Source organism: Rhizobium sp. RM, from assembly GCF_013390595.1.
Classification (GTDB): Bacteria; Pseudomonadota; Alphaproteobacteria; order Rhizobiales; family Rhizobiaceae; genus Agrobacterium.
Genome location: NZ_JACAWV010000008.1, coordinates 282293 through 339963 on the forward strand (window position 1 = coordinate 282293; position 57671 = coordinate 339963).

The following is a 57671-nucleotide window of genomic DNA, read 5'->3' on the forward strand; positions in this document are numbered from 1 at the left end:
GCGGCGTGACTGCGTTCCTGACGGTGCAGGAAGGCTGTGACAAGTTCTGTACGTTCTGCGTCGTGCCCTATACGCGTGGATCGGAAGTGTCGCGCCCCGTTCGCCAGATCGTTGATGAGGCGATGAAGCTGGTCGATGCCGGTGTACGCGAGATCACGTTGCTTGGTCAGAACGTCAATGCCTGGCAGGGCGAGGGGCCGAAGGGCGAAAAATGGGGGCTTGCCGAACTGCTGTATCGGCTTGCGGAAATTCCGGGCCTTGCAAGACTGCGTTATACCACCAGCCATCCGCGCGACATGGACGATCGCTTGATCGGCGCGCATAGCGATCTGCGTATCCTAATGCCGTATCTGCACTTGCCGGTACAGGCAGGCTCTGATCGTATTCTGAAAGCGATGAACCGTCGCCATACCGGCGCGGAATATATCCGGCTTATCGAAAGAATTCGCGCGGCCCGCCCTGATATTGCCATGTCGGGAGACTTTATTGTTGGTTTCCCTGGCGAAAGTGATCGCGATTTCGAAGACACGATGGCCATCGTCGAGGAAGTGAAATACGCACAGGCGTTCTCCTTCAAATACTCGACCCGCCCGGGCACGCCCGGCGCTGATCTGACGGATCAGGTTGAGGAAGAGGTGAAAGCGGAACGGCTTGAAAGATTGCAGGCGCTGTTGCTGAAACAGCAGCAGGAATTTGCGCAATCTCTGGTCGGAAAGACCATGGATGTGTTGCTGGAAAAGCCCGGTCGCATGCCTGGACAGTTGATAGGTCGTTCGCCGTGGCTGCAATCTGTGAATCTTGATGCAAAGACTTTGAAAATCGGTGACATTGTTAATGTACGAATCACCGCAACGGGTCCAAACAGCTTGTTTGCCGAGGTGGCAGAGAGTTAGAGTGAGGATCAGTAGCTGACTGGGACAGGAGCCTGACCGCTTGAACGCACACGAATTGGTATCACCTTCATCGCGCCAGCCACGCTCAGCCGCGACCGACGCCAATCACTTCGTCCTAACGTTCGAGAATAACAGAATCGCTGGAGAGCTATTCGGTCAGTTCGATCAGAACCTGAAGCTGTTGGAGCAGCGTCTCAATATCGACGCCCGCCCGCGTGGCAACTCCGTTGCAATCACGGGTGACGTGGTATCCACCAATCAGGCCCGACGCGCGCTGGATTTTCTCTACGAGCGCCTTTTGAAAGGCGGGACGGTTGAACTTTCCGATGTTGAGGGCGCGATCCGCATGGCCATGGCTGCCGACGACCAACTGACCTTGCCGACGATGGAGCGCAAGGCGAAGATCTCGATGGCGCAGATTTCCACGCGCAAGAAGACCATTGCTGCCCGTACTCCCACGCAGGATGTCTACATGCGTGCGCTGGAACGGTCCGAGCTGGTCTTCGGTGTCGGCCCTGCCGGCACGGGCAAGACCTATCTGGCGGTGGCGCATGCCGCGCAATTGCTGGAACGCGGTGCCGTCGATCGCATCATTCTTTCGCGCCCTGCCGTTGAAGCGGGTGAACGTCTTGGCTTCCTGCCGGGCGACATGAAGGAAAAGGTCGATCCCTACCTGCGGCCACTTTATGACGCGCTCTATGACATGATGCCGGGTGATAAGGTTGAGCGTGCCATTCAGGCAGGTGTGATCGAAATCGCGCCGCTGGCATTCATGCGTGGCAGAACACTTGGCAACGCTGCGGTCATTCTGGACGAAGCCCAGAACACCACGACCATGCAGATGAAGATGTTCCTGACACGTCTTGGCGAAAACGGTCGTATGATCGTGACCGGTGACCCAAGCCAGGTCGACCTTCCGCGTGGCGTGAAGTCCGGTCTTGTCGAAGCGCTCCAGATCCTCGGGGATGTGGAAGGCGTGTCGGTTGTTCGCTTCAAGGATGTCGATGTGGTACGTCATCCGATGGTGGCGCGCATCGTGCGTGCCTATGAGGCACATACGGCCGTGCCGGACGAAAGTCTCGTGAAGGGCGATTGACGCAATAGAATGACAGCACTGGATATTCAGATCAGCATCGAGGCCCAGGGCTGGGCCTCGGAAGAAGAGCTTTTTGCATTTGCGCAAAAGGTTTTGGACACGGCGGTCGATTTTCTACGCCGGGAGGAAAAGCAACCCTTCCCGAAAATGCCGATAGAATTGTCACTGGTTTTCACCGATGACGAGCAGATTCGTGAAATAAACGCCGAGTGGCGTGACAAGGACAAGGCGACAAATGTGTTGTCTTTTCCAGCGTTTCCGCTCGAACCCGGCGGCATGCCGGGGCCGATGCTGGGCGATATTGTGATCGCTCGCGAAACGGTTGAGCGGGAAGCCCTTGAACTTGAGAAGAGTTTCGAGGATCATCTGACTCATCTTCTGGTCCATGGATTTCTCCATCTCTTCGGATATGATCACATGGACGAGGAAGAAGCGGAAGAAATGGAGTCGCTTGAGACTCGCATTCTGGCGGTGCTTGGCCTATCTGATCCGTACGCGGGACAGGAACCGCTTTAATTATAGTCTGGAGCCATGAACGAACATTCTGCACGACCTGCCAATGAGGGCAGAGAGAACGGCGAGCAGTCCTCCTCGGAGGAGGGCAGTAGTCAGTTACGTTACGATTTCAGCGCGAAACCGAGATCGACAATCTGGTCGCGCATCGCACGGTTGCTGAAGCCGTCGCAAGGAGAGCGTCTGCGCGAGGATATCACCGACGCGCTGATGTCAGACACCGAAATCGGTGCTGCCTTTTCGCCCGAAGAGCGGGCAATGCTCAACAACATCCTGCGTTTCCGCGAGGTTCGCGTTGAAGACATCATGATCCCGCGCGTGGATATTGATGGCATCGACCAGAACATGACGATCGGCGAAGCGCTGATCCTGTTCGAAGAGACCGGCCGTTCCCGTATGCCTGTCTACGACGAGAACCTCGACAATCCCAAGGGCATGATCCACATCCGCGATCTTCTGTCCTATGTTGCAAAGCAGGCCCGCAACAAGCGGCGTATCGGAACGAGAATCGCTCTTGATACCGAAACGAACGCGGCCCGTACGCCACGGCCGAACTTCGATCTGGCGCGTGTTGATCTCGAAATCTCCGTCGCCAATGCCGGCTTGGTCCGCAAGATCCTTTTCGCGCCGCCTTCGATGCTGGCGTCGGATCTGCTGAAGACGATGCAGGCGCAGCGAACGCAGCTCGCTCTCGTCATTGATGAATATGGCGGCACTGACGGGCTCGTCAGCCATGAAGACATCGTCGAAATGGTCGTCGGTGATATCGATGACGAACACGACAAGGACGAGGCCATGTTCTCGCGCCTCTCCGCAGATGTTCTGGTGGCCGATGCGCGCGCCGAACTCACGGAACTGAGCGAGGCCATTGGCCCGGAGTTCGATGTTCGCGAGCACGTGGAAGAAATCGACACGCTTGGCGGTCTGATCTTTTTCGCGCTTGGCCGCATCCCGGCGAAAGGCGAAACTGTCAGAGCGATTCCTGGGTTTGAGTTCCAGATTCTCGACGCGGATAGCCGTCGCATAAAAGGCGTTCGGATCGTACGCGATCATGGGTCCGAAGGGCAGGATGACCGGGCTCCAGATGATGCTGAGCCCGATGAGGTGATGGCTTTGCCGGCACCCGAGACGCGCCAGATCACACATTGATATAACGCAGAATGACAGATCCCGGCAGGTCACCTGCCGGGTTTTTCTTGTACCCGTCATCTGCACGGCCTGCTTGCATGCATGGTGTGGACGACGAATCTTTTTTCCATTACGTCGAAGAATAACGGGAAACACGACGCACCATGCGGTGATGAGGTGTGATCCTTCCGGCTGAACGTGAACGGAGATCGTATGGAGCGTCTCGCAGGCAAGGTGATGCTGGGCGGCAGATTGAGCCGCGCCATCATAGCGATCGCAGCAGGGGCATTGGGAGCGCTGGCTCTGCCGCCATTCGGTTTCTTTGCTTCGCTTTTCGTTTCTTTCACCCTGCTCGTCTGGTTGGTGGATGGCTGCACGGGCAAGCCGGGGAGCGGTGTCTTCGGTCGCCTTTGGTCGAGCTTCGGCATCGGCTGGTGTTTTGGTTTCGGATATTTTGTCGCCGGTCTCTGGTGGCTCGGCAATGCCTTGTTGCTCGAGGCGGACGAGTTCGCCTGGGCGTTGCCGCTTGCCATCCTGGGCCTGCCGGCTGTCCTGGCGCTGTTTTACGGCTTCGCGGTTGCGCTTGCGAACCTCCTCTGGTCCGACGGTCTCGGCCGGATTGCAGCGCTTGCTGCAGCTTTCGGGGTTTCGGAATGGCTGCGCAGTTTTGTCGCGACCGGCTTTCCATGGAATGCCATCGGCTACGGCATGATGCCGGTCCCGGTCATGATGCAGTCGGCAAACCTTGTGGGTGTGCTCGGTGTGACCGTTCTTGCCGTCTTCATTTTTTCGGCCCCGGCTCTTATCGGCACGAAAAAAGGGATGTGGCCGGGTCTGGTTCTGGCCGGACTGCTTCTCGCTGGTCATTTTGGCTACGGCCTCTATCGCCTCCGATTGCCGTTGGAAACACCATCGGACGCCCTGACCGTCAGGATTGTTCAGCCGTCTATCGATCAGTCGCGCAAGATGCTGAATGCCGATCGTGCCGATATCTTCAATGAGCACCTGCGTCTGACGGGATTGCCTCCGGCGGAAGGGAAAAAACGTCCGGATATCGTGGTGTGGCCGGAGACTTCGGTACCGTTTATCTTGACGCAAAATCCGGATGCGCTGGCCGAGATTGCTAAAACGCTGGAAGATGGCCAGGTGCTGTTCACTGGTGCGGTCAGGATGGAGGATGCGGGAGTCGGTCGTCCGCCGCGCTACTACAATTCTGTGTATGCGATCGACAGCCAGGGCCAGATCATTGGCGCAACCGACAAGGTTCACCTCACGCCATTTGGTGAATATGTGCCCTTCGAAGACGTGCTGCGCAGATTTGGCTTCGACAATGTCGTCAGCTTGCCCGGTGGGTTTTCGGCGGCTGCATCGCGCAGCCTCCTGACGCTGCCTTCCGGCAAAACCTTCTACCCTTTGATCTGCTACGAGATTATATTTCCAGGCGAAATGACGCCCTCTCCGGCAGGATCGACGGCCATTTTAAACGTCACGAATGATGGTTGGTTTGGGGACACGCCCGGCCCTTATCAGCACTTTCTGCAAGCCAGAGTAAGGGCGGTCGAAACCGGATTGCCAGTGATTCGCGGTGCCAATACAGGCATTTCGGCGGTGATTGACCCCTATGGGCGAATAATTGACGGACTTGACTATGGTCAAATTGGAATTGTTGACGCTACTCTGAGTGGCGCTGCTGACAGCGCATTTACCTACGACATACATCGGACGTATTTCTGGTTGATTTTTTCAATCATGATGAGTGCAGCGGTAGTATCGTGCCTGAGTTTCATGCGGCGCACGAATTGACCAAAAACCCCTAGAATTGCATAGTGAATAGGTCAGTCGTAAAACAAGTTTCTGTGCCAGCCGTAATATCGGTTCATTTTCGTGGGTGAATAATGAACCGAAATATCAACCCTTTCCGAGTGTCAGGACCGCATGATGACCGAAAATAAAAAGAAGCCTAACCCCATCGACATTCATGTCGGAAGCCGAATTCGCCTCCGCAGGACCATGCTCGGCATGAGCCAGGAGAAGCTGGGCGAGAGTCTCGGGATCACCTTCCAGCAAATTCAGAAGTATGAAAAAGGCACAAACCGTGTCGGCGCAAGCCGCTTGCAGAACATTTCGGCAATCCTGAATGTTCCGGTTTCCTTTTTCTTCGAAGATGCCCCGGGTGAGCAGGTTGGTGGCGCTTCGGGCATGGCCGAAGCTTCCAGCTCGAACTACGTGGTGGATTTCCTGTCTTCGGCAGAAGGCCTGCAACTGAACCGCGCTTTCGTGAAAATTGCCGATCCGAAGGTTCGCCGTCGTATCGTTGACCTCGTCAAGGCTTTGGCTGCCGAAGGCGACGCCGAGTAAACGGCTCCTGAAATCCTCGCGTGCGCTGATGATCCGGCAGCACGCTCTCGACGGCCCGCAAGGGCCGTTTTTTTTGGAAATTTAGAAAGGAATTCTCACATAAAGATATATTTATGTGGTTGTGTCCTTGTGTTTTTGGGCTGAAATGACTAACACACACCAAGACCGTTCTTTGAGGGGAATCCCGCATGCGTGCCAATTATCTGTTCACCAGCGAGTCCGTGGCCGAAGGTCATCCGGACAAGGTTTGTGACCGTATTTCCGATGAAATCGTCGATCTGATTTATCGCGAAGCGGCCAAGACCGGCGTCGATCCCTGGACCGTGCGCATCGCGTGTGAAACGCTCGCGACGACCAATCGCGTCGTTATCGCCGGTGAAGTGCGCGTGCCGGACACCCTGTTGAAAAAGGACAAGGAAGGCAACGTCCTCAAGGACGCATCCGGTCATCCTGTCATCAATCCTTCGAAGTTCAAATCTGCGGCCCGCAAGGCCATCCGTGATATCGGCTATGAGCAGGACGGCTTCCACTGGAAGACGGCAAAGATCGATGTGCTGTTGCACCCGCAGTCGGCGGATATCGCGCAGGGCGTTGATAACGCATCTGACAAGCAGGGTGACGAGGGCGCTGGCGACCAGGGCATCATGTTCGGTTACGCCTGCCGCGAAACGCCGGATCTGATGCCGGCGCCGATCTACTACTCGCATCGTATCCTGCAGCTTCTCGCAACAGCGCGTAAAACGGGTGAGGGCGATGCTGCAAAACTCGGCCCAGACGCCAAGAGCCAGGTCACGGTTCGTTACGTTGACGGCAAGGCTGCAGAGGCAGTGTCCATCGTGCTGTCGACGCAGCACCTTGATGCAAGCTGGGACTCCAAGAAGGTTCGTGCTGTCGTCGAACCCTATATCCGTGAAGCCCTTGGCGACCTGAAGATCGCTGACGATTGCCAGTGGTACATCAACCCGACCGGCAAATTCGTCATTGGCGGCCCTGATGGCGACGCAGGTCTGACCGGTCGCAAGATCATCGTCGATACCTACGGTGGCGCAGCTCCGCACGGCGGCGGTGCATTCTCTGGCAAGGATACGACGAAGGTTGACCGTTCGGCAGCTTACGCAGCGCGTTATCTCGCCAAGAACGTCGTTGCTGCCGGTCTTGCTGACCGTTGCACGATCCAGATTTCCTACGCGATCGGTATCGCCCAGCCGCTGTCGATCTATGTTGATCTGCATGGCACCGGCAAGGTCAACGAAGATCAGATCGAAGCGGCAATTCGCAAGGTCATGGACTTGTCGCCATCGGGCATTCGTCGTCATCTCGATCTGAACAAGCCGATCTACGCCAAGACATCTTCCTATGGTCACTTCGGCCGCAAGGCTGGCCGCGACGGTTCCTTCTCCTGGGAGAAGCTTGACCTCGTGAAGCCGCTCAAGGAAGCTTTGGCAGCATAAGCCTTGTCATTGGGCGGCGTTTGAGAGATACCGTCAGCAGTTTTGTAACCCGCACAGCGCCACTAACAGGCGTCGTGCGGGTTAAATCTATTTGTTCTTGAGAGTATGACATGACGGAAGAGCGGCGCTCGCGTGCAACGGAAGCGTTTTTTGGCAGACGCAAAGGCAAGCCATTGCGGACCCAGCAGGTCGACACGATCGAAAACCTGCTGCCATTGCTGAAGATCGATCTGGGAAGCCAGTCGCCGCAAAATCTGGCCGCGCTTTTCCCTGCAGACGTGAAGTCGATCCGCCTCGAGATCGGTTTCGGTGGCGGTGAACATCTGGTTCACCGGGCTGTCGAAAACCCGGAAACCGGTTTTATTGGCGTCGAACCCTTCGTCAACTCCATGGCCAAGCTGTTGGGCAGTGTTCGCGAACGCGAACTGATGAATATCCGTTTGTACGATGATGACGCGACACAATTGCTCGACTGGTTGCCGGAGGCCTCCATCGATCACATCGATCTGCTCTATCCCGATCCCTGGCCGAAGAAAAAGCACTGGAAACGCCGCTTTGTGTCCGACGTCAATCTGGCCCGCTTCCACCGTGTCTTGAAGCCGGGCGGCAAATTCTGCTTCGCGTCGGATATCGACACCTACATAAACTGGACGCTTCAGCATTGCGCCCGGCACGGCGGTTTTGAGTGGACTGCGAAAAGTGCCGATGACTGGCGCACGCCTTACACCAACTGGCCGGGCACGCGTTACGAGAACAAGGCGAAAAGAGAAGGCCGAAGCTCGGCCTATCTCACATTCATCCGGACCTGATTGCCAATCATCAGACTTGGGCGTCTACGTCCCGAGCATTGGGGATGGACGGCTGCGCACCTGCACGCGTGCAAGCGAGTGAGCCTGCCACGGCGGCACGCTTGAGAGCTTTCTCGAAGTCGAGCCCCTGATCGAGGCTGGCGGCAAGATATCCGCAGAACGTGTCGCCTGCACCGACCGTGTCGACCGGCTCGATCTTCAGGCCGGCGGCCCTGAAAACCTTACCGTTACGCATGGCGATCACGCCGTCCGCACCGAGAGTAACGATCAACGTCTGGCCGGTCTCGGCATGCAAGGCCTTTAACTCGTCTTCGCGTTCGCTGGTGGAAAGACCATTTTTCCCGATCAACAACTCGAACTCCGTTTCATTGGCAATCAGGATATCGGCCAAACGCGCGATCCGCGGCGCATCCTGTGTCAAAGGAGCGGTGTTGATAACGGTGGTGATGCGTTTTGCCTTGGCGGCCTTAAGTGCAGCCTCGATCGCGGGGGCGGGGATTTCAAACTGCAACATCAGAATATCGCCTGCGGACATCTCGGAAACAGCTCTGGCAGCATCGGCTTCCGAAACTTCGCCATTGGCGGCGGGAATGACCGAAATCATGTTCTCTCCGCCTTCGCCGATCAGGATCACAGCTGTGCCGGTGGGGGGCGCAACTGTCTTGACCAGCGACAAGTCAGTACCGGCATCATGTAGCAAGGCTAATGCAGGTGCCGAGAAGGTATCGTCGCCGGTCGCGCCCGCCATCTTCACGCTGGCACCCGCCCTTCGCGCTGCCAGTGCCTGATTGGCACCCTTGCCGCCTGCGGCTGTCGAGAAGCTCTCGCCGGTTACGGTTTCACCCGGTTTTGGCAGGCGTTTTGCAGTGGCGACGAGGTCCATGTTGATGGAGCCGAAAACAGTGATCATCGGGGCATGTCCGTGTGAAAATCAAGCAAGGCGGCGACTTTGCCCGAGACGGTCACTCGTCGTCAACTACCCTGAGCTTGGTCATCCCCGCTCTGTTTTCAACGAAACGACGCGGCTCGGTTTCGGGCCGCGATATTTCCTTCTCCTTCGGAGAGAAATCCAACCCTTCAATTTTCTGGCCGCGCGCCAGAACCTTGTCCGAGGATATCAGCATCATGTCGATGTCTTTTTGGGCCAGCCCGAAATGCGCCTGCAGCTTGCGCGTACGGTCATCCAGACGCCGCACGTCATCCATCAAAAGTGCGACTTCACCTTGAATGAGATGTGCTTGCTCGCGCATGCGCTGATCCTTCAGCACGGACTGAATGACCTGCACCGACAACATCAGCAGGGACGGCGACACGATCACGACGCGTGAGCGATGGGCACGCTGCACCAGATATTCGAAATGCTGGTGGATATCCGCAAAGATCGATTCCGAGGGCACGAAAATAAACGCCGTATCCTGGGTTTCTCCCCGAATGAGATATTTCTCGGCCACATCGCGGATATGTACCTCCATATCGCGGCGAAACTGCTGGGTGGCCAGACGCTTGGCATCGGGAGATTCATCGGCCTTGATAGCGTTCCATGCTTCAAGTGGAAACTTCGCGTCGATCACCAGAGGTGGCGCGTTATTCGGCATCTTGATGGTGCAGTCCGGCCGGTAACCGTTCGATAGCGTCGGTTGTAACTGGTAGGACCCATCCGGAAGCGCGTCGGCAATCAAGGCCTCCATGCGTGCCTGTCCGAAAGCGCCGCGAGTCTGTTTGTTGGAAAGGATCGCCTGAAGTCCGATCACGTCCTTCGCGAGATCCTGGATATTGCCCTGCGCGGCATCGATTACGGCCAGTCGTTCCTGCAGGCGGCTCAGATTTTCATGGGTAGACTTGGTTTGCTCGGTCAGAGTGTCACCAAGCCGTTGCGACATGCCGTCCAGCCGCTGGTTTAGCGTCTGGCTCATTTCATTCTGTCGCGCACCCAGTGTTTCGCCCATGGCTGCGATGCGGCCGTGCAGCTCCGCCTGCGTTTTCAGGAGGTGAGAAATCTCGTCATTCTGCGACGTTCCTTTTCGACGGCCGGAAGACAGCAGCCAGAACATTGCCAGCCCCAGCACCAGCGCGACAAGCAGGGCGCCGAAGCTGATATCGACGGAACCGGCACGCAACGCTGGGGCGAGTAGAACGGAAAGATCGAGGTTCATAACCAAATCTAGCAGGTTTCTTGTGATTCGTAAGATCAAAACAAGAACATTCCTGCGGCGAAAATGAGTCTGCCGGTCGTCGCGGATGGTAATGAAATGGCGTGTTTTTTATTTCCTCTGCGCACGAGATACGTTATGGGAAGCCATGAGCATCAAACCACTTATCATTTTGCCAGATCCCGTGTTGCGCCAGCAGTCGAAGCCCATCGAACAGGTGGACAGCGACGTGTTGCGCCTTGCCGACGACATGCTGGAAACCATGTATGATGCGCCGGGCATTGGCCTCGCTGCCATTCAGGTCGGCGTGGCGCGGCGCATGCTGGTAATCGACGTTTCGCGTGAAGACGAAGAAAAAAAGCCGATCGTTTTCATCAACCCTGAGATCCTCAAGGTTTCCGACGACATCTCGACCTACGAAGAGGGTTGCCTCTCTATCCCGGATTACTACGCCGAGGTTGAGCGCCCCGCTGCCTTGACGGTTCAATATGTCGATCGCGATGGCAAGCAGCAGACGGTCGAGGCCGATGGCCTTCTGGCGACTTGCCTGCAGCACGAGATCGATCACCTGAACGGCGTCCTCTTCATCGATCATATTTCGCGCCTGAAACGCGACATGGTTATCAAGAAATTCACGAAACTGGCTCGCGCCAAGGTGTGATTCCGGCTTTTCGCCGGACATCGCAGCAACGATTGCGGGCAGGGGGCGATCATGGCTCTACGTATCATCTTCATGGGAACGCCGGAATTTTCCGTGCCGACTTTGCGGTCGCTGGTGGATGCCGGTCATGAGGTCGTTGCCGTCTACACGCAACCGCCGCGCCCCGGCGGTCGCCGTGGCCTTGATCTTCAGAAATCGCCGGTGCACCAGGTCGCTGAACTGCTTGGATTGCCCGTCCTGACGCCCTTGAACTTCAAGGCAGAAGAGGACCGTCAGCAGTTCCGCGATTTTCAGGCTGATGTCGCGGTGGTGGTTGCCTATGGGCTGCTGCTGCCAGAGGCGATCCTGAGCGGTACCCGGTTGGGCTGTTACAATGGTCACGCCTCGCTCCTGCCGCGTTGGCGCGGTGCTGCCCCCATCCAGCGCGCAATCATGGCGGGCGATGCCGAAACCGGCATGATGGTCATGCAAATGGAAAAGGGGCTCGATACTGGCCCGGTTGCCCTGACGGCAAAAGTAGCGATCGGTGAAAACACGACCGCAGGTGAATTGCACGACAGTTTGATGCTGGCGGGTGCGCGTCTTATGGCGCAGGCTATGGAAAAGCTGGAAGCCAACGAACTGCCGCTGACGCCGCAGGCGGAAGACGGTGTTCTCTACGCATCGAAGATCGACAAGGGGGAAACCCGCATCGACTTCTCGCGGCCATCGGAAGATGTTCATAACCACATACGCGGCCTCTCACCGTTTCCTGGCGCGTGGTTTGAAATGCAGATCGGCGGCAAGGCGGAGCGCGTCAAGGTTCTCGCCAGCGAACAAGCATCAGGCATGGGAGAAGCCGGCTCGGCATTGGATGACGCCCTGACCGTCGCCTGTGGCAGTGGCGCGGTCCGGTTGGTGCGCCTGCAGAAGGCTGGCGGAAAGCCGATGTCGGCGTCTGACTTCCTGCGTGGAACCCCGGTTTCTGCCGGGACGAGGCTTAACTGATGCCACGTTTCCGGATGACCGTCGAATATGACGGCACGCCCTATGTCGGCTGGCAGCGGCAGGACAATGGCCAATCGGCGCAGGGAGCCCTGGAAGGGGCAATCCTGTCGTTGACCGGCGAAAAAGTGTCTGTGCGTGGTGCAGGTCGTACGGATTCCGGCGTCCACGCCATGGGGCAGGTCATCCATGCTGATCTGTCGCGTGAATGGCAGCCCTACAAGCTTCGCAATGCCCTGAACGCGCATCTTTCCATGGCAAACGAGGCGGTGTCGGTTCTCGATGTGATGGAAGTGACCGAGGATTTCGACGCCCGTTTTTCCGCCCTTCGTCGGCACTATCTCTATCGCATCATTTCGCGGAAAGCCCGGCTTGCGCTGGAACACAAGCGCGCTTGGTGGGTACCGAAAGACCTCGATCACGAACGTATGCATGCGGCGGCGCAGATGCTCGTCGGCAGGCACGATTTTACCACTTTCCGCTCAGCACATTGTCAGGCGAACAGTCCGGTCAGAACGCTTGATCGTCTGGATGTCACGCGCAATGGCGATCTCATCGAAATACGCGCGACGGCGCAGAGTTTCCTGCACAATCAGATCAGGTCGTTTGCAGGCACGCTGAAACTGGCCGGCGAGGGGACGATGACGCCGGAAGACGTCCGTTCAGCCCTAGAGGCGCGTGACCGCAAGGCTTGCGGACCCGTGGCTCCTCCTGACGGACTTTACTTCATGCAGGTGGACTATCCCGATGTGATTCCGCCGCGCCGCCGATCTGAAGCTGAAGCAATCGACGACGGCGAATGATCTCAGCTCGGATAAACGCCGAGAAAGCGTTGCAATGCTTCGGACAACAGCATTCCTGGCACAAGCAACGTCATGACGATGGCTGAGACCAGTAGGGGTTGGTCGCGGATAAAGAACTTCACGATCCGCGAAAATGCAAAAACCAGCGACAAGAGAAGCGCCAGCCACAGAACCGCAATAACGCCCTGTAGCGCTGGGATGAAGAACGCAATCAGGATCAACGCCGCGTAGGCGTAGGAAAACGGAACAGACAGCCAGTTGACTGTCACCACCAGCGGCGGAAACTTCTCCCGGGCTCCGAAGATCAACAGCAACGCTCCGATCAGAAGCAGTGGCACGATCCAGCAGATCGCCTCCACCAGAGCCAGTCGAACGAAGAACAGCGCGCCTGTTCCCGTGCCGGGCGGGTACCCGGCGAGAAAAGCTGCCCGCAGCCATAGCCAGGAAATCAGCATGGCCGGCAGGCACCAGAGAGCGGAATAGAAAGAACGGGCCATGCCGCGATCCGTCAGGTCGAGATAGCGCGCACCTTCGTGGTTGCCGAGCAGCAGCAGCCACAATCCTCGAATATAAAGGCTTATCTCACTTGCCGTCGGCATGGGCGAACCAGCGTTCGATGAAGGTTTCGTAGATCCGCGTCAGCGTTTCCAGATCGGCAACGGCAACACGTTCGTCGACCATATGCATGGTCTGCCCAACCAGGCCAAACTCGACCACTGGGCAATAATCCTTGATGAAACGCGCGTCAGAGGTGCCACCTGTCGTCGACAGCTTCGGTTCGTTGCCGGTGACCTCCGCCACGGCGCCAGAGAGTGACGAAATCAGCGCGTTGTTGCGGGTCAGGAACACATGGCTGGGACGATCCGCCCAGACGATGTCGTATTTCACCGGCGAACGGTCAGGCCGTAACTGCCCCTCGGCTGCTGCAGCATCAAGGCGACGGAGGATTTCCGCCCGTAGGGTTTCGGCAGTCCAGGTATCGTTGAAACGGATGTTGAATGCTGCCGTCGCCTTTGCTGGAATGACATTCGTGGCGGCATTCCCGGTGTCGACGGTTGTTACCTCCAGATTGGAGGGCTGGAAGTTGTCCGTCCCGTGATCGAAGGGCGGGTACATCAGGGCCTGCGTCAGTTGCAGCAGCCCGCGAATGGGGTTGTCGGCTAGATGCGGGTAAGCGGCATGGCCCTGCACACCATGAACGGTGATACGGCCCGAAAGCGAACCACGCCGGCCGATCTTGATCATGTCGCCAAGCTGGTCGGGATTGGTTGGTTCGCCAACCACGCAGGCATCCCAGCTTTCGCCTTTGGCTGCGGCCCATTCGAGAAGCTTCGACGTGCCATTGACCGAAGGGCCTTCTTCGTCTCCGGTAATCAGGAAGGACACGGAGCCCTTTGGAGCCCCGTGTTTTTCGATATGGCGTGCAATCGCCGCCACAAAGCAGGCTATGCCACCTTTCATGTCCACAGCACCGCGCCCGAACATTTCACCGTCGGCAATCTCGGCGGCAAAGGGAGGGTGGCTCCATGCCGCTTCGTCGCCAACGGGGACAACGTCCGTGTGGCCTGCAAACATCAGATGCGGACCGTCGGTACCGAGCCGGGCATAGAGGTTTTCAACGTCCGGCGTCCCGGCTTCCGTCGCCATGACACGATCCACCTTGAAGCCGAGTGGCGAAAGCAGCGTGTCGAGCAGTGAGAGCGCACCGCCCTCTGCGGGCGTTACCGAAGGGCAACGGATGAGGGCGGCGAGATTGGCAACGGGATCGGTGGCGTTCATGTCGGTTCTACTTCGTGTCAGTCGCGCAGCAGTTCGTTGATGCCGGTCTTGGAGCGGGTCTTTTCATCGACGCGCTTGACGATGACGGCGCAATACAGGCTCGGGCCCGGCTCGCCGTTCGGGAAAGGCTTGCCCGGCATGGTGCCAGCGACGACGACGGAGTAGGGCGGCACTTCGCCATAGGTGATTTCACCGGTCGCACGGTCGACGATCTTCGTCGACTTGCCGATGAACACGCCCATGCCGAGCACAGCGCCTTCACGGACGATGCAGCCCTCGACAACTTCCGAACGGGCGCCGATGAAGCAATTGTCTTCGATGATGGTCGGACCAGCCTGAAGCGGCTCTAGAACGCCGCCGATGCCGACGCCGCCCGAAAGGTGAACGTTCTTGCCGATCTGTGCACAGGAGCCAACTGTCGCCCATGTGTCGACCATCGTGCCCTCATCGACATAGGCGCCGAGGTTGACGAAGGATGGCATCAGTACAACGTTCTTGGCAACATAGGCGGAACGGCGCACGACGGCGTTCGGTACGGCGCGGAAACCTGCGGCGCGAAACTGGTTTTCGCCCCAGTTCTCGAACTTCGAGGGTACCTTGTCCCACCAGGTCGATTCGCCCGGGCCACCGGTAACGATTTCCATGTCGTTCAGACGGAAGGAAAGCAGAACGGCCTTCTTCAGCCACTGGTTGACCTTCCAGTTTCCATCGGCCTGCTTTTCGGCAACGCGTGCCTTGCCGCCGTCGAGAAGCAGGAGTGACGTCTCAACTGCATCGCGGATTTCGCCTTTGGTCGATACGTTCACACTGTCGCGGTTGTCGAATGCGCTTTCGATGATGGTTTCGAGTGAGGTGAGATCGGCAAGGCTCATAGGAATTCCTTAAGGTCGCTTGTGGTCGTTGGTCGCGGATAAGGCCCGCGCCGCTGGAAGGCTATGGTCATTTGCTCTAAGGGAGTGTTTTAAGGGCGTCAACGTGATTTGGCGCGTGAGACGAAAGGCACGGAAATGGCAAGACTGAAAAACGGCAAGTTGCGGCGTAAAGATGGGGCATGGGACCCCCTGAAGCGCAGTGACGCGGACAAGCAGCAGGCCGAGGTGACGCCCAAGACACCACAGTCGGATTCGCCGTCGTATCGTCTGGCCTACGCGGACATGGATTTTCTCTGCCGCGAAGAATTACGCCCGGTAAGGCTTCAGCTTGAACTTCTGAAAACAGAGATGGCCCTGACTGAACGCGGCATCACCTCCACGGTGGTCATGTTCGGCGGCGCACGCATTCCAGCACCGGGAAATGATGCCTGGGCGGCACGCAACGAGACTCAGAAGCGCAACCTGGAAGAGGCGTCCGTCTATTACGACGAGGCACGAAAGTTCGCCCAGATCTGCACCAGTTACGGCGAGAAGTCCGGCCACCGCGAATATGTCGTCGTGACGGGTGGTGGGCCCGGCGTGATGGAAGCCGGCAATCGTGGCGCTGCGGATGTCGGTGGCCCCTCCATCGGCCTCAACATCGTTCTTCCACATGAGCAGGCGCCAAACGCCTATGTATCGCCGGACCTCAGCTTCAACTTCCACTATTTCGCCATCCGCAAGATGCACTTCCTCATGCGGGCAAAGGCTGTGGTCATCTTCCCAGGCGGCTTTGGTACGCTCGACGAACTCTTCGAGACGATCACTCTCATCCAGACCAAGCGCATGGCGCCGATCCCGCTGATCCTGTTCGGTGAGAAGTTCTGGCGTACGCTCATCAACTTCGAGTTCCTCGCTGATTTCGGCACCATTTCCCCTGAGGACATGGAGCTTCTGCACTTCGCAGAGACGGCGGATGACGCTTGGAAGATTGTTGCGGAGCACTACGAGCATTGACAGCGTGTTAACGCGGCATGGCAATTTTTAGCGGTTCATTAGCAAACACCGACTAGAGTTGCCCCGTCGCGTTGCAGCGCACTGTCCATTTGGACGGGCCTCCATGACGGAGAGAAGCAATCCGTTGACGCCGGCGTCTCAAGGCTGGCGATTTGATCGAGGCCAAAATGCTCAATTTCAAAGTGAGGTCGCTTGCGACCAAGCTGATCCTTGTGACTGGCTGTGCGATAACCGCTGTTCTGGTCGCATCCAATTCCTTCCTCATTTCCCAAACCAGTGATCGCGTCCACTCCCTGACGATGGATCAGGCCAATACCGAGGCGCGGGCGATTGCAAGCGTCATCGCGGCCGACGTCGGCGAATTGGGAAGTGCTGCCCGCTCCATGGCGGGCGTAATCGGTAGAGCTCACGAAGCCAAGTCGATGGATCGTCCGGGTATCGTCAATGTGCTCAAGGCGAATGTCGAGCAGAACGCTTTCGCATTCGGAAGCTGGTTCTGCGAGCAGATTGGCCTGTTTGACGGCCAGACGACCGAGATTGCCAACAGACCTGAACTCGGCACCAACGAAAATGGCGCCTTTGCTCCCTACTGGTCGAAGACACAGAAGGGGGAAATCCAGTTCTCTACATTCAAGAACGACTATACGGCGGAGTGGTATTCGCTCGTCGCCAAGACTGGAAAAGGCGCGATTACGCAGCCTTATCTGGCCGAAGGTACGGATGTCCCCACAACCATGACCTCGCTTGCCTATCCGGTCATCTCCGGTGGCAAGATGATCGGCGTTGCGGGTGTTGATATTTCGCTCTCGTCCCTCTCACAGAAGCTTGGCGCATTGCGTCCGTTTGAAACCGGTCGTGTGACCCTCGTTTCTCAAGGTGGACAGTGGCTCGTGCCACCGACACCGGAGCTGAACATGAAGGCCTATGACGGCGAAGGGGCAAGCACCGTTCAGGCTGCCATCACTTCCGGCAAGCAGGGGCTGATTGAAAATCTGGGCCTAAATACCGATACACCCTACAACCGCCTCGTCTATCCGTTTGCGGTGCCGGGGCTCAATGCTACCTGGGTCGTTCTGGTGGATGTTCCCCATCAGGCTCTCAATGCCCCGGTGCACGAGCAGACTTACATGATGATTGTCGGCGCGCTCGTTATCCTCGCTGCCGTCATCATGGCGCTCTACTTTGCTGTCCGTCACTTCGTCCGCAATCCACTTGCCGCTCTGGTCTCCGATGTTAAAACGCTGAGCGAGGGTCGTTACGACGTTCCGGTTTCAGGTCAGGAACGTACCGACGAGACGGGCGCCGTCGCGTCTGCACTGGAAGGGTTCCGGGCCAAACTTGCCGGAATCCGTGAAGTCGAGGCAGAGGCGGCGACACAGCGTGGGAATGCGGAATCCGAGCGCCAACGGTCCGAGATGGAGCGCAATGAGAACAATCGGATGCAGCAGCACATCGTTGCGGTCCTGGGTTCCGGCCTCAATGCGCTTTCCAACGGCAATCTTACCTATCGCATCAAGGAAGAGTTTCCCGGCGAATACGAGAAGCTGCGCAGTGACTTCAATTCCGCGCTCGCGAGCCTTGAGGAAACGGTTGCGACGGTCAACGCAACGGTCGTCAGTATCGGAAATGGCACAGGCGAGATCACCCGCGCCGCAAGCGATCTGTCGCATCGCACAGAACAGCAGGCTGCAAGCCTTGAAGAGACCGCCGCTGCCCTCAACGAGTTGACGGCTCAGGTCAATTCCAGCGCCGAAAACGCCGCGCAGGCCGCAGGTGCGGTCAGCCATGCCTGTGACGATGCCGGCAAATCCGGTGCCGTCGTACAGCAGGCGGTCAATTCCATGGAAGGCATCGCGCAGTCTTCGCAGGAAATTTCCCGCATCATCGGTGTCATCGATGAGATCGCATTCCAGACCAACCTTCTGGCTCTGAATGCGGGCGTGGAAGCCGCGCGTGCCGGGGAAGCAGGCAAGGGCTTCGCCGTTGTTGCGCAGGAAGTGCGTGAACTGGCTCAACGTTCCGCGACGGCCGCCAAGGAAATCAAGGCGCTCATCAATACCTCGTCGACGCAGGTCGGTGAAGGCGTGGAACTCGTTGGCCGCGCTGGCGAGACGATGAAGAAGATTGCCGATCAGGTCATGCAGATCAATCATCTGATCCGGCAGATTTCCGCCTCTGCGAGCGAACAGGCCGTTGGTCTCAAGGAGATCAACGCAGCCGTCAACCAGATGGATCAGGTCACTCAGCAGAACGCGGCCATGGTGGAAGAGACCACGGCAGCGAGCGTCACGCTGAATGGCGAGGCGGAGAGCCTGAAAGCCCTGGTTGCAGGTTTTGAAGTCTCCGGCAGCCGATCCGGCCAGCAGCTGCGAAATGTTGCGGCCGTCATGCGGACGCCTGCGGTGCCTGTCGCGGCGCAAACCCGCGCTACGCCTCGTGCCCGTCCACAGACACATGGTGCAAATGCGCTTGCTCAGGACGACTGGACGGAATTCTGAACCGTCTTTTCATTTAGAAAAGGCCGCCGAGATTCTCGGCGGCCTTTTTGTTTTTTACCAGAGCTGGTTAGAGGCGCGCGAAACGCTCGGTCAACAACTCGAAGAATCCATCGGAATCGACGTTGCGGATTACCAGAGCATTGGGCTCACGTTCGGTCACCCGCCACCAGTCAACAACCGTCATGCCCATGGTGAGCTCGGAGTTGACCTCGATCTCCACATTGCAGTCACGCCCCTGGAACAATTCAGGTTTCAGAAGGTAGGCAATGACGCTTGGGTCGTGCAACGGGCCGCCGTCAGAACCATATTTTTCGACGTCGAAACGCTCGAAGAATTCCAGCATCTCCGCCATGGCAATTGCCGGCTTGCTGCCGATATCGCGAATGCGGGCAACACGCTCTTTCGTCGTCAGAAGCTTGTGTGTCACGTCGAGCGGCATCATGACGATCGGAATGCCTGAGCGGAAGACGATGTCAGCGGCCTGCGGGTCGACGTAGATGTTGAATTCAGCGGCCGGAGTGATGTTGCCACCTTCAAAGAAGCCGCCTCCCATCATCACCAGTTCCTTGACGCGCCCGGCAATTTCCGGTGCCTTCTGTAGCGCCAGCGCGACGTTGGTCAAAGCGCCCAGTGTGCAAAGCGTCACGGTTCCGGCCGGTTCGCGCAGCAGCGTCTCGATCATGAAGTCGACGGCGTGCTGCGTTTGTGCAGCCATCGTCGGCTCATCGAGAACCGGACCATCAAGTCCCGTATTGCCGTGAACGTGTTCGGCAGTGATCGGCTTGCGCACCAGCGGCTTTTCCGCGCCTTCGTAGACGGGGATGTCGGTTCGGTTGCACAACTCGCAGATGATGCGAATATTGCGACTGGTCAACTTCAGCGGAACATTGCCCGCAACCGCACAGAGCCCGAGAATTTCCATTTCGTCTGGACTGGCGAAGGCAAGCATGATTGCTGCGGCATCGTCCTGACCAGGGTCTGTGTCTATGATGATTTTTCTGCGTTCTACCATTTTTTCCGCCTTTGGAGGTAAGGCGCTTTTGTCGAGCGGCAGACGCGCACTTGTCAAGTCTCAATGCTTGGGGTGCGCGCGCTGTCTTGCGCTTTGCTGTTCGCATTCCCATATTGCTTTAGCCGATCAATTCAATCGGCAAGGTTGCCGGTTTCGGGGCCGAAAACGTCGCTTGGTTGCAAGGACAGATCGAAATGAGCCGCATGACGCCATTCACTCACCCGCTTTTGCTGGGTTTCGATGCCATGGAAAAAACGCTTGAGCGCATGGCAAAAGCCAACGACGGCTATCCCCCCTATAATGTCGAACGCCTGCAGGGCAATGAGGTGACACCGGAACGCCTGCGCATCACCATAGCCGTTGCTGGTTTTTCGGAAGATGATCTCGATGTGAGCACGGCAGACAACCAGCTTATCATTCGTGGTCGACAACAGGATCAGGAAAAGGACAAGCGCGATTTTCTCTATCGCGGTATCGCCGCACGGCAGTTCCAGCGCGTTTTCGTACTGGCTGACGGTATGCAGGTGAAAGACGCGAGCTTGCGCAACGGCCTTCTCTTCATCGATCTCGTTCGCCCGGAAATCTCCAACGTAGTGAAGAAAATTAATATTTCCGTCTCAAAGTAGAACGTGAACGCCGGATTCGGACTTTCGTACGGTGTGAAGAAGGAGGCTGAAATATGCTTTTGAAAGAAGCGCATGCGCGCCTTACCCAGTCTCAGCTCGCCCATATCGGCGAAGGAGAAGTGGGATATATCCGCAAAATTCGGGCTGAAGACGTCAGCCGCTGTTTCCCGGAGGCGCCGGATCTTGATCCGCAGCTCGATCTCTGGGCGTTGTTTGGCGCGGATGGTACGCCGATCCTTTTGACCGACAATCGTTCCAGCACCTTCTTCAAGGCGGCTGAAGACGAGCTGACCACCGTCAGCCTGCATTAAAGCGCCAGACGCTTTACCACCGATTACGTTCAGATTTCTGGCGGTACGTTGGAAATTGAAAAGCCCGCCTTGTGAGCGGGCTTTGTCGTCTGTGGCTTAGAGGAACGGGCGGTCCGGCATGTCGTCGATCGAGATGACGCCGTCCTTGTTCCGGTCGAGACGTTCAAACATCTTCTCGCCCGCGCCGGTGAATTCGGTTTTGCTGAGCTGACCATTTTCGTCGGTGTCGGCCATGCGGATCAGCGCAAAGCCTGCGCCCTTGCCGCCGTGTTTGCCCCAACCGTGATGACCGAAACGACCACCCTGTTCGCGTTCCGCATGGCGTTCAGGACGCTTGTCGTCCGCCTTGGCGTTTTCGCGCTCGGGGCGCGGGTGCGCGGCGCGGAATGCTTCCATTTTCGCCTGACGGTATTCGCGCATTTCCTTGGGCGTGACGGTGCCGTCCTTGTCCTTGTCGAGTTCGGCGAACAGACCATCCTGGCGGGCGGCGAACTCTTCCTTGGAGATCTTTCCGTCCTTGTTGGTATCGGCAACCTTCAGCAGATGAACGAAGGCCGCTTCCTGGCGGATCGGCATGCGGTCACCGGGGCCTTTGCCCGGAGCGGGTGGAGCGGCAAAACTCGTCGTGACGGCGGTACCGAGAATGAGGGCTGCGCCGAGAGCAGAGAGGGTGATGTTGCGTTTTGATGTCGTCATAACCTTGTCTTCCTTTGGTGTGTCCCTGAAGAGAAGGTAGTGGCGGGCTGGCCCGCCTGCCACTTAAACATCCGTAAGGTGGATGAAGAAGTCGTAATGTTTTAACGCGGCTCTATTTTACTGGCGCCGGTTTGTCCGCCGTCAGACCGGTCAGAAATCCGGTTAGATCGTCGGTAATGTAGTCGATGTGTTCATCGGTCTCCGCCGGAATTTCCCAACGCTCCATGATGACGCCTTCAAGGTTCGACGGGACAAGCAGAACCGTTTTCATACCAAGCGTTTTCGGGGCGGCGAGATTGCGAGGCAGGTCCTCGAACATGGCCGCGCGTTTCGTGTCGAGCTTTGCGAGTGCTGCGAACTTTTCATAGGTAGCGCTCGCGGGTTTCGGCAGATATCCCGCCGCGACGATATCGAAAATATCCTCGAAATTATCGAGGATTCCGAGTGCTCCTGCTGCAGCCTGAGCATGCTTGACGCTGCCATTTGTCAGGATGAACTTGCGACCGGGCAATGCCTTGATGGCATCGCCGAGTTCCGGATGAGGCTGTAGTGCCGAATAGTCGATGGCATGCGCACGCTCCAGAAACTCATCCGGGCTGATGCCGTAGTGGATCATCAGGCCCTGCAGTGTCGTTCCGTGCTCGTGGTAATACCGCTTCTGCAAGGCACGTGCTTCGTCAGTGTCGAGTTGCAGCAACTCGGCGACATAAGCGGTCATGTTGCGATCGATCTGTGAAAACAGATTGATGTGATGCGGGTAGAGCGTGTTGTCGAGATCGAAGACCCATTCTGTGACATGGGAGAAATCGGCGAGATCGGGCAGGTTTTTCGGCTTCTTGTCCATCGTTGTTTTATGCAACGGCTTGGGCCGAAAGAAAATCAAAAAAGCAGGCCAGATTTCCGCTTTCCCGACCTTGGGTGCCCTTGCCTCGCATGCTAGCGCATTGTGCATGGAACTCTGGATACCCATCACCATCGCTGCAGCTTTCATGCAGAACCTTCGCTCTGCCCTGCAGAAGCACTTGCAATCGTCGCTCGGAACGCGCGGGGCCAGTTTCGTCCGCTTTGGTTACGGCTTTCCGCTGGCAATTCTCTATGTGGTCTTTTTGCGCTTCGGCTTGGGAGAGATGTTCCCAACCTTCAGCATCGGTTTTTTCGTATGGGCTGTGATCGGCGGATTGGCGCAGATCTTTGCGACCATGATGCTTGTGCATCTTTTTTCGCTGCGCAATTTTGCTGTCGGCACGGCCTATTCCAAAACGGAGCCGGTGCAGGCGGCGCTTTTCGGATTCATTCTGTTGGGTGAGAAGCTGACGACGGGATCTGTTATCGCTATCTTGGTTGGCGTCATCGGGGTGATGATTATTTCCATGGCGCGCATGCCTCTGTCCTGGCGCAACATTGCCGTCGCGATGACCAGTCGCACGGCTCTTCTTGGCATCGCCTCTGGAGGCGTTTTTGGCATTTCAGCCGTAGCCTATCGAAGTGCGTCGCTGTCTCTGGAGGGAGCCGGTCCCATCATCTCCGCGGCGGTTACGCTTGCCTGCGTGACCACGTTCCAGACAGCGTTCATGCTGATCTGGATGCTGTGGAAAGACAAAGGCGAAATAGTGCAGGTTCTTGTCACATGGCGCTCATCGTCGCTTGTCGGGATCGCAGGCGTTCTGGGATCGGCCTGCTGGTTCACGGCCATGACATTGCAACAGGTGGCCTACGTTCGTGCGCTGGGCCAGATTGAACTGGTCTTCACCTTCATGGCGTCATGGTTCCTGTTTCGCGAACGCATCAATGTCATGGAGGCAGGAGGATGCCTGTTGATCGTCACAGGCATCCTTGGTTTGCTATTCTGGTAGAAGCGCGCGCTGATCTCATCGCACTCAACAATAAACGAACGTTCCCTATCAGGGAACGATGAGCGTCCCTGCGCCGCCTTCGGTGAAGATTTCCAGCAGAACGGAGTGCGAGGCCTTGCCGTTCAGAATGACTACACCCTGGACGCCCGCCTTGATGGCGTCGATGCAGGTTTCGACCTTGGGGATCATGCCACCGGAAATCGTGCCATCCTTGATGAGCGCACGGGCCTGCGACACCGTCAGTTCCTTGATGAGTTCCTTGTTCTTGTCGAGAACGCCGGGCACGTCGGTGAGGAACAGCAGACGTGTTGCATTCAATGCCCCGGCAATGGCGCCCGCAAAGGTGTCGGCGTTGATGTTGTAGGTCGCGCCGTCACGGCCCGGAGCAACCGGTGCGATGACAGGGATCATTTCTGATTTTGCCAGAAGGTCGAGCAGGGTGCGGTCGACTTCGACGACTTCACCAACGAAACCGAGATCGAGAACGCGTTCGATGTTCGAATCTGGATCGATCACCGTCTTTTTCGCCTTTTCGGCGAATACCATGTTGCCGTCCTTACCGCAGAGGCCGATTGCCCACTCACCGGTCTGGTTGATGAGGGCAACGATCTCCTTGTTGATGGAACCGGCAAGAACCATCTCGACGATCTCGACGGTCTTGGCGTCGGTGATGCGCAAGCCACCTTCAAATTTCGATTCGATACCCATCTTGTTCAGCATTGCGCCGATCTGCGGGCCGCCGCCGTGAACGACGATCGGGTTCACGCCAGACTGCTTCAGCAAGGCAATATCTTCCGCAAAAGCTTTTCCGAGCGTGGCGTCGCCCATGGCGTGGCCGCCATATTTTACGACGATGGTCTTGTTCTCGTATCGCTGCATGAAGGGCAAAGCCTGTGCAAGCAGCCGCGCCTGTGTTTCGCTTTCGGAAGCAGTCATGAAAAAACCCCGGTCTGTGATTGCGGCCTTCAGATCGTCACCACGACCTGGAACCTCTCAACGCTCTAAAGCAAGTTTTTGACGGATGAAATAACGGCCGGGCGTTATTGTGGCGATGGAGCGTAAAATTCTGACCGAGCCTGCGGTTCGACGCGTAATATGATTGACATATAACGCCAATCGGACCAGCCTTGTCCGTGGAAGGGGAGGGGTTATTCAGCGGGGCGACATGATAACGCTGCCCGTCGCGACGCTGCGGCGGCCTGAACGACCGAGGAGTTCGAAAACATATGACGGTCCCGGATCGAGACAAGCGGAGTGGCCTGCGAGACGAAGTTCTCGCTGGCGAATACGTGTTGGGCGTCTTGCCTCCGGACGATATGGCGGAACTCGAAAGACGTGTCGGAAGCGACCGTCAATTCGCGGCGATGGTCAAACGCTGGCAGGAAAATCTGGCAGAAACCGAATATCGGGAAAAAGCCGCGATTGCCGTTCTGTTGAAGGATGAACCGGTTCGGCAAAAGCTTGTGTCCAGAGGGATGCCAAGCGGCAAGCGTGCGATGCTCGCTGCCATTTTGACCGAGGTCTGGAACTCGGTCCGGTTCTGGCGCCTGTTGGCGCTGACGGCGATGCTGTGGACCGCCGTCCTGCTTTTCTCAATCGCCTGATGCGTGGCGTTTCTTAGAGAGTGACCGTTCTCACGATCTCGGCGCGCAACGCATCGAGACCAGAAGATTTTTCCGATGAAGTCGCCAGCACTTCCGGGTAGGCGGCGGGGCGCTTGCGAATTTTTTCCAGCGTTTCGTTGATGAGACGCGGAACACCGGCTTCCTTGATCTTGTCGGTCTTGGTCAGCACGATCTGGTAGGATACCGCTGCCTTGTCGAGCAGGCTGAGGACCTCTTCGTCGTTCTTTTTGACGCCATGGCGGGAATCGATCAGCACATAGACGCGCTTCAGGGTCGCGCGGCCGCGCAGATAGTCGAAGACCAGCTTCGTCCAGGCGTCGACCTGATCCTTCGGCGCCTGGGCATAACCATAGCCGGGCATGTCGACCAGCGCCATGGGCGGCAGGTCGCCAGCTTCGCCGGAATAGCCTTCAGGGACGAAATAGTTCAGTTCCTGTGTGCGGCCCGGTGTGTTCGACGTCCGTGCAAGACCCTTGTGGCCAACCAGCGCATTGATGAGCGAGGATTTGCCGACATTGGAGCGGCCTGCAAAGGCAATCTCCGGCGGTCCCTCGGGCGGCAGGAATTTCATCGCGGGTACGCCGCGAATGAAAATCCAGGGACGCCCGAACAGGGGCTTTTCGTTGGCCACGCCGGTCTGCGTCATTTCGATTGCACCGGCTTTCGTTTGAACAACCCCTTGAGATTGTCAAACAGTTCTATCTTGGCACCGTGGCGCTTCATGATGACAGCCTGCTGCGTAACAGACAGCGTATTGTTCCATGCCCAGTAGATGACGAGACCTGCAGGGAAGGAAGCCAGCATGAAGGTAAAGACCAGTGGCATCCAGGTGAAGATCATGGCCTGGGTCGGATCTGGCGGCGTCGGGTTCATGCGCATCTGAACGAACATGGTGATGCCCATGATAAGCGGCCATACACCGATCATCAGGAAGTGCGGAACGTCGTAAGGCAGCAATCCGAAGAGGTTGAAGAGCGATGTCGGATCGGGCGCGGAGAGGTCGTGAATCCAGCCAAAGAACGGCGCATGGCGCATTTCGATGGTGACGTAGATGACCTTGTAGAGCGCAAAGAAGACAGGGATCTGCAGAAGCATCGGCCAGCAGCCGGCAACCGGGTTGATCTTCTCTTCCTTGTAGAGCTGCATCATCGCCTGCTGCATGGCCATGCGGTCATCGCCATGCTTGGCTTTCAACTCTTCCATCTTCGGCTGAACGCGCTTCATGTTGGCCATGGAAGCATACTGCTTGCTTGCCAGCGGGAAGAACAGAAGCTTCACGACAATGGTGGTGAGCAGGATGGCGACGCCGAAGTTGCCAAAATAACGGAAGAAGAAGTCCATCATTTTGAACATTGGCTTGGTGATGAAGTAGAACCAGCCCCAGTCGATCAGGAGGTCGAACTTCGGAATGGCATACTGCGACTCGTAACGGTCAACCAGCGGCACTTCCTTGGCGCCGGCGAAAACGAGGCTCTTCATTTCGATCGACTGGCCGGGCTCGATCGTCAGAGTGTCGGCCTTGAAGTCAGCCTGGTAACGCGGCTGGCCGTCGGTGAAATGCGAATAACGCGCTTCGAACGGCGTCGTCTGCGGCGGAACGATCGCTGCCGCCCAGTACTTGTCGGTGATGCCGAGCCAGCCGCCAGTTGCCTTGGCAACCGTAACAGGCGCTTCTTCGACGTCCTTGTATTTTTCTTCCGTCAGGCTGCCGTCGGCGCCGGAGACGCCGAGAAAGCCTTCGTGAATAACGAACACCGACGGCGTCGCAGGCTTGTTGTTGCGTGTAACGCGGCCATAGGTGGCAAAGGAAACAGCTTCCTGGCCCGGGTTCTCGACCTTGTCGGCGACCGTGATCATGTAATGCTCATCGATCGAGATGGTGCGCGAGAACAAAACGCCCTTGTCGTTTGTGTAGGTCAGGGTAACAGGCGTGGTTTCGGTCAGCTTGTCGCCGCTGGAAAGCGTCCAGACCGTCGCCGGTCCAGGCACCGAGCCAATCGCCGTACCGGCGATATAGCCGAGCTCGGCGAAGTAACCGTCCCTGGAGTCGGATGGGGAGAAGAGTGTGATGATCGGGCTCGAGTCATCTACGGTCTCATGGTATTCCTTGAGCCGGATGTCGTCGAAGCGTGCGCCCGTCAGGTTGATCGAGCCGGAAACAGCATTGGTGTCGATCGTGATGCGCTGGTTCTTGGCAAGAGATTCTTCGCGGGTCGCGGTTGCAGCCGGCTGAGCGGCGGAACCAGGCAGAGTACCCTGGGCAGGTGAGGTCTGCGTACCGGTCTGCTGTGCACTTTGCTGCGTTGTCTGCTGCTGCGCCTGGCGAGCCTCTTCGGCGCGGCGCTGCTGCTCAATGCGTGGGTTCATGTAAAGGAATTGCCAGGCAAGGACGATGACAACCGAAAGGGCTATCGCGATGAAGTAATTGCGGTTCTTTTCCATCATTCTTTCCTGGAGCGGGTCTCCTGGGACCGTTTCGGTTTCGCCGTTCCTTCAATCCGCTCGATCAGGAGCGACTGGAGTTTCGGGAAGGTTACATCAAGAACATCCCGGCGGGCGACAATCACATAATCATGGCCGGGCTTCATTGCGAATCCGGCAGAAAGCCTCACGGCCTCTTTCAGGCGGCGGCGCATGCGATTTCGCTCGACCGCGTTTCCCTGCCTTTTCGTTACGGTAAAGCCGACGCGTGGGTCGGTCTCCGGGGATTGGCGATTGAGCACTTCCATGAGGAAGATACCGCCGCGCCTTTTTTCTCCCGCCTGAACGGCAAGGAAATCCGACCGGTTTTTCAACCGGTCGGGTCTCTTTTTACTTTGCGTCATGTGCCCGCGACTTTCATCGGGCCACAGGGCGGCAATTAAGCCGACAGACGCGCGCGGCCACGCGCACGGCGGGCTGCGAGAACTTTACGGCCGCCAGCAGTTGCCATGCGGGCGCGGAAGCCGTGACGGCGCTTGCGAACAAGCTTGGACGGTTGGTAGGTACGCTTCGACATTTATTTAATACCGCGGTGTGCGGCCCTTCTTGAATTTGCACTATTTGCAAGAGCGTTTCGTTTTTTGCACGGCTGATCCCGCCTGGGCGAGCTTTCAAAGGCCGAGCGTGCGCGGCTTATAAGGGCATAGGGCAAGCAAAGTCAATCACCGAAGGGGTTTTGGCGGATCACCTCTTCGGGAAAATGCGATTCCTGTCGTTCATCTATGAACCGTCCCCGGCAAGAGATTCGGGCACTGGAGGAAAGATAAAATTCGAAATTCTTTCTTAACGCTGCATTGATAGATCTTGTAGCGAGAAAGGTTATGCCAGCTTCCTATTTTCTGAGCGGCTGGCATTTTCGCTGAGGGGGAATGATTTTGAGAATTCGTGGTCGTATCAATCTTCTTGTCGGGCTCATGAGCCTGGTCGCCTGCACGATTGGCGGGCTTTCCATCTATGCGGTCAGTGAATTCCGGGTCAGGACGGCAGAATTCGAAAGTGCTGCGGAACGCGCCTACAAGGGTGAATCCCTCAATCGTCTGGTGACCGCCGTCGTCATGGAAGCGCGCGGTATCTATGCGGCGCCCGATGCTGCAACCGCGGCCCCTTTCGCGGAAGGCATCGTCAAGAACCTCGATGCCATGGAAAATCTCATCGCAGCCTGGACCCCGCTCGTTCCGGCGCAGCAAAAAGCGGCATTTGACAATCTTGTCAGCCGTTTCAAGGAATTTAAGGCGTTCCGTCTGGAGACTGCGCGTCTTAGCAAGGAGGTTGGCCCTCAGGCCGCAAACCAGCAGGGCAACAACGACGCGAACCGCGCTAACCGCAAGGCCTATCAGGCGGAAATCGATGCTGTCGTGAAAAGCGACATCGCCGAACTCGGCGTCATTGAAAAAGGAATGGTGAGCTTCGGGACCATGATGTTCTGGGCCGTCGCCATCGTAACGTTCATCGGTATTCTGATCGGTGCGGCTTTCGGTCTTTACATTGGCACGCGGCAGCTTAGCCAGCCCATACGCAAGGTCTCGGACGTCATGAGTGCGGTAGCGGATGGCGACCTGGACGCTGACGTGCCTTACCTTGGTCGCAAGGACGAAATCGGCGAGATGGCCGCTGCCGTTGAAGTTTTCAAGCAGAACGGTCGCGCAATGCGTGACATGAATGCCCAGGAAGCGGCCATGCGGGCGAAAAGCGATGATCTGCAGGCCGGGATGGCGGTGGTCGTTGACGCCGCTGCTCAGGGCGATTTCCGTCGTCGGATTGAAAAGGATTACGGTGACGAAAACCTCAACCGTTTTGCACAGAACATCAATGCTCTACTCGTCGGTGTCGATAACGGCGTGTCCGAAGTCAGCCGCGTTATCGAAAGCCTTGCCCAGGGCGATCTGACGCGCTCGATGGAAGGCGATTTCCGCGGCGTTTTCGCCGGGCTGCAGTCAAACGTCAATCAGACGCTTCTGAAGCTGCGCGAAACCATGGGTGAGGTGCGCAGCAGCACCGAGGGTATCAGCGGCAACGCCAACGAACTTCGCTCTGCCGCAGACGATCTGTCGAAAAGAACCGAGCAGCAGGCCGCAGCCCTTGAGGAAACTTCTGCCGCGCTCGACGAGATCACCGCTGTTGTTCGCAATTCCACCGACCGTGCGCAGGAAGCCAGCCAGATGGTTTCCGAGGCAAAGGAAAAGACCGAGGAATCCTCCAAGGTCGTCGGCGATGCGGTTTCAGCGATGGATCGTATCGAGCAGGCTTCACGGGAGATCAGCCAGATCATCAATGTTATCGACGAGATCGCTTTCCAGACGAACCTTCTGGCGTTGAACGCCGGTGTGGAAGCCGCGCGTGCCGGTGAAGCCGGCAAGGGCTTTGCCGTCGTCGCTCAGGAGGTGCGTGAGCTTGCCCAGCGTTCTGCAACCGCTGCGAAGGATATCAAGGCGCTGATCACCAAATCCGGTGAGGAGGTTGGCCGTGGTGTCTCGCTGGTTCAAAAGACCGGCAATGCGCTGAGCGAAATCGAAACCCGTGTTCTCGCGATCAACGAGCACATCCATTCCATCGCGACAGCGGCCAGAGAGCAGTCCACGGGCTTGCAGGAAGTCAGTACCGCCATCAACCAGATGGATCAGGTCACACAGCGCAATGCCGCCATGGTTGAAGAGACGTCTGCAGCAACGCACAAGCTGAGCAGTGAGGCGGGCCATCTGGTAAGCCTCGTGGCGCGCTTCAAGCTGGGTGGCGAAGACGGTCAGGCTCATCTCCGCTTCAAACCTCAGTCACGCCCGGTTGCCGTGTCGGAGCGCTCAGCACCGGTGCCCTCGCCGGCGCGCAGGCTGGTCAGCAGTGTCGGTCGCGCAATGAATGGTCAGGCGGTTGCACAGGTGGATGGCGACTGGCAGGAATTCTGAGCAGAGCGCAACCGTTGCATCTCGTTGGAGCGCCGCCTTTTCGGGCGGCGCTTTTTTGCTGGCCCACGGCTTTGCCGACGCATTGGAAAAATGTTCGTTTGCTCCTATGATTGTATCCGCATTTGAATGAGCCGTTCCAAGAAACCGACGGCGGATACAGGACTGGCCCGGTTGTTTTCAAAAGGCGTAGACAGTTTGAAAGGTGAGGAGAGCGAGCCCGGCCCGGGTATAACGGGACTGACGGCGGGTCTTTCCGGTCGCCTGCTCTTGTTGACCGTGATCTTTGTCATGATTGCCGAAGTGCTGATCTTCGTGCCATCTGTCGCCAACATGCGCCTGTCCTGGCTGCGTGACCGGCTGAACACGGCCGCCGCCGCCGGCGCCGTGATTGATGGCTTGCAGGCGGAACTGCCGCAAAGCGTTCAGAACGACACCTTGATGGCGACAGGTGCCAAGCTCATCGCTCTGCGCAAGGATGGCACGTCGAGGCTCTTGGCTGCGGCTGAAACGCCCCCTGGTGTGGATGAGCAGTACGATCTTTCCGATGTCTCGCAGTTGACGGCCGTGCGGGACGCTTTCTCCACGCTGCTCTTCGGCGGCAACAGGGTAATCCGGGTTTTTGATGTCGTCGGAGACAGTGACACCATTATCGAACTGGTGATTGGTGAGTACAAGCTGCGGGCGGCGATGCTCGCTTATGCGCGCAACGTTTTCCTGATCTCGATCGTGCTGTCGTTGATAACGGCGGTGCTGATCTTCGTCTCCATAAACCGGATCATGATACGCCCCATCCGCCGCCTCACGCTCGGTATGCAGCGCTTCTCGGAAGACCCGGAAAACCCGGCCGGAATATTCGTGCCCGAGGACGGAAACGACGAATTGTCGGTTGCGGGTCGCCATCTCGCAGACATGCAGACACAGTTGCACAAGACCCTGCGGCAGCAGAAGAACCTTGCCGATCTGGGGCTCGCCGTCTCGAAGATCAATCACGACATGCGCAATATCCTGTCCTCTGCCCAGTTGATGTCTGACCGGCTTGTGGACGCGAAAGACCCGATTGTCCGAAGCTTCGCGCCGAAGCTGTTGCGGACCATCGACCGTGCCGTGGCCTATACGGGGGAGGTCCTTGCCTATGGTCAGGCGACGGAGGCCGCACCACGGCGCAGAATGAACAATCTCAGCGTGCTGGTGCAGGATGTTCGAGACATCCTGGCGATCGACCCTGAAAGCGGGATTGAGTTCGAGGATGATGTTCCCACGGATCTGATGGTGGATGCGGATGCGGAGCAGCTTTTCCGCGTCGTGCACAATCTCTGTCGAAATGCCGTTCAGGCCCTGCAGTCGGAGCCGTCGCTTGCGGCCTCGGCGCGGCTTTCCATCTCTGCACGCAAGACCGGGGGTGTCGTCAGCATCGTGATCGATGACAACGGCCCAGGGATGCCGCAGAAGGCGAGAGAGAACCTCTTTTCGGCGTTCCGGGGGTCGGCGCGTTCCGGGGGTACGGGACTTGGTCTCGTCATTGCCCGTGAATTGGTCCTTGCCCACGGCGGCACGATTGCGCTTGTCGAAAAACCTGGCTCTGGAACCCAGTTCCGTATCGAAATTGCGGATCGCCCTGCTTCGGTTCAGACCGCTAAAAGCGCCTGAGAATGCGGGACTTTGCCCAGTTCAAATGGGGCTTTTGGCCGTGCCAAAAATAGCGTCGTGAACCCTTCAAAAATTCCCGGAAAAGAAAAATCATTTAAAATCAAATAGATGGAATTATTGATACAGGAAAATGACAATTTCTCAGCAAAATCGCTTGCATTCGGAATGAGGACGTTTTAGAGGATCGCCACGCCACCGGAAACGACCGGAACGGCACGCACCCGTAGCTCAGCTGGATAGAGCACCAGACTACGAATCTGGGGGTCAGGAGTTCGAATCTCTTCGGGTGCGCCATTTCTCTTTCTCTTGAAAACGACTTGTTTGGCTCGCTGACACGCAGCTTGAGACCAGGAAGTTTCTTTGAGAGAAATCTCCTCCTGAATCTAATACACCGATTTACGAAATTCCCTTGGTGCGGTTCTGTGCCGATTTTTCGTTGCCCGAATCGCTCTCTCCCACGGCAAGCTGCAGAGGCAAAATGCTTCCTTGAACCTGTCGCATTCGTGCGCCAGTCGCAACAGGGGAATATGCCTTGCAATATTCTTCGTGCATGGCTTGATCTATGTCAGTTTCCACGCCGCAAGACCGCGCGACAATCATCACGGTGTCGGAGAGCCGTCATCGTGAACGCATATCAGGGAGAAGAGCATGCTCGAGGAGCGCATCCGCAACGCGTCGTTGTTGAAAAGGATTGTCACGGCTGATGAGGCCGCAAGCCTTATCAAGGATGGCATGACTGTCGGCATGAGCGGATTTACCCGTGCGGGTGAGGCGAAGGCCGTACCGCTGGCGCTTGCTGAGCGTGCCAAGACCCACCCGATGCAAATCACCCTGATGACAGGCGCCTCGCTTGGCAACGACCTCGACAAGACCATGGTCGAGGCGGGCATGCTGGCGCGTCGCATGCCCTTCCAGTCTGATCCGGCTCTGCGCAAGGCAATCAACGAGGGCAAGGTGATGTTCATCGACCAGCACCTTTCCGAGACAGTCGAGCAGCTTCGTGGGGGGCAGATCCATGGTGTCGATATCGCTATCGTCGAGGCGGTGGCGATCACCTCGGATGGCGGCATCGTGCCGACCACATCGGTCGGCAATTCGGCAAGCTTTGCCATCCTCGCTGACAAGGTAATCGTCGAAATCAATCTTTCGCAACCGGCCGTCCTTGAAGGACTGCACGACATTTTCATTCCGGCCAAGCGACCGACCCGCATGCCCATTCCGGTCGTCGCCCCTGATAGCCGCGTCGGCCTGCCATTCATTCCGGTGCCGCCGGAAAAGATTGCGGCGATCGTCCTGAGTGACAAGTCGGACAGTTTTTCGACCGTGCTGCCGCCGGACGCCGAAACAAAGGCGATTGCCGGCCACCTGAGCGATTTTCTGCTGAACGAAGTCGAGCAGGGGCGTATGGGCTATGAACTTCAGCCCTTGCAGGCAGGTATCGGCACAATCGCCAACGCCGTGTTGCACGGTTTCATCGATACGCCGTTTCACGATCTCAAGATGTATTCCGAGGTTCTGCAGGATTCGACCTTCGAACTTTTCGATGCCGGAAAGCTGGTTTTTGCGTCTGGCTCATCGATCACGCTGTCGTCCGAAATGAACGACCGCGTCATGCCGCGACTGGGTGATTACAAGAACCGGCTGATTTTGCGCCCGCAGGAGGTCAGCAACCATCCGGAAGTCATTCGGCGACTTGGCATCATCGGTATCAACACGGCGCTTGAATTCGACATCTACGGCAACGTGAACTCCACCCATGTCGGTGGAACGCACATGATGAACGGCATTGGCGGTTCGGGTGATTTCGCACGCAACGCCTACATGTCGATCTTCGTGACAAAATCGATTGCCAAGGGCGGTGCGATCTCCAGTGTCGTTCCTATGGTCAGCCATGTCGATCATACCGAGCATGACGTTGATATTCTGGTGACAGAGATGGGGCTTGCAGATCTTCGCGGGTTGGCTCCACGCGAGCGTGCGCCGGTTATTATCGCAAACTGTGTGCACCCGGATTACCGCGACGCACTCATGGATTATTACGAACGCGCAGCGGCACGTGGCGGACACACGCCACATCTCCTTGAGGAAGCATTTTCATGGCATGTGGCGTTGCGTGAGCATGGAACGATGTTGCCCAAAGGTTGAGACGATTGGGTCTCTTTGGACACACCGGACAGGAAATGCACCCGGGCACGGTCCCCGGTTGCTAGCCTAAATGGTCAGCCTTGGGTAGAAATCCTGAACGCTTGGCCGTTTTCCGGCTGCTTGTTGGTTGTGGGAGAATGACCTGATGCCCTTTCGCTTCGTGGCCATGATCGCCATCGTTGCTTTGCTTGCCGGGTGCGGCGGGCGGCCCATTGGAGTAATGACGCCAACAGGAACGACTGTGGCAGGCACGACTCCGGTCAACCTTCTAGTCGCGACGACACGCGCGCCATCGGATGATGCGGCCATTCTCTTCGGCGGCGAACGCGGTACTGGCCTGAAGGTTGATGCCGTTACCGTGTCGATCCCGCCTGATGCCAATCGCAAGGTGGGCCAGGTGCAGTGGCCGAAAAAGCTGCCGCCCGATCCGCTGAAGGATTTCACGACAGTCGCGGTCGAACCGATCCCGTCGGAAGCGGCCACGAGAAGCTGGATCGGCCGACATATCCAGAAGGATCGGCGGGTTCTTGTCTTCGTTCACGGCTTCAACAACCGGTACGAGGAATCCGTTTATCGCTTTGCACAGATCGTGCATGATTCCGGTACGGACGTCGTTCCCGTGGTCTTCACCTGGCCGTCTCGCGCCAGCATTTTCGACTACAACTACGACAAGGAAAGCACCAACTATTCGCGGGATGCTCTGGAAGAGATGCTGACGCGTCTGGCGAAAGACAAATCCATCAGCGAAGTCACCGTCATGGCGCATTCCATGGGGACTTGGCTCGCCGTGGAAGCATTGCGCCAGATGGCAATCCGCAATGGCCGCGTCGATCCGAAAATCAGCAATGTCATTCTGGCTGCGCCTGACCTTGATGTGGATGTTTTCAGCCGGCAGTTCGCAAGTCTTGGCAAGACGCCGCCCAAGTTCACGCTGTTCGTCTCGCAGGATGACCGGGCACTCAGCCTGTCGCGTCGCATCTCCGGCAATGTTGATCGTCTGGGGCAGATCGATCCGTCCGTTGAGCCCTATCGCAGCGAACTGGAAAAAGCAGGCATCACCGTTCTGGATTTGACCAAGCTTCAATCCGGCGATCGCTTGAATCATGGAAAATTCGCCGAAAGCCCGGAGGTCGTGCGGTTGATCGGTGATCGCCTGATCGCCGGACAGACTGTGACGGATTCGGATGTTGGTTTGGGCGAAGCCTTGGGCGCTGTCAGTATCGGCGCTGCACAAACGGTCGGAACGGCTGCCAGCGTTGTGGTCAGTGCTCCGATCGCCGTCTTTGACCCGCGTACACGCGAGAATTACGGTCGCCAGGTGGAACGGCTTGGCCGGTCGGTTGAAAACACCGTTGGCTCCGTGGGCGATACGGCCGGCGCTGTGGTGGATGAGGACGCACTTCGCGCCTCCGGCCTCAACTGCAATGCGGCCGCCAATCGCAACCGGGCCGAATGCCGTAACCGCTGATATCTTTGTGTACAGTTTGTATTTTTGTGGATATGGTCCGGTTCAGACGTAAACTTCCGGAGTAAGTCCCATGCGTTGGAAACGCACCCTCCAGCTTCTCGATGTTCATTGCGAAGGCGAAATCGGCCGTGTCGTGACGGGCGGCGCACCGAAAATTCCCGGTAATACGGTTGCCGAGCAGCTTGACTGGATGAACACTGATCCCAAAGGGCATGCGCTTCGTCGCTTTCTCACTCTGGAGCCTCGTGGTACGCCGATGGGCTCGGTCAATCTGTTGTTGCCGCCGAAGCATCCTGATGCGCACGCTGCGTTTGTCATCCTTCAGCCGGATCAGGCCCATGCGAGCTCAGGCTCGAACTCCATCTGCGCCACCACGGCCTTGCTGGAAAGCGGCATGGTAGAGATGCAGGAGCCGGAAACCGTCGTCATGCTGGAAACAGCGGCCGGTCTGGTCAAAGCAACTGCCACCTGCCGTGATGGGCGCTGCGAGAAGGTGAAGCTCACCATGGTGCCATCCTTCGTGCACGAACTTGATGTCAGCATCGACACGCCCGAATGGGGCAAGGTAACAATGGACATCTCCTACGGTGGCATCTTCTACGCGCTGGTTGACGTCCGCCAGATCGGCCTGACGATCGACAAGGCCAATGCCGCGAAACTGGTTGCGGCCGGCATGACGCTGAAGGACATCGTCAATCGCGAAGTGAAGGTCGTTCATCCGGAAATTCCGGCGATCTCTGGTGTTGCTTATGTGATGTTCCGCGATGTCGATCACGACGGATCGATCCGCACCTGCACGACGATGTGGCCGGGACGCGCAGACCGTTCTCCCTGCGGCACGGGTAACTCCGCCAATCTTGCGACGCTTTATGCGCGCGGCAAGGTCAAGGTCGGAGATGAATACAAATCGCGCTCCATCATCGGTTCGGAATTCGACGTCGGGCTTTCCGCCGTCACCGAGGTAGCGGGTCGCCCCGCCGTTATCCCGACCATTGCCGGTCGCGGTTTCACCTTCGGGCTACATCAGGTCGGTCTCGATCCATTCGACCCGCTGGCGGATGGGTTTGCCATGACCGATGTCTGGGGGCCGCAGGCCGGCGGCATCTGACGCCTCCGAAAAAAATGCCGTCAACAGCCGCCGATTTGTTTCAGCGGCTGTTTTCTTTTGATGAAAGATGCTAAGCGGGCCGGACTCCAGAAAGCTGTCGGTCTTGTTTTACGCATGTCGTGATCGCAAAACCGCAGCATATTTTGCGCGACATGCTTTAGAGGTTCCCACGATGAAGTCGATCACCCTTCGCCGCCCCGATGACTGGCATCTGCATTTGCGCGATGGCGCCGTTCTGGAAGGTGTGATTGCCGATACAAGTCGCCATTTTGCGCGCGCCATCATCATGCCGAACCTTGTTCCTCCGGTCGTAACGACGGCGGATGCTCGCGCCTATCGTGAGCGGATCGTCAAGGCCATTCCGGCTGGTGACCGTTTCGAGCCGTTGATGACACTTTACCTGACCGAAGACACAAATGCTGACGACGTCGAGGAAGGCAAGAAAAGCGGTCTGATCCATGCCGTCAAACTTTACCCGGCTGGTGCCACCACGAACTCGCATGGCGGTGTCAGGGACCTGAACAAGGTCGCGCCGGTGCTGGAGCGTATGGCGAAAATTGGTCTGCCGCTGTGCGTGCATGGCGAAGTCACGACGCCGGAAGTCGATATCTTTGACCGCGAGAAAGCCTTTATCGACACCGTTCTGGAACCGCTTCGTCAGCGCCTGCCGGAACTGAAAGTGACGATGGAGCATGTCACGACCAAGGATGGCGTAGATTACATCAAGTCCTCCAAGGCAAATCTCGCTGGTTCCATCACCACGCACCACTTGATCATCAACCGTAACGCCATTCTGGTTGGCGGTATCAAGCCGCATTATTATTGCCTGCCTGTTGCCAAGCGTGAGGAACATCGTCTGGCGTTGCGCGCCGCCGCCATTTCCGGCGATGCGCGCTTCTTCCTCGGCACGGACTCCGCCCCGCATGTCGATCCGCTGAAGGAGTGCGCCTGTGGTTGCGCCGGTATCTATACATCGATCAATACGATGAGCTGCCTTGCTCACGTTTTCGAGCAGGAAAACGCTCTCGAGAAGCTGGAAGCCTTCACCTCGCTGAACGGCCCTGCATGGTACGGCCTGTCGCCAAACGAAGACACCATCACCCTGGTCAAACGGGAGGAGCAGGTCAGCTTCCCCGACAAGATCGAGACCGGCGCCGGACTGGTAACGGTCTTCGATCCGATGTTCCCGCTTCACTGGGACGTCCAATAAATCCTTCAATTGCTGCCGGATTCTCCGGCAGTTTTTATATGCACTGATGACGAAAAGAGGAAAACGCCGATGTCCCAGTTCACATTTACCGATCGCGCCGTGGTGGCGGAGCTTGTCGCAAAGATGCTGTGGGAGATAAAGGCGGTTCATTTCAATTCGGAAAGCCCCTACACCTTCGCATCGGGCATGAAGAGCCCTGTCTACATCGACATGCGCAAGCTGATTTCCTATCCGCGTATCCGTTCTGCGGTGATGGACTTCGCGGCGGCGAAGATCGTGGCCGATGCGGGCTTCGAGAAATTCGATTGCGTGGCCGGTGGTGAAACGGCGGGCATTCCTTTTGCCGCCTTCCTTGCCGAGCGCCTCGGTCTGCCGATGATCTACTGCCGCAAGAAACCGAAGGGCCACGGCCGTAACGCGCAGATCGAAGGCCATATGCCCGAAGGTGCACGCGTTCTCGTTATTGAGGATCTGACGACAGCCGGCGGTTCGATGTTCACCTTCATCGACGCCATTCGTGCAGCCGGTGGCATCGTCGACCACGGCATCGCGCTGTTTTACTACGGCATCTTCAGGGAAGCCGAGGCGCGCTTTGCCAATGGCAATGTGGCGCTGCACTACCTCAGCACCTGGCGCGATGTTCTTGCTGTGGCGCGCAAGGAAAAACTGTTCGATGACAAGACCTTGTCCGAAGTCGAGGCCTTCCTAGACAATCCGCTGCCGTGGTCGGCAAAGCATGGTGGCGTCAGCGAATTGCCGCAATCGTAATTTGGGATGGCGTGTGGCTGGCCTTTTCGCCAGCCATCGTCTAAATCGATTTAAGTCCATTTGATTTATGGTTTGAGGAGGACCGTGATGATCCTGTGTTGTGGTGAAGCCCTTATCGACATGCTGCCTCGGCAGACAACGTTGGGAGAGGCGAGTTTTGCCCCTTACGCAGGTGGTGCGGTCTTCAATACGGCGATTGCGCTCGGTCGCCTCGGTGTGCCCTCGGCTTTTTTCTCGGGCATTGCCGATGACATGATGGGTGAAATTCTGAAGGATACCCTGAAGGCCAGCAACGTTGACTTCAGCCTGTGCGCCTTCTCCAACCGCCCGTCGACGATCGCCTTCGTCAAGCTGGTGGATGGGCACGCGACCTACGCTTTTTATGACGAAGGTACCGCCGGACGTATGTTGTCGGAAGATGATTTACCGGCACTTGGAGCAGATTGCGAGGCCATGCATTTCGGTGCCATCAGCCTCATTCCCGAGCCATGCGGCAGCACCTATGAGGCGCTGTTGGTGCGCGAGCATGAAAAGCGTGTCATCTCGCTTGATCCCAATATTCGCCCCGGCTTTATCAAGGACAAGCAGAAACATCTCGAGCGCATCAGCCGCATGGCGGCGATGTCCGACATCGTGAAGTTCTCCGACGAGGATCTGGCCTGGTTCGGGCTGGAGGGTGATGAAGATACGCTTGCCCGCCATTGGCTGCTTCATGGCGCAAAACTGGTTGTTGTCACCCGTGGCGCCAAAGGTGCGGTCGGTTATACATCGAACCTGAAGGTTGAAGTCGCATCCGAACGCGTTGAGGTCGTCGATACCGTTGGTGCGGGTGATACATTCGATGCCGGCATTCTCGCTTCGCTGAAAATTCAGGGTCTGCTGACAAAGGCGCAAGTCTCCGTACTGACGGAAGAGCAGATCCGCAAGGCGCTCGCCCTTGGCGCCAAGGCTGCTGCGGTAACGGTTTCGCGCGCCGGTGCAAATCCGCCATGGGCGCATGAGATCGGGCTCTAATCCATAGCACAATCTCTGAATCAGCGTGTCCGCGATCGGCTCGCTGCGTCGTAGTTGTTGTTCCGCGACAGATCGATTCAACCAAGACCTTGAATGAGAAAAGCCGGAAGTTTCCTTCCGGCTTTTGCATATGATCGTGTCAGTGTTTTTTTACTTCGCCAAACCTGCCAGCGTCGCGACGAGACCCTGAGTCGAGCTGTCATGGCCGGCAGCGCTTTCCTTGCCTTCGACAACGGGCAGCAGGCCGGTTGCCAGTTCCTTGCCAAGCTCAACGCCCCACTGGTCGAAGGAGTTGATGCGGAACAGGACGCCTTCCACGAACACACGGTGCTCATAGAGAGCGATGAGGCGGCCGAGCGCGAATGGCGTCAGCTTGTCATAGACGAAGGTGATCGAGGGGCGGTTGCCGGTAAAGACGCGGTGTGGCGCGATGAAGTCGGCCAGTTTGTCTTCCATTCCCTTGGACGTGAGCTGAGCCTTCGCTTCTGCCAGCGTGCGGCCCTTCATCAGTGCTTCGGACTGTGCAAGGCAATTGGCAATGAGAAGCTGGTGCTGGTGGCGCAATTCAGGCTCGAAGCCGTTTGCCGCGATCATGAATTCAGCCGGAATGACGCTCGTGCCCTGGTGGATGAGCTGGTAGAAAGCGTGCTGGCCATTGGTGCCGGGTTCACCCCAGACGACAGGGCCAGATTGACCTTCAACCGGCGTACCTTCGATGGTGACACCCTTGCCGTTGGATTCCATGTCGAGTTGCTGCAGGTAAGCCGGGAAGCGCGACAGGCGCTGATCATAAGGCAGGATCGCCCGTGTCGGATAATCGAGCACGTTGCGATGATAGAAGCCGATAAGGCCAAGCAGCATCGGCAGGTTTTCGCGGACTGGCGCTTCGCGGAAGTGCTTGTCCATGGCGTGCGCGCCATCGAGGAACTTGCCGAAGTTTTCCGGGCCAATGGCAATCATCAGTGGCAGACCGATGGCCGACCAGATCGAATAACGTCCGCCGACCCAATCCCAGAAACCGAAGACGCGGTCGCTTTCGATACCGAACGCCGAGACTTTCTCAAGGGCGGTGGAAACCGCCGCGAAATGATGCTTGACGGCGCTTTCACCGAGCTTGTCGGCGATAAACTTGCGGGCCGTTGCCGCATTCGTCATCGTCTCGATCGTCGTGAACGTCTTCGAAGCGATGATGAAAAGGGACGTTTCCGGGTCGATCAGCTTCAGCGTATCGGCAATGTGCGCACCGTCGATGTTGGAAACGAAATGCGCGCGTGGGCCATCGTGGAATGGAGCCAGTGCCAGCGTCGCCATCACTGGGCCGAGGTCGGAGCCGCCGATGCCGATATTGACGACGTCGGTGATTTTCTTGCCGGTCGAACCCTTAAGAAAGCCCGAGCGGATTGCATCGGCAAACTTGCCCATCGACGCCAGAACGCCGTTGACGTCAGACATCACGTCCTTGCCGTCGACCAGCACTGGCGTGTTCGAGCGGTTGCGCAATGCGGTATGAAGAACGGCACGGTCTTCGGTGAAGTTGATGGCCTTGCCGGTAAACATTTCTTCGCGCTTGGCTTCAACGCCGCCTTCGACTGCCAGCTTCTCAAGCAGTGCAATGATGTCGTCGTTCACGGCGCATTTCGAATAGTCCATCAGCAAGTCATCGAATTTTGCGCTGAAACGGCTGAATCGCTTGTCGTCGGCCGCAAAGGCGGCACGAAGATCGGTTGCGGCAGTGCTGCTCGCCGTTGCTTTCAGTTTTTCGATGATGGCCTGCATTTTATGCTCCTCGGCTCCGTGGAAGGATGAGGAAACTATTCTCTTTCAGTCGTCCAAATCAAGGCGACTTTGACAAAAGAAAAGAGCCGGTCTCCCGGCTCTTTCGGATCAGTTGAGATTGCGCAATTCGCGCCGCAAAATCTTCCCGACATTCGATTTGGGAAGTTCGGTGCGGAACTCGATGATCTTCGGTCTTTTGTAGTTGGTCAGGCTTTTGGCGCAGAAGGCTTTCAGGTCCGCTTCGGTCAAGGCGGGATCTTTCTTGACAACGAACAGCTTGACGATTTCTCCAGAGTGTTCGTCGGGAATGCCAATTGCGGCGCATTCCAGTACTCCCGGATGAGCCGCAGCCACTTCCTCAACCTCGTTCGGGTAAACGTTGAAGCCGGATACGAGAATCATGTCCTTCTTCCGGTCAACAATCTTGGTGTAACCGCGATCGTCCATGAAGCCCATGTCGCCGGAACGGAAAAAGCCGTCCGCGGTCATGACCTTGGCCGTCTCGTCCGGTCGCTGCCAATATCCGGCCATCACCTGCGGTCCGCGAATGCATATTTCGCCGATGTCGCCCGACGGAAGGCTGTTACCATCTTCATCACGAATATCGATTTCCGTAGAGGAGATCGGCAGGCCGATCGTGCCGCTGAATTCTGCCGCATCCAGCCGGTTGACGGTCGCAACAGGCGACGTTTCCGAAAGACCGTATCCTTCTGTGATCGGGCAGCCGATCATCGCCAGCCAGCGCTCGGCAACCGGTCTTTGCACCGCCATACCGCCGCCCAGAACGAGGATCAGCGACGAGAGATCGAGCTTGCGGAAATCCTCATTGTTCATCATGGCGTTGAACAGCGTATTGATACCGGGGAAGATATGCGGCCGGTAGTGCGACAGCTCCTTCACGAAGCCCGGAATATCGCGAGGATTGGCGATCAAGAGATTATGGCCGCCGAGAGCAATACCCATCAGCGAGTTCACGGTCAGCGCGAAAATGTGGCAAAGCGGCAATGCGCAGACGAAGTTCAAAACCTCGGGGCGGTTCTTGGTTGCGAAGGCTGCATCAAGCCACAGGCTGATCTGCATCTTGTTGGCCAGGAGATTGGCATGGGTAAGCACCGCACCCTTCGAGATGCCTGTCGTACCGCCCGTGTACTGCAGGAAGGCGATATCCTGCGGCCCCAGCGCAGCCGGCTTCAGCTTGAGGTTTTCTCCTTCATGCAGTGCAGTTTTGAATGTCACTGACGCGGGGATGGCATATGCCGGAACCAGCTTCTTGACCTTGCGCACCACAAGATTGACGAGATGCCCTTTCAGCCCCAGAAGGTCGCCCATGGCCGCAATCACCACATGTCGCACGGCGGTTCTGGGAACGGCCTGTTGTGCGACATGCGCGAAGTTTTCCAGCACGAACAGTGCCTTGGCACCGGAATCCTTCAACTGGTGCTCAAGCTCTCTTGGGGTGTAGAGCGGGTTGACGTTGACCACGATCATTCCCGCCCGCAGAATGCCGTATACGACAACAGGGTTTTGCAGGATATTCGGCATCATCACCGCGACGCGGTCGCCTTTTTCCAGTCCACGCGATTGCAGCCAGGCCGCAACAGAACGCGTCATCTGGTCGAGTTCCCGATAGGAGATCGACTTTCCCATGCTGGAAAAGGCTTTCCTGTCGGAAAACTGCGCGCAGCTTTTCTCGAGAAGGTCGACAAGCGAAGCATGGCTTGGCGCGGGAATCTCTGAAGGGACACCCGGCGGGTAAGACGCCAACCAACGTTTTGCTACGTTGGCATTTTCCTGGTGGCCCAGGGTCATTTCACTCATGCTTCTCCTCCCAGAGTCTCCGTTGCATCCGGCGTTCTTAATCAACGCCTCGGACGCATCAAACTGTTTTCATCCGCAAATGCCGGGCGATCAATCCCAATCATCGACATCAATGCGGTGCCACCGGGTTGGCCGCTCCTCCTGCTTTCCGGTGACGATGATAGACGTGTTGCGACGCATCGTCCATCAGTGAACAAAACGTATTTAACTCTAACGTAAACGTCAATATTGCTGCCAAGAATGTTGTGCGCCTTCACTGAGGCGTGTGCGGCGGCGAGATTTTGACTTTAATCCTGATTTGAGCGATCAACATAATCAGTGACGAGAAGGCAGGACTGGAAATGGCAGGCAGTGCAGCGCTTGAACTGAAGGCGGTTGGAAAAAGCTACGGCGGCACGAACGTGCTGTCCGATATCGACCTGACTGTCGAGCGCGGCGAGATCATCTGCCTCGTTGGCCGCTCTGGCTGTGGAAAATCGACGCTGCTGCGCATTGTTGCGGGCGTGGAAACACCGGAGCAGGGCGCCGTCTTTCTCAATGCTACCGAGGTTGCCGGTCCTTCCGTTTTTGTGGAGCCCGAAACGCGCAACATCGGCTTCGTGTTTCAGGACTACGCGCTTTTCCCGCATCTGACGGTCGAACAGAACGTGATGTTTGGCCTTAAATCTCTGCCGAAGGCGCAAAAGCGCCAGCGGGCAGAAGAGATGATCCATCATGTCCACCTTCAGGATCTGGCCAAACGCTACCCCCATACGCTTTCGGGAGGGGAGCAGCAGCGTGTTGCGCTGGCGCGTGCGCTTGCGCCGCAGCCCAGCCTTTTGCTGATGGATGAACCTTTTTCCAATCTGGATCGCGGTTTGCGAGACAGCGTGCGCGAAGAGACGCTTGGGCTGCTTCGCCAGTTGGGAACAACCGTAATCATGGTCACACACGATCCGGAAGAGGCTTTGTCTGCCGGCGACCGCGTCGTGTTGATGCAGCGTGGCCGGATCGTGCAGGTCGGTACGGGTTATGAAATGCACGACCATCCCGAGACCCGCTACGCGGCCGACTTCTTCTGTGCCTTCAACAAGATCGATGGCACGGTCAGCCAGGGCAAGGTTTCAACGCCACTCGGTCTTATAGGCGATGCCTCCCATTTTTCCGAGGGGCAGGCGGCCATAGCCTACGTCCGTCCCAATGCGATTTCGATCCTTGAGGACCATGACGTCAAGGACGGTATTGCAGGTGAGATATCGAGCCGCGTCTTCCTTGGCGAAATCGAGCAGCTCGGAATTGCCGTGCCCGGTCTGGCGCATGATCTTCGCGTCAGGACGATGCGACGCACGCCCGCCAAAACAACGGCGGTCCGTTTCGGTATCGATCCGTCGGGCGTGCTGATATTCACCACAGGTTGAATAGAGAGTTTTTGTCTCGCCTGTTGGGCTTATTTTCAACTTTTGGTGATCGTGACGGCTGCCTGAACGTCCAGATAAAACTTGATTTGATACATCAGGTATGATGTCTGCTGCCCATCTTGTGTGACGTTTAAGAGGGAGTAGACGATACCATGACAAAGCTTTCCAACATTGCCCTGCTAGCAAGCACGGCTGCTTTTGCTGCCGGTACAGCCGCTGCGGCCGAATTGAACATCTACACAACCCGCGAACCCGGCCTTGTCCAGCCGCTTCTCGATTCCTTTACGGCATCGAGCGGTATCAAGGTCAACACCGTGTTTTTGAAGGACGGTCTTGCAGAGCGCGTGTTGAGCGAAGGAGCGAGTTCGCCAGCAGATATTCTCATGGCAGTTGATGCCGGCAATCTTGTCGACCTGGCTGAAAAGGGCGTAACGCAGCCGGTGGAATCCGAGGTTCTGACCAAGGCAATTCCGGCGGAGCTTCGCGATGGAAAAGGCAACTGGTTTGCCTTGTCGATGCGCGCACGCGTTCTCTATGCGGCTAAGGACGTCGACTTGACCTCGTTCAACTACGAGGATCTGGCGGACTCCAAATGGAAGGGCAAGGTCTGCATCCGCTCTGGCCAGCACCCATACAACACCGCGCTTTTTGCAGATTACATTGCCCACCACGGTGCTGAAGAGACCGAAAAGTGGCTTGCAGGTGTAAAGGACAATCTGGCGCGCAAGGCTGGCGGCGGTGATCGCGACGTTGCCAAGGATATTCTTGGTGGCATTTGCGATATTGGTATCGCCAATTCATACTATGTCGGCCTGATGCGCTCCGGCAAGGGCGGTGAGGAACAGGTCAAGTGGGGCGATGCGATCAAGGTAGTTCTGCCGACCTTTAAGGACGGCGGTACGCAGGTCAACATCAGCGGCGCAGCCGTCGCCAAGAATGCACCGAACAAAGCCGAAGCCGTCAAGCTACTGGAGTATCTCGTTTCGGATGAAGCCCAGAAGATCTACGCCGAAGCCAACTATGAATATCCGGTCAAGCAGGGTGCTGCTCTGAACGAGATCATTGCGTCTTTCGGTACCTTGAAGATCGATAACAAGCCGCTGACGGAAATCGTCTCCCATCGCAAGCAGGCGAGCGAGTTGGTCGACAAGGTTGGCTTCGACAACTAAACGTCGAATTCACAATGAAAAGAGGGCGCTCGCTGATGCGGGCGCCTTTGCCTGTTTGTAGAAAAGCGCATGATCTCAGACACCATTCAGCGACCAGTAGCGCGCACCGGGACAAGGTTTCGCTCCTCGTTCTGGTGGCTCTGCCTGTCGTTGCTTGCCGCGATTGCCTCGATGGTTCCGGTGCTGGCGCTGGTTTCGCAGGCCATTCAGGGCTCTGAGGGGCTCTGGGCACATTTGCGATCGACCGTTCTGATGACGGCGCTGCCGGAAACGGTCGTTCTCTTGGCGGGTGTCGGCCTGTTGGCGGGGGTGGTCGGAACCTGTTCCGCCTGGCTTGTCACCGCTTATGACTTTCCAGGGCGAAAAATGTTGGAATGGGCGTTGCTGTTGCCGCTTGCCATGCCGACCTACATCGTCGCCTATGCCTATCTGGATATTCTCCACCCGATTGGCCCCGTGCAGGGTGCTGTCAGGTGGCTGCTTGGATACTCCAGCCCACGGGAATTCCGCCTGCCGGATATACGCTCCATGGCAGGCTGCATCATTCTTCTCGGTTTTGTTCTCTTCCCCTACATCTACATTCCTGTCCGGGCCATGTTTCTGACGCAGGCCGGCAATCTTCTTGAAGCGGCCCGCATGCTTGGCGTCTCGCGCCATGCCGCATTCATGAAGGTTGCAATTCCCTTGGCGCGACCGGCCATCGCCGTCGGGGTCAGTCTCGCCCTGATGGAGGCGTTGAATGATATTGGCGCTTCGGAGTTTCTCGGCGTGCGCACGCTGACAGTCTCCGTCTACACCACCTGGATCACCAAATCCGATCTGCCGGGTGCCGCGCAAATTGCGCTGTTCATGTTGTTTATCGTTGTCGGCCTGGTGGCATTGGAGCGGTGCGCTCGGCGCAAGCAGCGATATGCTTCCTCAGCGCAGAAAAACAGAGAACTGGAATCGGTCAGGCTTTACGGCCTGAAGGCCCTGGCAGCGTTTGGCCTCGGTATGCTGCCCGTCGTCATCGGCTTTATTGCACCCGCCACCTATCTCGTGGTTGAGGCCTGGAAGCGTTTTCAGTTCAATGGTCTTTCGGCGCGCTTTGCCAGTGAAGCGCTCAACACCATCGTTTTTGCTGGTATCGCAACTCTGATGACGGTTTTCTTCGGACTTGTCGTGGCCTATGCCATGCGGCTTGCTCCTGGTCGAGCTTCGCTCTGGTCGTTTCGGTTTTCAACGGTAGGATACGCAGCGCCGGGAACGGTAATTGCAATTGGTGTGCTGATTGCACTGGGCGGCTTCGACCGTTTTCTCGATGCAAGCATGAAAGAGATTTTTGGTATTTCCACCGGTCTGCTGATGATCGGCAGTGGTGCAGCCCTGATTTACGCCTATACGGCGCGCTTTCTGACCATCGCGGCGGGCGGTATTGATGCAGGATTGAGCCGCATTCCCCTGTCCTTCGACCATGCATCTCGCACCCTTGGACGCTCGGCTACTCAGACCTTTCGACAGATTCATCTGCCGCTATCCAGAGCATCTCTGGCTGCCGCAGGCCTTCTGGTCTTTGTGGATTGCGTCAAGGAATTGCCCGCAACCCTGCTGTTGCGACCGCTGAACTTCGAAACCTTTGCTACCCATCTTTACGGGGAAGCTGCACGCGGCACCTATGAGGAAGCATCGATTGCGGCCTTGGCAATCGTCTGTATCGGGATTCTCCCTGTCATGTTGCTCGCAAGGGTGGGCCGGCGCAGAGCGTAAGGTTGCGTCGCCTTGCGATCGTGTTTTGCGGCGCAAGAGGCCAAGAAGCTTCAAATCCTGCCAGAAATGAACAAGCGTTCCGCCTTATTCCTGATGTAAATACTCATCTTAATGAGGTGTTGCGGCTTGTCGAAATTGTGACTGCCGCCGGTATGTTTGGGGCATGTCTTGAAAAATTTGAACGTGGCGTTTTTGAGCCGCCTGGCAACAGGCTCGGCAATCGCAATTTGCATGCTGCCTCTGTCGGCGAATGCGCAGGACACAACTGTTCTGCAGCAGATTACCGTTGAGGGGCAGGGAACGCAAAACGCCACGGGCCCGGTTAGAGGTTATGTTGCGAAAAAAACCGCGACTGGTTCCAAAACCGATACGGACACGAAGGACATACCGCAGTCTGTCTCGGTTGTCGGACGCGAGGAAATGGACAATCGCGGCGTCGTCACCAAGGTCGACGAGGTGCTACGCTACACGCCTGGCGTCACGGCCGAGCCGTTCGGTACCGATCCCGATACGGACTGGTTCTATATCCGCGGTTTTCAGGCAACTCAGACTGGCGTCTTCCTGGATGGCCTGAACCTGTTCAGCTACGGTTTCGGCGGCTTCCAGATGGATGCATATGGCCTGGAACGTGTCGAGGTTCTGAAGGGACCGGCTTCTGTCCTTTATGGCGGCGCGAACCCTGGCGGTATCGTGCAGATGGTCAGCAAGCGTCCGCAGGACGAACCGATCCGCGAAACGGAAATCGGCATCAACAATTTCGGCAATGCCTTCTTTGGGTTCGATCTTGGCGACAAGGTCGATGAGCAGGGTGTGTGGAAATACCGTGTGACCGGCAAAGTCTCCGGCGGCGACAACTACACCAACTATTCTGAAGATCTGCGCGGTTTCATCATGCCGCAGGTGACCTTCGAACCCGATGCGCAAACCAGCGCGACAGTCTATGGATATTTCTCGGCGCTCGATCAGACCCATGTTGGTAATGGCTTCCTGCCATATGTCGGCACGGTTGTGGATGCGCCCTTCGGCAAGTTGAGCCGCGAAGCATTTTATGGCGAACCTGATCTCGACAACGGACGTGTTTATCAGTCGATGGTCGGTTACGAAATCAGCCACGAATTCGACAATGGCTGGAAGCTGAGCCAGAACGCGCGTTATGGACATCTCTACAAGCGTGAAACCGGACCCTACACGGGCGGCTGGGCGAACGCGGATGCGAACGGTCAGCCGATCCTTGATGCAACCACCGGCGACTACATGCTGACGCGCTTCGGTTATGACGGTCTTTCCAAGGTGGACAGCTTCGGCATCGATAACCGTGCCGAACGCGAGTTTGACACCGGTGCGATCAGCCATTCGCTGCTTCTCGGCCTCGACTACAAATATTATAAGCTCGATCAGGTGCAGAAGTGCTGCGGGTCCAACCCGATCGGTGCGCTCAATCCTATCTACGGCTCAACACAGGGCACGAACTTTACCTACGCCGACAATGTCGTGACGCAGCAGCAGATCGGTATCTATGCGCAGGACCAGTTGCGTTTCGGCGATGGTTGGCTGGTAACCTTGAACGGTCGATATGACTACGTCGACACGGAACTCAACAATCGTCTGCCGTCCGGCGTGTCGCGCCGTTCCAACGATGACGCCCTGAGCGGTCGTGCTGGTCTCGCTTATGAGTTCGGCAATGGGCTGACACCCTATGTCTCGGCAGCGACATTCTTCAATCCGCTTATCGACACGCTGGCCGACGGCAGCGCTGCAGTGCCGGAAGAGGGGCGCCAGTTCGAGGCCGGTTTGAAATACGAGCCTACCTTCTTTGACGGCAGCATCACCGCTTCCGTCTTCAAGCTGGTTAAGCAGAATGCCATCGTGTCTTACACAGCCGGCGGTATCACCACCAGCGGCCAGTTCGGCGAGGTGGAATCCACCGGCTTCGAGCTGGAGGCGAAGGCCAATCTGAATGAGAACTGGAAGGCGATTGCGTCCTATTCTTATACGGACCTCGATATTACCAAGGATGCCAACCCCAACCTGATCGGCAAATCGCCCTGGATCGTGCCGAACCATGCGGCGTCGCTGTGGCTGGACTACGCCTTCACCAACGATGCGCTGCAGGGTCTCAGCATTGGTGGTGGCGTGCGCTATCAGGGCAAGTCCTGGGCTGACGCGGAAAATACGCTGCGTGTTCCCGATGCGGCTGTTTTCGATGCGGCTATCCGTTACGAAAAGAATGACTGGACCGCATCCGTTAACGTGTCGAACCTGTTTGACAAAGAATACGTCAAGAGCTGCGGCGGGGCTTCCGTTTGCGGTTGGGGTGACAGCCGGACGATCACCTTCAAGCTGTCGAAGAAGTGGTAAGCTAGAGCCGACCGCGCTTTGATTACCAACTCTTCATTTGAGTTTGCCTTCCCGGGCCCATAAAAGATGACTGTAAAAGTCTTGTTGAAATATCCCGGGAAGGAAACGCTTCATGCTGGAAGCCAGAGCCGAATTGAAAACCGAAAGTGGCAGCAAATATCTTGTGCAACTGTTCAAGCATTTCGCTCATAAGATCGAGGTGACCTATAACGAGGCGCATGGTGAGTGCCAGTTTGACTTCGGTGCGGCAAAACTGGATGCAGAGCCTGAAAAATTGAAGATCTTCGTTTCCGCACCCGATGCCGAGAAACTGGACCGGGCGAAATCTGTCGTCGAAAGTCACCTGCTTCGGTTCGCGTTTCGTGAGAAGGTCGAAAGCCTGAGCTGGCAGTAAGCTGCATTGGGCGGCCGCTGTTGCGGTCGCAACTTTTTTGCCGCTATAAACATGAATATTGAACTCATGTTTATAGCGCGTAATCGCGCCTGTCGGGATAGAGACGCGATGGCATTCCGCGTTCGCATGGAAAATGAAATCGAGGGCTTTGCCGTTGTCGGCGGGCCGCGCTCGCGCATGTGGAACGGTATTGTCGCCGATCTCTGGGACGTTCGCTGCGCACCCCGCGCAGGCGGTCGTTATGTTGGCAAAGACCCGCGCTTCGTCTTCTTGCTGGATATGAACGGGAAGGACGACAGCCGGTTCATGATGAACCGCTGCCGACGTGACAGCTATACGGCGTCACACGCCAACAGAATTTCTTTCGTTCCTGCCGATGTGGATGTCTATGCGGAGTTGAAGGACGTTTCCTTTGTGCGCCATCTCGATCTGCATTTCGATGCCGGATTGCTGGGGACGCGATTGTCCCAAGGGTTTGACCCGGAGGCGCTGCTCGATCCGCACCTGATGTTCGAAGACGAGCGCTTGCTGACGCTCGCCCGGCTGATCGCGGCCGAGTGTGACAATCCCGATCCGTTGCATGATCTCTACGGCGAAAGCCTGGTGCTGGCCCTGTTGACGGATTTTCTCAAGGTGAAACGCGAACCTGCCAGAAAGCGCAGCAAACTCGCTGCCTGGCAGCTCAGGGCCGCCACCGATCATATTCGCGAAAACTGCCTTCGCTCTATTCGTCTTGAGGAACTGGCGGAACTGACCAACCTGTCACAGTCGCATTTCAGCCACGCCTTCAAGGCATCGACCGGCCTGCCGCCGCACCAGTGGCAAATGCAGGCACGTATCGATCGTGTCAAAGAGTTGATGGCAAAGGCGGAGATGCCGCTGACCGACATTGCGGTTGTCGCGGGGTTCGCGGATCAAGCGCATTTTTCACGCGTATTCCGCAAGATGGTTGGCGTTTCCCCATCGACCTGGCAGCGAAGCCGCCAGTAGGCGCCGATAAAAAAAAGCCGGAACGATTTCCGGACACATGGGTTTACCAGACGTGACACCAGAGAGGAAAAATCGAAAGGAGTTACGTCATGTTGCATAACGAACCCCGCGCCGGACAGGACCCCTATGTCAAGGATACGCCGAGCCTTATCGCGAGCGATAAGGTGGAAGGCACCCGCGTTTACGGTGCCGACGGCAAACATATCGGTTCCATTCAGCGCGTCATTCTCGAAAAGCATGGTGGGCGCGTCGCTTACGCGGTCCTCAGCTTCGGTGGCTTCCTGGGAATTGGAGATGACTACTATCCGCTCCCGTGGGAAAAGCTCCACTACGATGAAGAGCTTGATGGCTACCGCATCGATCTGACCAAACAGCAGATTGAAAACGCACCGCATTTTGCTGAGCTCGACGATGCAGCGCTCCTGAATGCCAAGGACCGTAAGGTCTACGACTACTACGGCGTTTCGCCATACTGGATGTAGTGGTTACGGCAGATCGTCGGATACATGAAGAAAACGGCCCGAATGGGCCGTTTTTTATGGGTTGTCTTCTCATCAATGGGTCTTGTTTTGAACTTCAGACACCGCATCGGTGAAACATCTGCGGGCTTCCTCTGGAGACTTGCGTCCATCGAGCGCAGCTCTGCAGGCGCTTCGCGCTTTTACGAAGCTGAGCCCGCGTGTATTCGGCCAGCGCTCCGTCAGTAGTGCCAGTGCTTCCAGCGGACCAACAACCGTATTCTTGCCGCAAGCCTCAAGGTTGACTTCAACGGGTTCTGTCCATCTTTCGTTCTTCATCGTGCACCTCCCAGAGCAACGCGACACCGAAATTCATTCACAGCAACCAAAAAAGGGAACGCCGCCTTCAAGCGGGCTCCTCTTTTTAAGAATATTCGCAACTGCGCGAATTGACAACGATGACTAGCGAAATCCGAAAAACGACAATATTGCCAGCACGATGACGACGAGACCGACGATGTAAATGATCTGGTTCATGGCGTATCTCCCTTGATGCTGACTAGTAACGTGCAGGATCAAAGGATGTTCCCGGAAAGGCATAAGTCATCACTTTCTCGCGCATCGGAACGCGAGAAAGAGAGAGGCAGTTAAATGCTCATTTTCTCAGGATCACCCAGATTGCGTGGATGATGCCCGGCACATAGCCGCAGATCGTCAGAAGAATGTTAATCCAGAAATGCAGGCCAAGCCCCACCTGGAGAAAGACGCCAACGGGTGGCAGGAGAATGGCAATAAGAATTCGAATAACGTCCACGATAAACCTTTCATGTGAGCGCGTTTAACGATCAACGCATGCAGGTCACATGTGGTTTCACAGGTCTGCGAAGCAATAACGCGGAACTTGAAACAATGGAATTTTGGGGGAGGAAGAAATGGTGCCGCTTACGTGACTCGAACACGTGACCCCATCATTACGAATGATGTGCTCTACCGACTGAGCTAAAGCGGCCCGACTTGCAATCCGAAATGTCTCGGATCAGCGTCATGGCGGGCTGATACAGGCAATGCTTACGGATTTCAAGTCTTGAATGCACGAGTTTTGAAAAATCCGCAAAAGCCTTGCCTGTTCCGATGTTTAAATGACGAGCTTTCAGGCTATCGCGCAAAGGCGCTGGCGGGCGGCATGGTATTCGCCGGCCAGTCGGTCAACGAGATCTGAGACGGGTTCGATCGCCTTAACGGCGCCAATGCCCTGTCCCGCGCCCCATATATCCTTCCAGGCCTTGGCGCCCCCAGTGGCCGTTTCGAAGTCCATTTTCGAGGGATCGGCTTCCGGCAGGTTGTCTGGGTCCATGCCCGCCGCAACGATCGAGGGTTTCAGATAGTTGCCGTGAACGCCCGTGAAGTAATTCGAATAAACGATGTCGTTGGCGTGGGCCTCGACGATTGCCTGTTTGTAGGCATCGGAAGCGCGCGCTTCCTGCGTGGCGATAAAGGGTGAGCCGATATAGGCCATATCTGCCCCCATCGCCTGCGCGGCGAGGATGGAGCCGCCATTGGCGATCGCGCCGGCCAGCAACAATGGTCCATCGAACCAGGTGCGGATTTCCTGCACAAGTGCGAAGGGCGAAAGCGTACCCGCATGCCCGCCAGCACCAGCCGCAACCGCAATCAGGCCGTCTGCACCTTTGCGAATGGCGGATCGGGCGTGCCGGTCATTGATGACATCATGCAGCACGATGCCACCATAAGAATGCACAGCCGCGTTGACCTCTGGCACTGCCCCAAGCGAGGAAATCACGATAGGCACCTTGTATTTCACACACAGACCGAGATCGTGCTCCAGGCGCCGGTTCGACATGTGAACGATCTGATTGACCGCGAAGGGGGCGGCGGGTCGATCCGGATTGGCCTTGTTATGGGCAGCCAGTTCCTCGGTGATCATGGCCAGCCATTCGTCGAGCTGGCTTTCCGGCCGGGCATTGAGAGCGGGAAACGCGCCGATGATACCCGCCTTGCATTGCGCCAGCGTCAGTTGCGGATGTGAAATGATGAAAAGCGGTGAAGCAATGACCGGAAGACGCAGATTGTCTTTCAGTACGGACGGTAACATATTTCCTCCCATGAATTACGTTTACGCGCACGTAAGTATTATCGTGCCCGATCAGGGAATGAAAGCGAAAACACAAACGGCATGGTGATTGCCGAACATCTGCGGTCACCACGCCACAATGAACGGTTTTTCCCATTGCCTTTCGACCTTTATCCCAAAGGGTGCTTGCGGACGCGGCACTTAGACGTTACCGAATCCTGAATAGAATGGCGCAATGCCGCAAATTTTTGCAAGGCAGCAGAACAAGGATCGGGCGTGAGCGGACTCGAAACGGCAATCAGAAATGCTCTGGAGAAATCGGACAGATCGAACGCCGAAGTTCGTGCGCGGATTTATCAGTCCTCAAGGCAGGCACTTGAGGCAGGTTTGCGCAAGCAGGGCATAGACGACCCGCAGGTGGTAGCCCAGCAGCGCCAGCGCCTGGAAACGCTTATCCATGTGATCGAAAACGAAGAGCGCAATCGCCTTCTCGATGCTGTTGAACGGCAATTGAAGCCTCAGCCGCATGATCATGACAATGCAGCGCATGCCAAGCCGGCCGATCAAGAGCAGCACGACGAGATTTCGGTTGAGCCGGAACTGCGCGGCGAAACGCGGGATGCCACACCTGTTGCTCCACATGTGGAGACACTCCGGGCTGAACCGCGAACGGTAGCATCGCCGGTGAAAAACAAGCGCACGGGTGACGGTTCGCTTGCCTTTCGGCCAGAGGGTGCTGTACCGCGCAAGAAACGGCGTGGATTTTTTACGAAATTTTTCGTGATGGTGACGCTCCTTGCCTTTGCCGGCATGGGCGCGTGGTGGGTTTACTCTTCCGGTCTGCTGTTGTCGCCGGAGCAGCGGGATACGAGTGTGCCCAACCCGCCGGCAGAAGTTCAGTCGGAAGATTTTACCGGCACGGAACCGGCGCCAAGTCTTTCCGCAGGTCGTGGTTTTTCAGATGACTGGGTTGAATTGTTCAACGCAGAGCGCGGTGCTGCCGGCATTCAGGCAGGCAGCAGGGCCGGTATCGAAAGTATCGCCACGCCTGCAGGCAAGGCGGTACGCGTGACATCCAGATCCACGTCGCAGGACGGCAGTGTCAGCGTCGAGGTTCCAGTCGAGGTGCTGAGAGATATGGCGGGCAAGTCCTCGACTATATCGATCACCATGCAATCGTCCACCGACCGGCAGACCCAGGTCTCCATTGTTTGCGATTTCGCAACGTTGGGCGATTGTTCGCGTCACCGCTTCACGGCAACGGCAGAGCGGGCCGACATGCTGTTGAATGCGACCTTCGAACGGTCTCTGGCCCCCAACGCACCGGGACGTATCTTCATCAACAGCGACATCGACGGCAATGGCCGGTCGATCAACGTCTACTCGGTCCGTATTCTGCCAGGTCAATAAGAGAAAAGCGCCGAACGGCGCTCTTTCGCTTTGCAAGCTTGGCTATTTCAGAAAGCCCGGTCCTGATCCGAGGATTTTGCCGTCGATCTCGCCGATCGCTTTTTTATCTTTGCCGTCATAATCAAGTGCGCTCAGAATATGACGGATGAGATTGACGCGGGCCCGCCGTTTGTCGTTGGCCCGTACCACAGTCCAGGGCGCGACATCCGTGTGGGTCTTTTCCAACATCTCGTCGCGTTTGGCCGTGTAATCATCCCATTTTGTCAGCGCGGCAATATCCATGTCTGACAGTTTCCAGCACTTCAGCGGGCTGTGCCGGCGATCATGAAAACGGTCGAGCTGTGTTTCGCGGCCGATGTCGAGCCAGAATTTGAACAGATAGATCCCCTCATGGGCGAGCATCTTTTCCATCCGTGGCGTTTCCTTCAGGAACCGCTTGTACTCATCCGGCGTGCAAAAGCCCATCACCGGTTCGACACCGGCGCGGTTGTACCAGGATCTGTCGAAGAGAACGAGTTCACCAGCCGTCGGGAAGTGCGAGATGTAACGCTGGAAGTACCATTGCCCACGTTCTGTTTCCGTGGGTTTTGGCAGCGCAACCACGCGCGCATAGCGCGGATTGAGGTAGGAGCGGGTGGCGAAGATCGCCCCGCCTTTTCCGGCCGCATCACGTCCTTCAAAAACGGAGAGAATGCGTTTGCCGGTCGCCTGTAACCAGAACTGAACCTTGACGAGTTCTATCTGTAGCGCTTCGAGCGTCTCATCGTATTCGTCCTGCTTCATTTTCTTGTCGTAGGGGAAGCCGCCAGATGAAAGCTTTTTGCTCTCCACCCAATCCGGGAGGACGGGATTGTCGATATCGAAGACGCGTGTCTTTCCGTCAATCGTCAGTTCGACCGACCGATCTTTCACTTCTGTTCCCATGCTCGCTCCCTTCATCGCACTATGAATGCTTTGTCCGGCAATGAGTTCACATTCGCACACGGAATTCAAGCGCGGGAAGCGGGATATGTTGCCGGCTTAATTTCGTGGATATAGGCTGTGAAACACGTGTCGTGATGAATATCTGTCATAAAGCTGGCATATGAGATTTCGATTGCGTCATTGAGCGAGAATCGGAAAGCAGGCGAAAATGGCATCTATGGAAGGTGAGGAGAGGGGCGGGCATTTGTGGTGGAAGTTGCGCCATAGCTGGATGCCGATCCTTATCGTCACCATGCTTGCCATCGTCGCCCTTTTTGAGCTGCATTCGCCATATCTTCCTGCCGCGTTGTGGCTTGGCGCCGTCATTGCCATCCTGCTTGTCGCTAAAAGCAAAAAGCGCGACCTTGTCATCGAAGAGGAAGCCCCTGTTGTCGAAGAGCGGGAAGAGGTCGGTGAAAATGTCATTGCCGGTGTAAGGGCGGGTTTGGCCGTTCTCGATACGCCCATTTTTATTTTGGACAAGAACACGGCTATCCTGTTTCAGAACGGGGCTGCGGAACGGGCTTTCGGTGCTTTGCCTGTTGGCGCGCATATTTCGGCAAGACTCCGCTCACCTGGTCTGCTTGACGCCATCCGCGAAACCGTGGCGACCGGTCAGCCTAACCAGATCGAACATTTCGAGCGGCTGCCGTCCGAACGGGTTTTCATCGCACGGATTGCCGTTGCCGATGTGCAGAAGGGTGTTGGGCCTGCATTCTACATACTCTCGTTCCGCGATGTCTCGGAACTGCGTCGCATCGACCGCATGCGCAGCGATTTTGTCGCCAATGCGAGCCATGAGTTGCGCACCCCGCTGGCTTCTCTGCGCGGTTTCATCGAAACCATGCAAGGCCCGGCGCGCAATGATCCCAAGGCCCAGGAACGCTTCCTTGCGATCATGCTGGATCAGTCCACCAGAATGGCCAGATTGGTGGACGACCTCATGTCGTTGTCGCGGCTTGAATTGCGCGCCAACATCGCCCCCGATCAGAAGGTCGATCTCGTGTCCGTCATCGGCCATGTCAGGGACGCACTCTTGCCTCTGGCGAAAGATCTCGACATGACCATCAATCTGCACCTGCCTGACCATCCGGTTGAGGTGGATGGTGACCGTGACGAGTTGGTGCAGGTTTTCCAGAACCTCGTTGAAAACGCTTGTAAATACGGCCAGGAAGGCAAAATTGTCGATGTCTGGTTGCGTGCCGAGCCGGGAAGCCCGGTCGAGGTAAGCGTTGTCGACAAGGG

The 57671-nt window shown here is 57.0% G+C and carries 53 protein-coding genes and 2 tRNA genes (2 of these 55 running past the window's edge); 35 read left to right on the plus strand and 20 right to left on the minus strand.

Features of this window, described 5'->3' with window-relative positions; translation table 11 throughout:
• From miaB to trmB, 8 genes are all read left to right on the plus strand, one after another.
• Positions 1-893: the 3' portion of a tRNA (N6-isopentenyl adenosine(37)-C2)-methylthiotransferase MiaB gene (miaB, locus tag HWX89_RS10270; RefSeq protein WP_138794388.1), read on the plus strand. It extends 511 nt beyond the left edge of the window; only the last 893 of its 1404 coding nucleotides appear in the window; its start codon lies off the left edge, out of view; the stop codon is at positions 891-893.
• Between the two features lie 40 nt (positions 894-933).
• Complete coding sequence (locus HWX89_RS10275) at positions 934-1989, plus strand: PhoH family protein (RefSeq protein WP_138794389.1); 1056 nt, start codon at positions 934-936, stop codon at positions 1987-1989.
• A gap of 9 nt (positions 1990-1998) precedes the next feature.
• Positions 1999-2505, plus strand: a complete 507-nt coding sequence (gene ybeY, locus HWX89_RS10280; RefSeq protein ID WP_138794390.1) for an rRNA maturation RNase YbeY — start codon at positions 1999-2001, stop codon at positions 2503-2505.
• A gap of 15 nt (positions 2506-2520) precedes the next feature.
• Positions 2521-3651, plus strand: a complete 1131-nt coding sequence (locus tag HWX89_RS10285; RefSeq protein WP_138794391.1) for a hemolysin family protein — start codon at positions 2521-2523, stop codon at positions 3649-3651.
• A gap of 192 nt (positions 3652-3843) precedes the next feature.
• Positions 3844-5433 carry an apolipoprotein N-acyltransferase gene (lnt, locus tag HWX89_RS10290; protein WP_138794392.1) on the plus strand — a complete coding sequence of 530 codons (1590 nt, stop codon included), beginning with the start codon at positions 3844-3846 and terminating at the stop codon, positions 5431-5433.
• 135 nt (positions 5434-5568) lie between these two features.
• Positions 5569-5988, plus strand: coding sequence for a helix-turn-helix domain-containing protein (locus tag HWX89_RS10295; protein WP_138794393.1), 420 nt, complete (start codon positions 5569-5571; stop codon positions 5986-5988).
• 188 nt (positions 5989-6176) lie between these two features.
• Entirely contained in the window at positions 6177-7439 is a 1263-nt protein-coding gene (gene metK, locus HWX89_RS10300; protein WP_138794394.1) for a methionine adenosyltransferase, read from the plus strand.
• A gap of 110 nt (positions 7440-7549) precedes the next feature.
• Entirely contained in the window at positions 7550-8248 is a 699-nt protein-coding gene (trmB, locus tag HWX89_RS10305) for a tRNA (guanosine(46)-N7)-methyltransferase TrmB (RefSeq protein ID WP_138794395.1), read from the plus strand.
• 10 nt (positions 8249-8258) lie between these two features.
• Here the strand turns inward: trmB and HWX89_RS10310 are convergent, their stop codons facing one another.
• Together HWX89_RS10310 and HWX89_RS10315 are read right to left on the minus strand one after the other, a co-directional pair.
• Positions 8259-9158 carry a ribokinase gene (locus HWX89_RS10310; RefSeq protein WP_138794396.1) on the minus strand — a complete coding sequence of 300 codons (900 nt, stop codon included), beginning with the start codon at positions 9156-9158 and terminating at the stop codon, positions 8259-8261.
• Between the two features lie 52 nt (positions 9159-9210).
• A complete protein-coding gene (locus HWX89_RS10315) occupies positions 9211-10401 on the minus strand; it encodes a DNA recombination protein RmuC (protein WP_178340696.1) in 1191 nt (396 codons plus the stop codon).
• A 145-nt stretch (positions 10402-10546) separates the two neighbouring features.
• Here HWX89_RS10315 and def point away from each other — a divergent pair, with 145 nt between their 5' ends.
• From def to truA, 3 genes are read left to right on the plus strand one after another with little or no spacing between them, the layout of a single operon-like run.
• The gene (gene def, locus HWX89_RS10320) at positions 10547-11059 is read left to right on the plus strand and encodes a peptide deformylase (protein WP_138794398.1); all 513 of its coding nucleotides are present in this window, start codon (positions 10547-10549) and stop codon (positions 11057-11059) included.
• Between the two features lie 51 nt (positions 11060-11110).
• Positions 11111-12046, plus strand: a complete 936-nt coding sequence (gene fmt / locus HWX89_RS10325; protein ID WP_138794399.1) for a methionyl-tRNA formyltransferase — start codon at positions 11111-11113, stop codon at positions 12044-12046.
• Complete coding sequence (gene truA / locus HWX89_RS10330) at positions 12046-12846, plus strand: tRNA pseudouridine(38-40) synthase TruA (RefSeq protein WP_138794400.1); 801 nt, start codon at positions 12046-12048, stop codon at positions 12844-12846. The genes fmt and truA overlap by 1 nt, the downstream gene beginning before the upstream one ends.
• Positions 12847-12848: 2 nt before the next feature.
• On the opposite strand, the gene HWX89_RS10335 is transcribed toward truA, so the two are convergent.
• Genes HWX89_RS10335 through dapD form a run of 3 tightly spaced genes read right to left on the minus strand, consistent with a single transcriptional unit; the run spans position 12849 to position 15497 of the window.
• Positions 12849-13445, minus strand: coding sequence for a hypothetical protein (locus HWX89_RS10335; protein ID WP_138794401.1), 597 nt, complete (start codon positions 13443-13445; stop codon positions 12849-12851).
• Positions 13429-14625, minus strand: coding sequence for a succinyl-diaminopimelate desuccinylase (gene dapE / locus HWX89_RS10340; protein WP_138794402.1), 1197 nt, complete (start codon positions 14623-14625; stop codon positions 13429-13431). The genes HWX89_RS10335 and dapE overlap by 17 nt, the downstream gene beginning before the upstream one ends.
• Before the next feature lie 17 nt (positions 14626-14642).
• Positions 14643-15497: a 2,3,4,5-tetrahydropyridine-2,6-dicarboxylate N-succinyltransferase gene (dapD, locus tag HWX89_RS10345; protein ID WP_138794403.1), complete on the minus strand. Its 855-nt coding sequence runs from the start codon at positions 15495-15497 to the stop codon at positions 14643-14645.
• Between the two features lie 135 nt (positions 15498-15632).
• Here dapD and HWX89_RS10350 point away from each other — a divergent pair, with 135 nt between their 5' ends.
• Together HWX89_RS10350 and HWX89_RS10355 are read left to right on the plus strand one after the other, a co-directional pair.
• Complete coding sequence (locus HWX89_RS10350) at positions 15633-16493, plus strand: LOG family protein (RefSeq protein WP_138794404.1); 861 nt, start codon at positions 15633-15635, stop codon at positions 16491-16493.
• A 167-nt stretch (positions 16494-16660) separates the two neighbouring features.
• Entirely contained in the window at positions 16661-18991 is a 2331-nt protein-coding gene (locus HWX89_RS10355) for a methyl-accepting chemotaxis protein (RefSeq protein WP_138794405.1), read from the plus strand.
• A gap of 67 nt (positions 18992-19058) precedes the next feature.
• Here the strand turns inward: HWX89_RS10355 and HWX89_RS10360 are convergent, their stop codons facing one another.
• On the minus strand, positions 19059-20003 hold the full coding sequence (locus tag HWX89_RS10360) for a nucleoside hydrolase (RefSeq protein WP_138794406.1): 945 nt from the start codon (positions 20001-20003) through the stop codon (positions 19059-19061).
• A gap of 194 nt (positions 20004-20197) precedes the next feature.
• On the opposite strand from HWX89_RS10360, the gene HWX89_RS10365 reads away from it, so the two are divergent.
• Positions 20198-20629, plus strand: coding sequence for an Hsp20 family protein (locus HWX89_RS10365; RefSeq protein ID WP_138794407.1), 432 nt, complete (start codon positions 20198-20200; stop codon positions 20627-20629).
• A gap of 53 nt (positions 20630-20682) precedes the next feature.
• Entirely contained in the window at positions 20683-20940 is a 258-nt protein-coding gene (locus HWX89_RS10370) for a BQ00720 family protein (protein WP_138794408.1), read from the plus strand.
• Positions 20941-21036: 96 nt separating this feature from the next.
• Here the strand turns inward: HWX89_RS10370 and HWX89_RS10375 are convergent, their stop codons facing one another.
• Both HWX89_RS10375 and HWX89_RS10380 read right to left on the minus strand, forming a co-directional pair.
• On the minus strand, positions 21037-21636 hold the full coding sequence (locus HWX89_RS10375) for an EF-hand domain-containing protein (RefSeq protein ID WP_138794409.1): 600 nt from the start codon (positions 21634-21636) through the stop codon (positions 21037-21039).
• A gap of 112 nt (positions 21637-21748) precedes the next feature.
• The gene (locus tag HWX89_RS10380) at positions 21749-22480 is read right to left on the minus strand and encodes a pyrimidine 5'-nucleotidase (protein ID WP_138794410.1); all 732 of its coding nucleotides are present in this window, start codon (positions 22478-22480) and stop codon (positions 21749-21751) included.
• Positions 22481-22586: 106 nt separating this feature from the next.
• Between HWX89_RS10380 and HWX89_RS10385 the strand changes: the two genes are divergently transcribed.
• Positions 22587-23489, plus strand: coding sequence for an EamA family transporter (locus tag HWX89_RS10385; protein WP_138794411.1), 903 nt, complete (start codon positions 22587-22589; stop codon positions 23487-23489).
• A 48-nt stretch (positions 23490-23537) separates the two neighbouring features.
• Here HWX89_RS10385 and argB read toward each other — a convergent pair whose 3' ends face one another.
• Positions 23538-24425: an acetylglutamate kinase gene (gene argB, locus HWX89_RS10390; protein ID WP_138794412.1), complete on the minus strand. Its 888-nt coding sequence runs from the start codon at positions 24423-24425 to the stop codon at positions 23538-23540.
• 290 nt (positions 24426-24715) lie between these two features.
• Between argB and HWX89_RS10395 the strand changes: the two genes are divergently transcribed.
• The gene (locus HWX89_RS10395) at positions 24716-25093 is read left to right on the plus strand and encodes a hypothetical protein (RefSeq protein ID WP_138794413.1); all 378 of its coding nucleotides are present in this window, start codon (positions 24716-24718) and stop codon (positions 25091-25093) included.
• Positions 25094-25106: 13 nt separating this feature from the next.
• On the opposite strand, the gene yihA is transcribed toward HWX89_RS10395, so the two are convergent.
• From yihA to rpmH, 4 genes are read right to left on the minus strand one after another with little or no spacing between them, the layout of a single operon-like run.
• Entirely contained in the window at positions 25107-25760 is a 654-nt protein-coding gene (gene yihA / locus HWX89_RS10400) for a ribosome biogenesis GTP-binding protein YihA/YsxC (protein WP_138794414.1), read from the minus strand.
• Positions 25757-27556, minus strand: coding sequence for a membrane protein insertase YidC (yidC, locus tag HWX89_RS10405; protein WP_138794415.1), 1800 nt, complete (start codon positions 27554-27556; stop codon positions 25757-25759). The genes yihA and yidC overlap by 4 nt, the downstream gene beginning before the upstream one ends.
• Positions 27556-27939, minus strand: coding sequence for a ribonuclease P protein component (gene rnpA / locus HWX89_RS10410; protein WP_138794416.1), 384 nt, complete (start codon positions 27937-27939; stop codon positions 27556-27558). The genes yidC and rnpA overlap by 1 nt, the downstream gene beginning before the upstream one ends.
• A gap of 35 nt (positions 27940-27974) precedes the next feature.
• On the minus strand, positions 27975-28112 hold the full coding sequence (gene rpmH, locus HWX89_RS10415; RefSeq protein ID WP_003493611.1) for a 50S ribosomal protein L34: 138 nt from the start codon (positions 28110-28112) through the stop codon (positions 27975-27977).
• 358 nt (positions 28113-28470) lie between these two features.
• Between rpmH and HWX89_RS10420 the strand changes: the two genes are divergently transcribed.
• From HWX89_RS10420 to HWX89_RS10460, 9 genes are all read left to right on the plus strand, one after another.
• On the plus strand, positions 28471-30495 hold the full coding sequence (locus tag HWX89_RS10420) for a methyl-accepting chemotaxis protein (protein WP_138794933.1): 2025 nt from the start codon (positions 28471-28473) through the stop codon (positions 30493-30495).
• Positions 30496-30783: 288 nt separating this feature from the next.
• Complete coding sequence (locus tag HWX89_RS10425) at positions 30784-32142, plus strand: sensor histidine kinase (protein ID WP_246705144.1); 1359 nt, start codon at positions 30784-30786, stop codon at positions 32140-32142.
• A gap of 217 nt (positions 32143-32359) precedes the next feature.
• Positions 32360-32436, plus strand: a tRNA-Arg gene (locus HWX89_RS10430).
• A 354-nt stretch (positions 32437-32790) separates the two neighbouring features.
• Positions 32791-34287, plus strand: coding sequence for a succinyl-CoA:acetate CoA-transferase ScpC (scpC, locus tag HWX89_RS10435; protein ID WP_138794417.1), 1497 nt, complete (start codon positions 32791-32793; stop codon positions 34285-34287).
• Positions 34288-34432: 145 nt separating this feature from the next.
• Positions 34433-35755, plus strand: coding sequence for an alpha/beta hydrolase (locus HWX89_RS10440; protein ID WP_138794418.1), 1323 nt, complete (start codon positions 34433-34435; stop codon positions 35753-35755).
• A gap of 70 nt (positions 35756-35825) precedes the next feature.
• Positions 35826-36863, plus strand: coding sequence for a 4-hydroxyproline epimerase (locus HWX89_RS10445; RefSeq protein ID WP_138794419.1), 1038 nt, complete (start codon positions 35826-35828; stop codon positions 36861-36863).
• A gap of 172 nt (positions 36864-37035) precedes the next feature.
• Positions 37036-38073: a dihydroorotase gene (pyrC, locus tag HWX89_RS10450; RefSeq protein WP_138794420.1), complete on the plus strand. Its 1038-nt coding sequence runs from the start codon at positions 37036-37038 to the stop codon at positions 38071-38073.
• 69 nt (positions 38074-38142) lie between these two features.
• Positions 38143-38841 (plus strand): orotate phosphoribosyltransferase, encoded by a 699-nt coding sequence (locus HWX89_RS10455; protein WP_138794421.1) that lies wholly within the window; start codon positions 38143-38145, stop codon positions 38839-38841.
• Positions 38842-38928: 87 nt separating this feature from the next.
• Positions 38929-39855 (plus strand): carbohydrate kinase family protein, encoded by a 927-nt coding sequence (locus tag HWX89_RS10460; RefSeq protein ID WP_138794422.1) that lies wholly within the window; start codon positions 38929-38931, stop codon positions 39853-39855.
• Between the two features lie 150 nt (positions 39856-40005).
• On the opposite strand, the gene pgi is transcribed toward HWX89_RS10460, so the two are convergent.
• Positions 40006-41631 carry a glucose-6-phosphate isomerase gene (gene pgi / locus HWX89_RS10465; protein ID WP_138794423.1) on the minus strand — a complete coding sequence of 542 codons (1626 nt, stop codon included), beginning with the start codon at positions 41629-41631 and terminating at the stop codon, positions 40006-40008.
• 108 nt (positions 41632-41739) lie between these two features.
• Complete coding sequence (locus HWX89_RS10470; RefSeq protein ID WP_138794424.1) at positions 41740-43449, minus strand: long-chain fatty acid--CoA ligase; 1710 nt, start codon at positions 43447-43449, stop codon at positions 41740-41742.
• Between the two features lie 341 nt (positions 43450-43790).
• On the opposite strand from HWX89_RS10470, the gene HWX89_RS10475 reads away from it, so the two are divergent.
• The 7 genes from HWX89_RS10475 (at position 43791) to HWX89_RS10505 (ending at position 51985) form a co-directional block, all read left to right on the plus strand.
• A complete protein-coding gene (locus HWX89_RS10475) occupies positions 43791-44846 on the plus strand; it encodes an ABC transporter ATP-binding protein (protein ID WP_138794425.1) in 1056 nt (351 codons plus the stop codon).
• Between the two features lie 152 nt (positions 44847-44998).
• A complete protein-coding gene (locus tag HWX89_RS10480) occupies positions 44999-46015 on the plus strand; it encodes a Fe(3+) ABC transporter substrate-binding protein (RefSeq protein ID WP_138794426.1) in 1017 nt (338 codons plus the stop codon).
• A gap of 69 nt (positions 46016-46084) precedes the next feature.
• A complete protein-coding gene (locus HWX89_RS10485) occupies positions 46085-47761 on the plus strand; it encodes an ABC transporter permease (RefSeq protein ID WP_138794427.1) in 1677 nt (558 codons plus the stop codon).
• Positions 47762-47929: 168 nt separating this feature from the next.
• Entirely contained in the window at positions 47930-50119 is a 2190-nt protein-coding gene (locus HWX89_RS10490) for a TonB-dependent siderophore receptor (RefSeq protein WP_138794428.1), read from the plus strand.
• A gap of 112 nt (positions 50120-50231) precedes the next feature.
• The gene (locus HWX89_RS10495) at positions 50232-50513 is read left to right on the plus strand and encodes a DUF2218 domain-containing protein (RefSeq protein ID WP_138794429.1); all 282 of its coding nucleotides are present in this window, start codon (positions 50232-50234) and stop codon (positions 50511-50513) included.
• Positions 50514-50621: 108 nt separating this feature from the next.
• A complete protein-coding gene (locus HWX89_RS10500) occupies positions 50622-51503 on the plus strand; it encodes a helix-turn-helix domain-containing protein (RefSeq protein WP_178340698.1) in 882 nt (293 codons plus the stop codon).
• 89 nt (positions 51504-51592) lie between these two features.
• Positions 51593-51985 (plus strand): PRC-barrel domain-containing protein, encoded by a 393-nt coding sequence (locus HWX89_RS10505; protein ID WP_138794430.1) that lies wholly within the window; start codon positions 51593-51595, stop codon positions 51983-51985.
• 72 nt (positions 51986-52057) lie between these two features.
• Here HWX89_RS10505 and HWX89_RS10510 read toward each other — a convergent pair whose 3' ends face one another.
• The 4 genes from HWX89_RS10510 to HWX89_RS10525 all read right to left on the minus strand — a co-directional run bounded on the left by HWX89_RS10510 (position 52058) and on the right by HWX89_RS10525 (position 54074).
• The gene (locus tag HWX89_RS10510) at positions 52058-52300 is read right to left on the minus strand and encodes a DUF982 domain-containing protein (RefSeq protein ID WP_138794431.1); all 243 of its coding nucleotides are present in this window, start codon (positions 52298-52300) and stop codon (positions 52058-52060) included.
• A gap of 316 nt (positions 52301-52616) precedes the next feature.
• The gene (locus HWX89_RS10515; protein WP_138794432.1) at positions 52617-52775 is read right to left on the minus strand and encodes a YqaE/Pmp3 family membrane protein; all 159 of its coding nucleotides are present in this window, start codon (positions 52773-52775) and stop codon (positions 52617-52619) included.
• Positions 52776-52894: 119 nt separating this feature from the next.
• Positions 52895-52970: transfer RNA gene (locus HWX89_RS10520), tRNA-Thr, on the minus strand.
• 141 nt (positions 52971-53111) lie between these two features.
• Positions 53112-54074, minus strand: coding sequence for an NAD(P)H-dependent flavin oxidoreductase (locus HWX89_RS10525; RefSeq protein WP_138794433.1), 963 nt, complete (start codon positions 54072-54074; stop codon positions 53112-53114).
• A 255-nt stretch (positions 54075-54329) separates the two neighbouring features.
• Between HWX89_RS10525 and HWX89_RS10530 the strand changes: the two genes are divergently transcribed.
• On the plus strand, positions 54330-55463 hold the full coding sequence (locus tag HWX89_RS10530; protein WP_138794434.1) for a hypothetical protein: 1134 nt from the start codon (positions 54330-54332) through the stop codon (positions 55461-55463).
• 42 nt (positions 55464-55505) lie between these two features.
• Here HWX89_RS10530 and ppk2 read toward each other — a convergent pair whose 3' ends face one another.
• Positions 55506-56387, minus strand: coding sequence for a polyphosphate kinase 2 (gene ppk2 / locus HWX89_RS10535; protein WP_138794435.1), 882 nt, complete (start codon positions 56385-56387; stop codon positions 55506-55508).
• Between the two features lie 208 nt (positions 56388-56595).
• On the opposite strand from ppk2, the gene phoR reads away from it, so the two are divergent.
• A protein-coding gene (gene phoR / locus HWX89_RS10540) for a phosphate regulon sensor histidine kinase PhoR (protein ID WP_138794436.1) crosses the window boundary here: on the plus strand, positions 56596-57671 show its 5' portion. It continues 193 nt past the right edge of the window; only the first 1076 of its 1269 coding nucleotides appear in the window; the start codon lies at positions 56596-56598; its stop codon lies off the right edge, out of view.

Bases quoted from the DNA above. Each gene is read 5' to 3' on its own strand.
- ybeY (WP_138794390.1), top strand. From the start codon at position 1,999: ATGACAGCACTGGATATTCAGATCAGCATCGAGGCCCAGGGCTGGGCC.
- HWX89_RS10285 (WP_138794391.1), top strand. From the start codon at position 2,521: ATGAACGAACATTCTGCACGACCTGCCAATGAGGGCAGAGAGAACGGC.
- lnt (WP_138794392.1), top strand. From the start codon at position 3,844: ATGGAGCGTCTCGCAGGCAAGGTGATGCTGGGCGGCAGATTGAGCCGC.
- HWX89_RS10295 (WP_138794393.1), top strand. From the start codon at position 5,569: ATGACCGAAAATAAAAAGAAGCCTAACCCCATCGACATTCATGTCGGA.
- metK (WP_138794394.1), top strand. From the start codon at position 6,177: ATGCGTGCCAATTATCTGTTCACCAGCGAGTCCGTGGCCGAAGGTCAT.
- trmB (WP_138794395.1), top strand. From the start codon at position 7,550: ATGACGGAAGAGCGGCGCTCGCGTGCAACGGAAGCGTTTTTTGGCAGA.
- HWX89_RS10310 (WP_138794396.1), bottom strand. From the start codon at position 9,158: ATGATCACTGTTTTCGGCTCCATCAACATGGACCTCGTCGCCACTGCA.
- HWX89_RS10315 (WP_178340696.1), bottom strand. From the start codon at position 10,401: ATGAACCTCGATCTTTCCGTTCTACTCGCCCCAGCGTTGCGTGCCGGT.
- def (WP_138794398.1), top strand. From the start codon at position 10,547: ATGAGCATCAAACCACTTATCATTTTGCCAGATCCCGTGTTGCGCCAG.
- fmt (WP_138794399.1), top strand. From the start codon at position 11,111: ATGGCTCTACGTATCATCTTCATGGGAACGCCGGAATTTTCCGTGCCG.
- truA (WP_138794400.1), top strand. From the start codon at position 12,046: ATGCCACGTTTCCGGATGACCGTCGAATATGACGGCACGCCCTATGTC.
- HWX89_RS10335 (WP_138794401.1), bottom strand. From the start codon at position 13,445: ATGCCGACGGCAAGTGAGATAAGCCTTTATATTCGAGGATTGTGGCTG.
- dapE (WP_138794402.1), bottom strand. From the start codon at position 14,625: ATGAACGCCACCGATCCCGTTGCCAATCTCGCCGCCCTCATCCGTTGC.
- dapD (WP_138794403.1), bottom strand. From the start codon at position 15,497: ATGAGCCTTGCCGATCTCACCTCACTCGAAACCATCATCGAAAGCGCA.
- HWX89_RS10350 (WP_138794404.1), top strand. From the start codon at position 15,633: ATGGCAAGACTGAAAAACGGCAAGTTGCGGCGTAAAGATGGGGCATGG.
- HWX89_RS10355 (WP_138794405.1), top strand. From the start codon at position 16,661: ATGCTCAATTTCAAAGTGAGGTCGCTTGCGACCAAGCTGATCCTTGTG.
- HWX89_RS10360 (WP_138794406.1), bottom strand. From the start codon at position 20,003: ATGGTAGAACGCAGAAAAATCATCATAGACACAGACCCTGGTCAGGAC.
- HWX89_RS10365 (WP_138794407.1), top strand. From the start codon at position 20,198: ATGAGCCGCATGACGCCATTCACTCACCCGCTTTTGCTGGGTTTCGAT.
- HWX89_RS10370 (WP_138794408.1), top strand. From the start codon at position 20,683: ATGCTTTTGAAAGAAGCGCATGCGCGCCTTACCCAGTCTCAGCTCGCC.
- HWX89_RS10375 (WP_138794409.1), bottom strand. From the start codon at position 21,636: ATGACGACATCAAAACGCAACATCACCCTCTCTGCTCTCGGCGCAGCC.
- HWX89_RS10380 (WP_138794410.1), bottom strand. From the start codon at position 22,480: ATGGACAAGAAGCCGAAAAACCTGCCCGATCTCGCCGATTTCTCCCAT.
- HWX89_RS10385 (WP_138794411.1), top strand. From the start codon at position 22,587: ATGGAACTCTGGATACCCATCACCATCGCTGCAGCTTTCATGCAGAAC.
- argB (WP_138794412.1), bottom strand. From the start codon at position 24,425: ATGACTGCTTCCGAAAGCGAAACACAGGCGCGGCTGCTTGCACAGGCT.
- HWX89_RS10395 (WP_138794413.1), top strand. From the start codon at position 24,716: ATGACGGTCCCGGATCGAGACAAGCGGAGTGGCCTGCGAGACGAAGTT.
- yihA (WP_138794414.1), bottom strand. From the start codon at position 25,760: ATGACGCAGACCGGCGTGGCCAACGAAAAGCCCCTGTTCGGGCGTCCC.
- yidC (WP_138794415.1), bottom strand. From the start codon at position 27,556: ATGGAAAAGAACCGCAATTACTTCATCGCGATAGCCCTTTCGGTTGTC.
- rnpA (WP_138794416.1), bottom strand. From the start codon at position 27,939: ATGACGCAAAGTAAAAAGAGACCCGACCGGTTGAAAAACCGGTCGGAT.
- rpmH (WP_003493611.1), bottom strand. From the start codon at position 28,112: ATGTCGAAGCGTACCTACCAACCGTCCAAGCTTGTTCGCAAGCGCCGT.
- HWX89_RS10425 (WP_246705144.1), top strand. From the start codon at position 30,784: ATGATTGCCGAAGTGCTGATCTTCGTGCCATCTGTCGCCAACATGCGC.
- scpC (WP_138794417.1), top strand. From the start codon at position 32,791: ATGCTCGAGGAGCGCATCCGCAACGCGTCGTTGTTGAAAAGGATTGTC.
- HWX89_RS10440 (WP_138794418.1), top strand. From the start codon at position 34,433: ATGCCCTTTCGCTTCGTGGCCATGATCGCCATCGTTGCTTTGCTTGCC.
- HWX89_RS10445 (WP_138794419.1), top strand. From the start codon at position 35,826: ATGCGTTGGAAACGCACCCTCCAGCTTCTCGATGTTCATTGCGAAGGC.
- pyrC (WP_138794420.1), top strand. From the start codon at position 37,036: ATGAAGTCGATCACCCTTCGCCGCCCCGATGACTGGCATCTGCATTTG.
- HWX89_RS10455 (WP_138794421.1), top strand. From the start codon at position 38,143: ATGTCCCAGTTCACATTTACCGATCGCGCCGTGGTGGCGGAGCTTGTC.
- HWX89_RS10460 (WP_138794422.1), top strand. From the start codon at position 38,929: ATGATCCTGTGTTGTGGTGAAGCCCTTATCGACATGCTGCCTCGGCAG.
- pgi (WP_138794423.1), bottom strand. From the start codon at position 41,631: ATGCAGGCCATCATCGAAAAACTGAAAGCAACGGCGAGCAGCACTGCC.
- HWX89_RS10470 (WP_138794424.1), bottom strand. From the start codon at position 43,449: ATGAGTGAAATGACCCTGGGCCACCAGGAAAATGCCAACGTAGCAAAA.
- HWX89_RS10475 (WP_138794425.1), top strand. From the start codon at position 43,791: ATGGCAGGCAGTGCAGCGCTTGAACTGAAGGCGGTTGGAAAAAGCTAC.
- HWX89_RS10480 (WP_138794426.1), top strand. From the start codon at position 44,999: ATGACAAAGCTTTCCAACATTGCCCTGCTAGCAAGCACGGCTGCTTTT.
- HWX89_RS10485 (WP_138794427.1), top strand. From the start codon at position 46,085: ATGATCTCAGACACCATTCAGCGACCAGTAGCGCGCACCGGGACAAGG.
- HWX89_RS10495 (WP_138794429.1), top strand. From the start codon at position 50,232: ATGCTGGAAGCCAGAGCCGAATTGAAAACCGAAAGTGGCAGCAAATAT.
- HWX89_RS10500 (WP_178340698.1), top strand. From the start codon at position 50,622: ATGGCATTCCGCGTTCGCATGGAAAATGAAATCGAGGGCTTTGCCGTT.
- HWX89_RS10505 (WP_138794430.1), top strand. From the start codon at position 51,593: ATGTTGCATAACGAACCCCGCGCCGGACAGGACCCCTATGTCAAGGAT.
- HWX89_RS10510 (WP_138794431.1), bottom strand. From the start codon at position 52,300: ATGAAGAACGAAAGATGGACAGAACCCGTTGAAGTCAACCTTGAGGCT.
- HWX89_RS10525 (WP_138794433.1), bottom strand. From the start codon at position 54,074: ATGTTACCGTCCGTACTGAAAGACAATCTGCGTCTTCCGGTCATTGCT.
- ppk2 (WP_138794435.1), bottom strand. From the start codon at position 56,387: ATGGGAACAGAAGTGAAAGATCGGTCGGTCGAACTGACGATTGACGGA.